The sequence below is a fragment of the Streptococcus pseudopneumoniae genome (assembly GCF_001068775.1).
Lineage (GTDB): Bacteria > Bacillota > Bacilli > Lactobacillales > Streptococcaceae > Streptococcus > Streptococcus pseudopneumoniae_N.
In genome coordinates this window covers 1-57,671 of the sequence record NZ_JWAJ01000099.1, presented here as the reverse complement: position 1 = coordinate 57,671, position 57,671 = coordinate 1, and the positions used below count along the sequence as shown (strand labels likewise).

Below are 57,671 nucleotides of genomic sequence, written 5' to 3'. Positions count from 1 at the left end.
TAGGAGCGATATAAAAGACTCGTTTGCCTTGGGCTACCAGTCCTTGAGCCTCCTTGGTTAGGATTTCTGTCAAAGAAGTCCGAATATCGGTATAAAGTAGTTTCATCTCTGCCTCATTTGTTTTTGTCATTACCTTTTATTATATCATTTTTTAAGTCAAAACAGATTGATATAAAGCCCTAATTTTAACCTGTCCCATATCAAAAAAGTCGGAATAAAATCCGACCTTTTATAGTTATTAACTACCAGAAAACAAGAGTACCCATAATTCCCAAAATGCAGTAATGTTGATCATGATATGAAGTAAAATAGGGTAATAGAGAGAATGAGTTTTTCGGTAGAGGAATGCTAAAATTGCTCCTCCACTTGCATAGGTGAAAAAGGCGAGTGGTGTTAAACCTGAACTGACATGCACATAGCCAAAGACACAGGCTGATAGCAAAACATCTCCATACCATGGTGAATCTTTCAGAAATGTATTCATCAGAACTCCTCGATATACCAATTCTTCTGTAATTGGTCCTAGAAGACAAACAATAAGTAAAAGATAAGGTAACTCTTGTCGCCCTGTCATCTCAATCAATTCATTTAAAGCGATTTGATTGGACGTTGCTGGGGTTAAAAAGGAGAACACAATACCTGAAAGATAACTGACTCCATAAGCAAGAATCAAATAAACTGGATATCTCCATTTCCACTTCAACTCAAGAATTTTCCTACCTTCGAATACTAGTAAATAAAGAATAGCTATAAAAGTAACGCTGAGCTCTAAAAAAGCAAGAATCATGAAATACTCTCGACTAGCAACTACAAACCTAGCTGAAAAGTGATTAAAAATCCACCAAAACCATGTCTTCCTATAAACGATTACTAATAAAGGCTAGTAAAATCTGTACTGCTCTTCTTTTCATGATAAGACCTCTGCTTTTTCTTCATTATCTCTATAATCTCAACTGCATTGCAAGTTTAGTATAGCATATATTTGCCAATTATCTTCTTCAAATCTTAAATTGTCATCCAAACCTCCTAAATTGACATAGTAATCCTTATTTCCTCCAAAATATGCTATAATATAGGTAAAAGACGAGAAAAGGAAATACTATGATTAAACTACTTGCTCTAGATATGGATGGAACTCTACTTAACGAAGCCAAGGAAATCCCTCAGGCTCATATTGACGCCATTCATAAGGCTATCGAAAAAGGTGTCAAACTGGTTCTCTGTACAGGTCGTCCCCTCTTTGGAGTTCTTCCTTACTACAAGAAACTCGGTCTTGATTTACAAAATGAATACGTCATCGTCAACAATGGATGTTCTACCCACCAAACTAGTGATTGGGGACTGGTTGACTGGCGAGAACTTAGCAAATCAGACATTGAATACCTGAATGACCTTGCTGAAAAGAGTGATGTTCAATTAACTCTCTTTGATGAAGAGCACTACTTCGTTCTTGGAGGTAAACCAAATCCTATCGTTCAATATGATGCTACACTTGTTTTCTCTGACCTGACTGAAATCTCACTGGAAGAAGCTACTAGCGGGAAGTATCGAATGTTCCAAGGTATGTTCTTAGGTACAAAGGAAGAAACAGATGACTTTGAACAACGTTTCTCTGAAGAGCTTTGTCAAAGATTTAGCGGTGTTCGTTCTCAACCAGTGATCTACGAAGCCATGCCACTTGGCACAACCAAAGCTTCTGCTCTTTCTCGTTTGGCTAAGATTTTGGATATTCAACCTTCTGAAATCATGGCAATGGGTGATGCCAATAACGACATTGAGATGCTAGAGTTTGCAGGGCTTGGGATTGCCATGGGAAATGCTAGCGACTATGTCAAATCTATTGCGGATGCTGTAACTTCTAGCAATGAAGAAGACGGTGTTGCACGCGCTATTGAGAAATATATTTTATAGAAAATAAGCCCAGTCAACTAGCGTTTCTAGCCAACTGGGCTTTTTATTTTTTAGAAACTTAAAAACTTTAGAAACACTTTAGAAATGCTTGACGATTCTTTGATATCTATGCTTTATACTAGAGTTATAAAAATAAAACATCTTAAAGATTAAAGGAGAAAACTATGAAAAAAGTCCTCGAAATCCATAGCTTGTCCAAACAATTTGGCAAACAACCTATTCTACAAGATCTTAGTATCTCAGTTAAAGAAGGAGATATCTATGGACTTATCGGAAAAAATGGTGCTGGTAAAACAACTCTGATTAAAATCATTACCCAATTATTATCTGCTGACCATGGAACTATTTCCCTCTTTTCTAGTCAAGGGTATAAGGAGTGCACGAAAGCCCTATCTCGAGTAGGTTCAGTCATTGAATCCCCAGTAGCACACAATCATTTAACAGCCTATCAAAATCTAAGGTACTATTGTACTATTCGACATATCCCAAATGCCGATCAAGTCATTCAGGAAACATTAAAGTATGTGGGGTTAACAGATACAGGTAGAAAAGTTTTTCGAGATTTCTCTCTTGGAATGAAACAACGCCTAGGCATTGCGATTGCCCTACTATCAAAACCGGACTTCCTCATCCTTGATGAACCTATCAATGGACTTGACCCAATCGGTATCAAAGAGTTTCGTCAAATGATTCAACGTCTGAATCAAGAACTAGGAATAACAATTCTCATCTCTAGTCATATCTTGTCAGAACTCTACCTGGTTGCCAATCGCTTTGGAATTTTAGACCAAGGGAAAATCATTCGAGAAATCAGTAAGGCCGAATTTGAGACACTTAATGAAGACTATATCGTTCTAAAAACAATTGACAAAGAAAAAGCTAGTCAAATCTTAAAAGACAAAGTGCATCTTGAATTTAAAGTTGTTAATTCTGACAATGAGATTCATATTTTTAGTCATGAACAAGATATCAAACGCATTCTCAAAGAACTTACGCTAGCAGATGTCGCTGTGGATGAGATTTACTATGCTCGTCAAAATCTTGAAGAATACTTCACACAATTAGTAAAATAGGAGGAAGTTCATGATACATACAATTCAAGCAGACTTTTACCGTCTTTTCCGTTCCAAAGGTTTTTGGATTACAGAGATTGTTCTCTTTGCACTCATGTTAATGGGAGCTACTATCGGGGCTACAGGACATCTAATGTCAGTTGATACAACACCTCCAGAAACTGAACTTCCAAGTAAAGGCTGGGATGGTATTCAAGCCCTGATTAACGCATCTAGTCAAGGTTCAAACCTAGTTTTCCTCTGCATTATCCTTGCTTGCTTAGTTCTAGGAGTTGACCTAATCGGTAAACTCTATAAAAATAGTTTGACAGTGGGTGTTTCTCGTACAGAATTCTTCCTAGCCAAGTCTGTAGTATTAGCAAGTATCGCTCTAATGCAAATTCTTATTAGTCTGGTTATTGCTTTTGTACCAGCAACTATCCTAAACGGGGTAGGAACGATGCCAGAAGGATTTATTGGCAATCTCCTTCTAACGATTGGTCTTCAATTTCTCTGCCTTCTTGCTTGGCTTTCCATTATTTCTTTCATTCTCTATGTGACTCATTCCTATTTGGCTGTTTTCATTGGCTATTTAATCAGTTCTATCTTACTTTCAACGCCGATGCTTATCTTTCCAGATATCGAGATTTTACGCTATTTATCCTTAAATGTTGCCTATGCCATGACTGCCTCTAGTCAAGCTGTTCTATACACCATTATCGTTACAGTTACTGTTATTCTATTCTTTACCATTAGTGGACTTGCTGTTTTCAAAAAGAAAAGCTTATAAAAATGACCTCCTCTGTTCAAAAAGAGGAGGTTCCTTGTTTTAAAAGAGTATCTTAACTGTAAACCAGGCACCGTCTGTACTTAGTTGTAGTTCTGCTCCAAGGAGATGGGATAGTTCTTCAGTAATATAAAGACCTAAACCAGAGGATTCTTCTGTATCTGAGAGATTTTCAGAGTAAAATCGCTGACTGAGATTTTCAATTTTGCGAATGGGTTGTTTAACCAGATTAGCAATTTCCAAACAGATATGATTGTCCACTTCCTTCAGAGAAAATCTCGCTTCATCCTTCCCATGTTTTAAAACATTGCCAATGAGATTTTGTAACATACGGTCTAATAAATCCGAATCTGTCAGTAAATACAAACCAGATTCTACTTGAAAATCAAGGTCAATCTTTGTCGTTTGAAAAGAATCATAATAGGTTAGTAATTTTTGCGTCATAAATGTCGAGACTTCTAACTCAGATAAGTCAGGTTTAACTGCTCCCTCCATTAACCGACGATAGTCCAAAAGAGCTTCTAGACGTTTTGAAACTTGATTAAGATGATGGGCAATTTTTTTCAAACTCTCAGACTCAGGATTTTCTGTTTTAAGCAATTGCTGAGTATAGCCTGACGCAATCGTTAAAGGCGTCCGAATATCGTGGGCAATATTGCTAATAGCCATGTCTAAAGTCTGTTTTTCACGCTTCATAATCAAGCGTGACTGCTCAACTTCTTGAAAGAGATGATCGATTTGCTGGTAAAGATGTAAAAAATCCTTGGAGAACGTTGATACTCCGATTCTCTTCATACTTCCAGTCAGAATCTTATCTTCAATCTGTTGGCTCAAGTTAACGAGTGCTAGATGATAGCGAATCAACCATATCGTCAATAGGATAATGACCAGCACTAGCAAAGATAGTAAAATGTAGATCATTGCTCATCTCCTTTTAACCGAACACCAACTCCCCAGATAGTTTCAATATACTCTTGCTCTGGATCCAGTTGGCCTAATTTTTTACGGAGATTACTTAAATGAGTGTTGAGAGTATTATCGCCTGGTAAATAAGTATCCTCCCAGACCAATTCATAGAGTTCTTCTTTCGTGAAAATTTTCTTAGGATGTCCCAGTAAGGTTTGGAGAATCAAACATTCTTTCTTAGCTAGGCGAATAGTTTCCTGGCTATTTTTGATTTCAAAACTATCTGCATCAAACTGAATATTTTTTAACTGTTGAATCAACTTGTCAGGATGTTCGATTTCAGCTGATTGCTTATCACTATTTTGACGTAATTGAACCGTAACCCTAGCAAAAACTTCATCCAAATCAAAAGGCTTCGTAATATAATCATTAGCACCATCTAAGAGATATTGACTGATGAGCTTTTTATCGCTTAGGGCAGTTAGCATGATGACAGGTACTGAACTAGCTTGTCTAATGGCTTTTAAAACCTGATCGCCATTTTTTCCAGGAAGCATAATATCTAACAAGATTAGATCAATGCCGCCTTGCTCAAAACGAATCATTCCTTCAGTACCAGAAAAAGCTTGAATCACCTCATGTTCCTCAGAAAGAAGAGTTCTCAAAATTTCTTGAATCTCATTATTATCTTCAATGATAAGTATTCTAGCCATAAACACCAACCTTTCTAATAGTATTATATCATGTTTTTTTAGGAATTTTGGATAAAGAAAAAATCTCCCTCATAACTAGATACGAAGAAGAGTTTACTTTATGTTTTAGAATAAAGCTGTCAATGCGGTAATAATCCCAAAAACAATACCTGGTGCATTGGCTGCTGCCAAAGGAATATCTCGTTCTTTTTTAAAGAGTCCGTAGTATACCCAAAGACTGCAGTTAATTGCAGCTACTGCTGGTTGGATAAAGTTTCCTTTTTGACCCGCAAGGTTGTTCATAATTTGTGGAATATATGAGATATACATCATAACAGACATAAAGGTTGCAATCCAACCTAATGTTTTCATTTGTTTTTCACTCATTTTCTTCTCCTTTCAAAAACAGTCTCAATTATACACTATTTTTAAAATCGTGTGAGCAAAAAAACTTTTTGTTAAGAAAATGTAAATTATCACAATCTTGTGATAAGAGGAACAGAACCCCCCCTTGTTATTTCTATAGGGAATCTTATTCATTTAAAAAACTTACTTCTTCTCAATCGGTGCTACACTGGCTAAAAGTTTTTTGAGGCCGACATCTGGGAAATTGATTTTCAATTCCTGAGTAGCTCCACTTCCTGAAACTTCTAGAACAGTTCCTTGACCCCACTTCTTATGAAGGGCAATATCACCAATTGACCAGCTGGTTTCACTTGAAATTGATTTTGATCCAGCAGCAAATTGTCCAAAAGGTAGTCCTTTTGATTCAATGGATCTTGGTGCTGCATTGCGTTTACGATCTTGTAGAGCTTGAGCTAGACTCATGCCTTGACCAAAGGCGACACCACCACTGCTATAAGATGCTTTGAAGCTACTATTAGCTGGACGCGCCAAACCTTGATAAGTTAACAAATCTGAACTAATCTCATTGATAAAGCGTGTTGGGCGATTATAGTTCGTTCGACCAAACAGCAAGCGTGAGTTAGCATTAGTCAGATAGAGAATTTTCTCTGCGCGCGTGATACCAACATAGGCTAGACGGCGTTCCTCTTCCAATTCATCCATGTCTTCTGCTGCACGACTAAGTGGAAAGACATTTTCTTCCATCCCAATCAAGAATACAACTGGAAACTCCAGTCCCTTGGCAGCATGGAGCGTCATCAAGGTTACTTCTGATGTTTCCTGACTGCCAGAGTCTGTATCTGCAATCAAGGCAAGATCATTCAAGAATCGACTGAGTTTATCCAGTCCAGTTTCTTCTTCTTGATTATCTGGATTATCATCGAAATTCTTAGTAACAGAAAGGAACTCCTCGATATTTTCAACCCGAGCCTTGCTTTCCAAAGTCGCCTGGGCATTGAGAATATCCACGTAGCCTGTCTTTTCTAAGACTGCTTCTACTAACTCAGTAATGCTTAATTGGTCCAGTTGCTCCCGTAAATCCAGTATCATATTGGCAAAATCCCAGATCGACTGAGCTGCCTTACCTTTTATCCCTGATAACATGATGTTAGCTGAAGCATCTAGCATGGACATATTTTGTACGTTGGCAAAGTCACGAATTTTCTCTACTGTTCCAGGGCCAATGCCACGTTTAGGTTCATTGATGATGCGTTCAAAACTGATATTGTCACTCAAATTGGCAATGAGATTCAGATAAGCGATAATATCACGAATTTCCTTACGGCTGTAGAATTTTGTTCCACCTACCATGGTATAAGGAATATTGGACTTAAGCAAAGCTTCTTCAATAGTACGAGATTGGGCATTAGTACGGTAAAGAACTGCAAAGTCCTTGTGGAGGAAGTTTTGGCTTCGACCAAGTTCATCGATGGTTTTGGCTACAAAGACAGCCTCGTCTTGTTCATCATTAGCACGATAGTAGACAATCTGTTCCCCATCAGCATTTTGAGTCCATAGATTCTTAGGTCGACGATTTTTATTGTTTTTGATGACATCGTTAGCTGCTTGGAGGATGGTCTTGGTTGAGCGGTAATTTTCCTCCAATAAAACAACCTTGGCTTGAGGATAATCCTTCTCAAAATCCAAGATATTCTGCATATCAGCACCACGCCAACCATAGATAGACTGGTCAGCATCCCCAACTACGCAGATATTTTGGAAACGAGAAGCCAAGAGTTTAACGAGTTGATACTGAGCATGGTTGGTATCTTGATACTCATCAACATGAATGTACTGGAACTTCTGTTGGTAATAAGTCAAAACATCGGGATTTTGATCAAAGAGACGCAAGGTCAACATGATCAAGTCATCAAAGTCCACCGACTCTGACTGACGAAGTTCTTTCTGATAGGCCGTATAACACTTTGCTACAATTTGAGTGTACATATCTCCTGCCTGGGCAGCATAAGCAACATCGTCAATCAGATCATTCTTAGCATTGGAAATGGTTCCCAAAATAGTGCGTTCATTCCATTTTTTAGGATCCAAGTTTAACTGCTTGAGGATGCGTTTCATGAGCGTTCGCTGCTCTCCAGGATCCACAATCGTGAAATTGCGATTATAGCCAATATGATCCGCATCGCGACGTAGGATACGGACGCACATAGAGTGGAAGGTCGCAATCAAACAATCCTGAGTAGCTGGATTGAGTCCATAAGCACGCTCCTTCATTTCACGCGCCGCTTTATTGGTAAATGTAATGGCCAAGATATTCCATGGGTTGACCATCTTTTCATCAATTAAATAAGCAATACGGTGGGTTAAAACACGAGTCTTACCAGATCCCGCCCCCGCCATGATCAGCAAGGGTCCTTCTGTGGTTTGAACGGCCTCGGCTTGACGGTCATTCATTCCCTTTAATAATTCGTTCATTTTCTCTTCCTTATTCTTCAAGTCAATGTTTCTATTATATCAAAAAAGTTTGAAAATAACTTTTCTTAGGAGCCTTCTGATTACTTTAGAAGATTAGACAAGAAAAGAACACTGGATGAGTGTTCTTAGTAATTTTTCTATTAATCCTTTATAGACTGCAAAAGCGTCATTAGGGCTTGGGCAGAACGACGCCCTGCTTCTACGATAAATTCATCAAAGGAAACGGATGCTTCATGGTTGGCATTGTCACTCATGGCACGAACGACTAAGAAAGGAAGGTTCAAAGCCTGAGCTGCTTGAGCAATGGCTGCCCCTTCCATCTCTACAGCAAGAACTTGAGGGAAATGCTCTTTAATGGCCTTGATTTTATCTTCTCCAGCAACAAAACTGTCTCCTGTCGCAATCAAACCTAAATGCCAAGTTTGGTCCAGTTTAGACAAACTCTCTTGAATCAAGCTGATAAACTTTTTGTCTGATTCAAAATAGAGAGGCTGTTGAGCCATTTGACCGTATTCATAACCAAAAGCAGTCACATCAACATCGTGGTAGGTAAGTTTGTCTGCAATCACTACATCCCCTACTGCGATTCCACTTGCCACTGCACCAGCAGAACCAGTATTAATCACTGCATCGACTTGAAAGTGATCCGCTAAGATAGCGACACTCATCGCAGACATGACTTTACCAATACCACTCTCTACAAGTACAAGCTCAATAGAACCAATCTTACCAGTATGATAGCTATTTCCCAGAACCTTTTCTTCACTGGCTTCGTCCAAGTGTTGAATCAAGTAAACTAGCTCTTCTGGCATAGCTGCAATAATTCCAATTTTCATGATAGACCCCTTAAATAAATCTCATTGCTAAAATTAACAAAATCAAGAGAAAAATAACTGCAAAAAGAATCTTGTTTAATTTAGAATTAAAGACATTTCTCTTAGTATTTTCAATCCGACGACTTTTGTGAATAGAAGGTTCAACTTCGATGGTCAGTGTATCTTGGCTAAAACCATGATCTTTGGTTCGTGAATAGCCAAAATTCTGAGCTGAAGTCGGTAAAATCTTAGTTTCCTCATCATCTAGCAAGGGAGGACCTGAGATGTCCTCTCCTCGATTAGCACGTTCGATCATTTCATCTGTTAATAAAGGTTTACCCATGGGCTCCTCCACTATTTTTTTGTAATTCCCAGTACTGAATAGCCATGATAGTCTTGGCATCACAAATATCACCTGACTGGATCAGTTCTTTAGCTTGGTCCAGACTGACCTCAAGTAACTCTAAAGTCTCATCTTCATCCTGAGGACGAGGATTTTCAACTTTTGTCAAATCACTTGCCAAGTAAAGTTTTAAGCGCTCGTTACAAAATCCAATCGCAGAGTAAAAATCATAGAGAAGGCTTAATTTACCAGTATAGGCTGCTTCTTCTTCTAATTCACGAAGGGCTGCAGCTTCTGGATCTGCATTTTCACCTACTTCAAGCTTACCTGCAGGAATTTCATAAGAGACTTTTTCAATTGCCTTGCGATATTGTTTAACAAGGACAATCTTATTTTCTGGAGTAACTGCAAGAACGCAAACTGCCCCATTGTGGAAAATCAAATCACGTTGCGCAGTACCTTTTCCAGAAGGTAGTTCAACCTGATCTTGAACTAGCTGAAAAATAGGTCCTTTATAAATTTCTTTACGACTAAGCGTCTTTTCTTCAAATTCCATCGTTAGCTCCTATTTATTGTTAGGATGGTGAGGGAGGCGAGTTGCATATTCGTCCTTATTAATTTGGCGACCTCGTCCAATAGCAATGGCATCAGCTGGAACATCCTTAGTAATGGTTGAACCTGCCCCAACAAGAGAATTATCTCCGAGTTCTACTGGAGCAATGATGGTTGAATTTGAACCAACGAAAACATTGTTACCAATAGTTGTTTTAAACTTGTGTTGACCATCGTAATTTACAGTGATCGTTCCAGCACCAAAGTTGACATCACTACCAACTTCACAGTTACCAATATATGTCAAATGACCAGCTTTTGTATTTTCACCGATGCTTGAACCTTTGACTTCAACAAAGTTCCCGATATGTACATCTTTCGCAAGGCTTGAGCCTGGACGGATATGAGCATATGGTCCAACTGTAACACCATCAGCAACCGTGCTTTCTTCAATCATCGAGTTTGTAATCACTGCCCCTGAACCGATAGTGCTATCAAAGATATAAGTTCCATTGGTCAAAACAGTTCCTGCACCAATCTTACTAGAACCTTTGAGGGTTACATTCGCTTCAATTTGAACTTCTGGAGCGATCTCAACATCAATGTCAATGTAAGTCGCTTCGGGATTCACAAAGCTAACTCCATTGACCATATGCGCTTGGTTAATACGGCGACGCATGATGCCTTCAGCTGTCGCAAGGGCAACACGGTCATTAACTCCGAGACTTTCATCAAAGTCTTTCAGAGTATAGGCTCCGACTTTTTCTCCAGCTTCACGGAAAATACCGATGACATCAGTAATGTAGTATTCGCCTTGGGCATTGTTAGTGTTGATATTCTTCAAAGCTTCAAAGAGACGAGCATTATCAAAGACATAGGTTCCTGTATTGATTTCCTTGATTTGTTTTTCAAAATCAGTCGCATCCTTCTGCTCCACGATACGAAGCACTTCAGCATTCTCGTTACGAACAATACGCCCATAACCAAACGGATCATCAGCTTCTGCAGTTAGGATTGTCGCTACATTTTTGTGATTTACGTGGAAATCAATCAAGTTCTTTAGACTTTCACCAGTAATGAGTGGTGTATCACCAGCAATAACCAATGTTTGTCCAGAAAGTCCTTCAAGAATTGGCTCAGCCATCATAACCGCATGACCAGTTCCTAATTGCTCAGACTGTCTTACAAAATCAGTTTGACCAGCTAAAACTTGCTCCACAAGTTCTGCCTTATGTCCTACAACCGTTACTGTTTTTTCAGGATTGATGGCCCCTACACTACGAAAAACATGCTCAAGCATAGAAATTCCTGCAACCTTGTGCATGACTTTTGGTAGATCTGATTTCATACGAGTACCTTTACCCGCTGCTAAAATAACTGCATAATTTGCCATATTTTTCTCTTTTCTATAGAAATTCCCTTATATTATATCATAAATTTGCTTTTTCAAACACAAAAGAGGGCAAATGCTTTAAAACATCGCATTCTCTAGATGATTTCGAGTATTTTTTTTTGATTTTTTTCACCATTTACGATACACTATAAAAGTATGAGAAAGAAAATAAATCCTGTTTTTATTTTTACTGTATTAGCTACTCTCGTGGGTATTTTAATCATCAATAGACCCAAGTTTGAAGACCATCCAGTCAAAACAAAGCAAAATCCAGTTCAAGTAGAAACTCAAGCTTTACATAATATCAACAAGCCGATTATTGATGTTTCTGGCTGGCAAAGACCATCAGAGATCAATTATGACACCTTAACTCAAAATATTTCAGGTGCAATCGTTCGGGTTCATAGTGGAGCTCAAGCTTCTGTTGAAAACGATGCTTCATTTAAAAATGGGGTTGATAAGGCTTATAAAGAACACATCACAGAATTTCAAAAACGGAATATTCCAGTCGCTGTTTATGCCTATGTAGCTGGTAAAAATGTCGAAGAAATGGAAAAAGCTGCTGAAGCCTTTTATAACGCTGCTTCTCCCTATAATCCTAGCTACTATTGGTTGGATGTTGAAGACAAGACTATGTCTGACATGAACAAGGGTGTTGAGGCCTTTCGTGCTAAATTAGCTTCATTGGGTGCAAAAAATATCGGTATCTATGTTGGTGTTTACTTTATGGAGGAACATAGTATCAGTGTTGATAATTATTCAGCTATCTGGATACCTTCCTATGGAACCAACTCAGGTTACTATGAAAGTGCTCCGAAAACAGATCTTAGCTATGACCTTCACCAATACACTTCACATGGAAATCTTGGCGGATTTGAACATCACCTCGATTTGAACCTTATTTCTTCATCAAAGAACAAGGAAGAAACCTTTAGAAAAATGTTTTTAAATCCTTAATCACTATCACAATAAGCAAGTCAGACATTGCTTTCTGCTTGCTTTTCTTTATTTTTCAGTATTAAATTACTGTTTTATCTTTATAGAATATGAATCTCGGAGGACCTCTATGTTATCATGGTTATCAAAAATTATTAAGGGAATTGTAATTGCCCTAGGTTTCATTCTACCAGGGATTTCTGGTGGCGTTCTTGCCGCTATCTTGGGAATTTATGAGAGAATGATTCGTTTTCTTGCCCATCCTTTTAAGAATTTAAAAGAAGATGTACTCTTTTTCCTTCCTGTCGGTATTGGGATGCTTCTAGGTATCGGACTTTTCTCCTATCCAATCGAGTATCTTTTAGAGAATTATCAAGTGTTTGTATTGTGGAGTTTTGCTGGAGCTATCATTGGTACCAGCCCAAGTCTTGTCAAAGAATCAACTCGTGATTCTGATAGAGATAAGGTTGACCACATATGGTTTTGGGCAACCTTCATCATCTCAGGTCTTGCCCTCTACGCCTTGAATTTTGTAGTTGGTTCTCTATCTGCAAGCTTCCTTAACTTTACACTGGCTGGTTGTTTGTTGGCGCTTGGAATTTTGGTTCCAGGGCTTAGTCCTTCTAATCTTCTCTTGATTCTTGGCCTTTATGGCCCTATGTTAACAGGGTTCAAGACTTTTGATTTGTTAGGAACCTTCTTACCAATTGGGATTGGGCTTCTTATCACTCTGATTATCTTCTCAAAATTCATGGACTACGCTCTTCGCCTATATCACTCACGTGTGTATCATTTTATCATTGGAATTGTACTATCAAGTACACTTTTGATCCTTATTCCAAACGCTGGCAATGCTGAAAGTATTAGTTACAGTGGTTTGTCACTAGTTTCATATGTACTGATTGCTTTCTTCTTCGCACTAGGGATTTGGTTGGGAATCTGGATGAGTCAATTGGAGGATAAGTATAAATAATGGCAAAAAAAGTAAAAGTCAAGAAAACCTTGGTCCAACAAATTTTAACCAAGGCAGGAATAAACCATACGGGTATTCAAATTAATGCCCTGGAAGGTGAGATGCCTCAAGGTTATGAAAAGAGTCAGATTTTTAAGACTCTAGCACTTCTGGGAGATAAGACTGGACCCATTATCGGCATTCTTCCTATCACTGAACACCTTTCTGAAAAGAAGCTTGCTAAGATTTCTGGTAATAAGAAAGTCAGCATGATTCCACAAAAAGACCTAGAAAAAACAACAGGCTATATCCACGGTGCCAATAATCCAGTTGGAATCCGTCAAAAACATAACTATCCTATCTTTATCGACCAAACTGCTCTTCAACTGAATGAAATGATTGTTTCCGCAGGGGAGGTTGGTCATAGTATCATTATCAATCCTCAAGATTTAGCATCCTTTGTTAAAGCTGAATTTGCAGATATCTTGGAGGCAAGTAACTAATGAAATTCTATTTTATTCGTCACGGTAAAACACTTTGGAATCTGGAGGGACGTTTTCAAGGAGCGAGTGGGGATTCTCCACTCTTAGATGAATCTATTGAAATCTTAAAAAAACTAGGTCGGTATCTCCAGGAAACTCCATTTGATGTGATTTATTCTAGTGATCTTCCTCGGGCTAAAACTTCTGCTCAAATTATCCAAAGTCAACTGAAAGACAGCTGTCCATTAGAAGAAATCCCCTCACTAAGAGAATGGCAACTTGGAAAACTTGAAGGTGCAAAATTTGCAACCTTGGAAGCCATCTATCCCGAGCAATTAAAAGCTTTTCGTACCAATCTAGCAAAATTCGATTCGACTATGTTTGGAGCAGAGTCTGTCTATCAAACAACTCAACGTACCATTCAATTTATCAAATCATTAGAGTCCAAACCTTTTGAACATGTTATGATTGTTGGTCACGGGGCCAATCTCACAGCCAGTATTCGAACTCTTCTAGGCTATGATACTCCACTACTTAGAAAAGATGGTGGTTTAGCAAATGCCAGTGTGACTATTGTCGAAACGAAAGACTTTAAAAACTTTACCCTCTTAGTCTGGAACGACACTTCTTATCAGAATTAGAACAGAACTTAACAATCACAGTTAAGTTCTTTTTAGATTTTGTAGAATATCCGTGAATTTATTTGACTTTTATGATAAAATGGGAGTATCGCAAAAAAGACTCATCGTATTAAGAATTGAGTAAAAACTAGGAGGAAACCATGTCAACAGAACATATGGAAGAACTAAATGACCAGCAGATCGTTCGCCGTGAAAAAATGGCTGCGCTCCGCGAACAAGGAATCGATCCATTCGGTAAACGATTTGAACGCACTGCTAACTCACAAGAATTAAAAGATAAATATTCTGACCTCGATAAGGAACAACTACATGAATTGAACGAGACTGCTACTATTGCAGGTCGTCTTGTTACCAAACGTGGTAAAGGTAAGGTTGGATTTGCCCACCTTCAAGACCGCGAAGGTCAAATTCAAATCTACGTTCGTAAAGACGCCGTCGGTGAAGAAAACTACGAAATCTTTAAAAAGGCTGACTTGGGAGACTTCCTTGGTGTCGAAGGGGAAGTGATGCGTACAGATATGGGAGAACTTTCTATCAAGGCGACACACATCACTCACTTGTCTAAAGCTCTTCGTCCACTTCCTGAAAAATTCCACGGTCTAACTGACGTTGAAACCATCTACCGTAAACGTTACCTTGATTTGATTTCTAACCGTGAAAGCTTTGACCGCTTCGTCACACGTTCAAAAATCATTTCTGAAATCCGTCGCTACCTCGATGCTCAAGGTTTCCTTGAAGTAGAAACACCTGTACTTCACAACGAGGCCGGTGGGGCTGCTGCCAAACCATTTATTACACACCACAATGCTCAAAATATTGATATGGTGCTTCGGATAGCTCTAGAACTTCATCTCAAACGTCTAATTGTCGGTGGTATGGAACGCGTCTATGAAATTGGCCGTATCTTCCGTAACGAAGGAATGGATGCAACTCATAATCCTGAATTTACCATGATTGAGGTTTACCAAGCCTATGCTGATTTCCAAGACATCATGGATTTGACTGAAGGCATTATCCAACACGTTGCAAAAGTTGTTAAAGGTGAAGGTCCAGTTATCTATCAAGGAACTGAAATCAAGCTTAACGAACCATTTAAACGTGTACACATGGTTGATGCAATCAAGGAAATTACAGGTGTTGATTTCTGGAAAGATATGACTTTCGACGAAGCCGTAGCCCTTGCAAATGAAAAACATGTACCGGTTGAAAAACACTACACTGAAGTTGGACAAATCATCAATGCCTTCTTCGAAGAATTTGTCGAAGAAACTTTGACCCAACCAACCTTTGTCTATGGACACCCAGTAGCTGTATCACCACTTGCTAAGAAAAATCCTGAAGATGAGCGCTTTACTGATCGTTTTGAGCTCTTCATTATGACTAAAGAATACGGAAATGCCTATTCTGAGTTGAATGATCCAATCGATCAGCTTAGCCGTTTCGAAGCCCAAGCTAAAGCCAAAGAACTTGGTGACGACGAAGCAACAGGCATTGACTATGACTACATCGAAGCACTTGAATACGGTATGCCGCCAACAGGTGGTTTGGGAATCGGTATCGACCGTCTATGCATGCTACTCACAGATACTACTACTATCCGTGATGTACTTCTTTTCCCAACTATGAAATAAAATACAAATCTCCTAGTCACATTCTAGGAGATTTTTTAGTATTAATATAAAAGACAAACTCGATTTTGAGCTTGTCTTTTTGTTGTTCAATTAGAATAATCCAAGAACAGTTCCATCACTTTCAACATCCATGTTGAGAGCTGCTGGTCGTTTTGGAAGTCCTGGCATGGTCATGACATCACCAGTTAAGGCAACGATGAAGCCTGCACCTAATTTTGGTACCAATTCACGAATAGTAATTTCAAAGTTTTCAGGTGCTCCAAGTGCGTTTGGATTATCTGAGAAACTGTACTGAGTCTTAGCCATACAGATTGGCAATTTGTCCCAACCGTTTTGTACGATTTGTGCGATTTGAGTTTGAGCTTTCTTCTCGAAGTTTACTTTGCTTCCACGATAGATTTCAGTGACAATCTTTTCAATCTTCTCTTGGACAGAAAGGTCGTTGTCATACAAACGTGTATAGTTAGCTGGGTTTTCGTCAATCGCTTTGACGAGAGTTTCAGCCAAAGCCACTCCTCCTTCAGCTCCGTCAGCCCATACGCTAGCTAATTCAACTGGAACATCGATTGAAGCACAAAGTTCTTTCAAGGCTGCGATTTCTGCTTCTGTATCAGATACAAATTCGTTAATTGCAACAACTGCTGGAATACCGAACTTACGGATATTCTCAACGTGGCGTTTCAAATTAGCAAAACCAGCACGAACAGCTTCTACATTCTCTTCTGTCAAAGCATCCTTGGCAACTCCACCATTCATCTTAAGAGCACGAAGGGTTGCAACGATAACTACTGCATCTGGCGCAGTTGGCAAGTTTGGAGTTTTGATATCCAGGAATTTCTCAGCACCAAGGTCTGCACCAAAACCTGCTTCTGTTACTGTGTAATCTGCCAAGTGAAGAGCAGTAGTTGTAGCCAAGACAGAGTTACATCCGTGTGCGATATTGGCAAATGGGCCACCATGTACAAAGGCAGGTGTTCCATAGATGGTTTGAACCAAGTTCGGTTTGATAGCGTCTTTCAAAATCAATGCCAAGGCACCTTCAACCTTTAGATCACCCACTGAAACAGGTGTACGGTCATAACGGTAACCAATGACGATATTGGCCAAACGACGTTTTAAATCTTCAATATCAGTTGCCAAGCAAAGGATTGCCATGATTTCTGAAGCAACAGTGATGTCAAAACCATCTTCACGTGGAATACCGTTAAGAGGACCACCAAGTCCAACTGTCACGTGACGAAGAGCACGGTCGTTCAAGTCAACAACACGTTTCCAGAGAATACGACGCTGGTCGATTCCTAGCTCATTCCCTTGGTGCAAATGATTGTCAATCAAGGCAGAGAGAGCATTATTTGCAGTTGTAATAGCGTGCATATCTCCAGTAAAGTGAAGGTTGATGTCTTCCATTGGTAAAACTTGTGCATAACCACCACCAGCAGCTCCACCTTTAATCCCCATAACAGGACCAAGAGATGGTTCGCGGATAGCAATCATGGTTTTCTTACCAATCTTATTCAAAGCATCAGCAAGTCCGATAGTGATAGTTGATTTTCCTTCACCAGCAGGTGTTGGATTGATAGCAGTAACTAGAATCAATTTACCGACTGGATTACTTTCAACCTCACGAATTTTATCAAAGCTGAGCTTAGCCTTGTACTTTCCGTACAATTCCAAATCATCGTAAGAGATGCCAAGTTTCTCGACAACATCAACAATTGGTTTCAATTCAATACTTTGTGCAATTTCAATATCTGTTTTCATTCAAAACTCCTCTACCTCAAATGTGTTAATTCATTATAACACAAAACAAGATTTTTAACAGACAAAAAGCTTGATAACGTTCGTAAATATAGCGACATCAAAGGATTTACCGCCCACTATTTAAATTTTTATATGCCTTTATAAGTTTTAACTATAGATTAAGATTTCGACTAATTCAAAAAGTAGCTATCAATTTCTGATAAATTGTGTAGAATTTGACTATTAGAAACTCCTATTTGCTCAGCTAATTCAATTGAATACTCAAAACGAAGACGTATATTGATAGATAAATCAAAAGAGTAATCCTGTAATCGTCCTAGTTTATGATATTTATCTATAATATCATTAAAAATAATCTTGTATTTATCATCTAAGTTTTTGATATGGTTATCTAAGTTTTCCCTGTAATTTTGAATTAATTCCTGTTCCCTATCACTTAAAATCCCTTTGCCTATTTCCCAAATTATTGAAGTAGCAATTGAACCTACTACTGCTCCTAAGACAGGGACAGGAATAAGTGTTTGACCAACACATGAACCAATTGTCGCTAATGTTGTATCCAATGTATTGATAGTTATAAAATTTATAAATTCATCCTCAGTAATCTCATTTGTTCTAAGTTTAGTAATAATATCTACCATGCCGTAACTTGCTGTTACAAACGCACTTGCATAAGGAGCACTCATTTTAAAAACATTAGTGAGACCATAAATCGCGTAACCTGATATAGAACCTTTTACCGCACCTTTCACTGTTTCCAGTCCACAGTCTAACCAATCTGATTGATCAAATTCAAAAATAGTTTTTCCTTCTTTGTATTTTCCATACACATTGAACATCAAAACTAAACCACCCTGTAAAACAGCTGCGTTTCTTGCAATCTTATTGGCTTCTTTTATTCTTGGCAATGAATTTTTTTGTGCTACTAATCGTTTTTTATTTAATTCTTGTTGTTTTAGTTTGACTGTTTTACGAATATTCTTCTCTTCGGAATCTAAAAAAGAATTAATTGAATTTTTTTGAGCATCATTATAATTTAGAACAGATGATTTCATCCAAGATTTATATGAAGTAAGTCCCTTGCTTTCGGTAATATCATTGATCATTTGTCGTATATCGGTAATTTGTTTAATAGACAATCTTTTACCATTAAATTCAACTTCTTTGGCACCAGCCATAATTTTTTCGAATACTAACACGTGATCTTTTGGAAACATCATTTTCATTTCTTTACTGTAATGAAAGGATTGAGCTAGTTCATCACGTAAATTATTATAAAACTTCATTTGAATGGTATTTCTACCAATTAATAAATCGGCTGGTCCATTATCATTCAATACTTTTACAATAGGATTTAATCCTTCAAAAGCTCTTATCGCATTCACAATTCCTGCTTCTGCAAATTCAGCAATAAAACCGTGACCGCCGTATTCACCTCCACGATTCTTTAGAATAACGTCTTCAATGTTATCTCTAGCATAGTTTAAGATTTTGGAGGCATTGTCCTTGTTTAAAATGACATGTCGAGCTTCATCCTCAATCATTTTCATAGCAATTTGTAAGTCTTGAATTCTCAAGTTGTTTAAACAATTGACATAAGCACCTATCCCTTGATAAAATGCTCTATTAACAGCCTGATTCATCATTTATTTTAATTTCCTTATTAATCATCGAAGTAAGTGAGAGAGTTGAATTTACTAAACTACCTGCTTGATACTTTTCATCATCTGTAAATAAGTTATAATCTTTTCCAATTAAAGAAAGATTAGCTAAGTAAATCCCCTCAGTTTGCTTTTCAATTAAATCAATTAATTCAGTAATTTCTATTATTGATTTTTCAGTTTGTCTAATCAATAACTCAATTTTCTTTTGTTCATCAAGCGCTTCTTTAGCTACTTCTTCATTTTTTTTATTAGCAAAAACACCTGCTCCGACAGACGCTGTTAACATTAAGCCAGCAATCCCCCAACCAACAGGGCCCGCCATGGCTAGAAAGGCATTGCCGGCAGCCACACCTCCTCCGCCTGCTGCTAGACTTCCTCCACCTAACCAAGCTAATGCCGCACTATTTGCTGCTGCACCTGTCAAACTAGAAATTGCTGTTCCTGTTGATGCGACACCAAAAGTAGTTGCAACTCCCATAGCTGCAGTAGGACCTAAAGTTGCGACTGTCACACCTAAAGCACTTAAAGAAGCTGTAGCTGCCGTACTACCGCTGGCTAATTCTGCTTCTTTGATTGCCTGAGTAATAGCTAATTGTTTATCTTCGAAATTCTGTATTTCAACAATTATTTCTTCTAACTTTGTTTCAAATTCTTTCGGTTTATTTGCTAATTTACTAATTCTCTCTTCAACGATTTTTACAACTTTAATTGCTTTTCCTCTAGTTTGATAAAGCTCAGTCGATTTATTCGTTAGTTCTGTGGCCTTTTCATTATATGTTTGAATAGATTCATGATAGTTTGCAACAGCTTCGGACCTTAATTTGTCATTAAAAAGATCTATTGAATCAATTTGTGATTTTGCTTCCGTTGCAACTTTTCCAGCTTGATTGATTGAGTCAGACGCCACCTCTGTTACTTGTTGAACGGTATCATTCGCTACTATCGCAGCTTGACCAGAAATATCTGAAACAACATTTCCTATCTTATTTGATACATCTCCTATTACTTTTACAGAATCTGATAATAAATCTCCTGTAACTTTCCCAGCACTATCTAAAGCTTTTCCAGCTTCATTAAGCACGCTACTGGTTGTCTTACTAGCATCATCAATTACTTTACTAGCTTCTTTAACCATATTATCTGCAAACTTAAAAAAGTCCATAACGGCTTCCCCTTTTCATATATAACTAAAATAATTATCTTATATCTTAAATTAATTGTCAATAATAATATAGTTATAAACTTTATTTATATTTTATCGCTTTCATTTTACTTACTGCTCATTTTTTTGTACAATAGTTCTATGAAAATTTTAGTTACATCTGGTGGTACAAGCGAAGCAATAGATCAAGTTCGCTCCATTACCAATCACTCTACTGGTAGACTTGGTAAAGTAATAACTGAGACTTTACTAAAGGCTGGTCACCAAGTTTGTCTGATTACTACGCGACAAGCATTAAAGCCAGAACTACACCCGAATTTGACTATGATTGAAATCCAAAACACTTCCGATTTACTCCAAGAGATGAAACGGATTGTCCCTGATTATCAAGTCTTGATCCATTCAATGGCTGTTTCTGACTACAGCCCAGTTTACATGACTGGTCTCGATGAAGTTCAAGCAAGCCAAGATTTAAGTGAATTTTTGCATAAGAAAAATATGGAAACAAAGATCTCCTCTAAGGATGAGGTACAAGTCCTTTTTCTCAAGAAAAATCCAAAGATCATCTCTCTTGTTAAAGAATGGAATCCAAGTATCCATCTCATCGGCTTTAAACTACTTGTCGATGTTACCAAGGAGCATCTGATTCAAATCGCTAGAGAAAGTCTTGAAAAGAATCAAGCTGACTTGATTGTCGCTAATGACCTCACTCAGATTAATGCGAATCAGCACCTGGCTTATCTAGTAGAAGAAAAGGATTATCAGATTGCTGCTAGCAAGCAAGAAATTGCTGACTTTTTAGTCAAGAGAATTCAAGGATTTGACTGTTAGAAAGGAAAATCATGGCTCGTATTACAATTGCTATTACTGGATCTATTGCCGCATATAAGACTGCTGATTTGGTTAGTAACTTGAAGAAACAGGGGCATTCTGTTACGGTACTTATGACCCAGGCTGCGACTGCCTTTATTCAACCTTTAACCCTTCAAGTCTTATCTCAAAATACAGTTCATCTCGATCTTATGCAGGAACCATATCCTGACAAAGTCAATCATATCGAGCTTGGCAAAGAAACAGATTTGTTTATCCTTGCCCCTGCAACCGCTAATACGATTGCAAAAGTAGCATATGGTTTTGCCGACAATATGGTAACCTCTACTGCTCTTGCCTTGCCCCACTATATTCCAAAACTAGTGGCACCTGCTATGAATACCAAAATGTATGACCATCCAGCAACTCAAACAAACTTAAAAACTTTAGAAACTTATGGTTATACAATTATTGCTCCAAAAGAGTCCCTACTGGCCTGTGGCGATGTAGGACGTGGTGCTCTTGCTGATCTTGATACTATTTTACAACAGATAAAGGAAAAACTTCATGAACAAACGCTCTAATATTGCTCCTATTGCTATCTTTTTTGCCAGCATGATTGTCATTCATTTGCTGAGCTCTATTGTCTTTAATGTCTTGCCATTTCCAATTAAACCAACCATTGTCCATATCCCGGTCATCATTGCTAGTATCATCTACGGACCACGGATTGGGGCTATCTTAGGTTTCTTGATGGGGATGATTAGCTTGACAGTCAATACAATCACAATTCTCCCAACTAGCTACCTCTTCTCTCCTTTTGTGCCGAATGGGAATTTAGCTTCACTTGCTATTGCTATTATTCCTCGTATCTTAATTGGTTTAACACCATACTTTGTCTATAAACTCCTCAGAAACAAGGCGGGGCTTATCTTTGCGGGAGCGCTCGGTTCCCTTACTAATACTGTATTTGTACTAGGCGGTATCTTCTTCCTCTTTGGAAATGTTTTTGACGGAAATATCCAAAAACTATTAGCTACTGTTATCTCAACAAACTCTATCGCAGAACTGATTATCTCAGCAATACTCACCCTAGTTATTGTTCCGAGACTTGAAAAAATCAAAAAATAAGAGGTCGGGAAAATCCCGACCTCGATTTTTATTTGACCTAAGTCACTGACTCTGTATTTAATTAAGATTACAGACTCCTAAAAGTCCCTTTGACGAAACTATCTAAAAGCTTGATTGTAAAGACTCACCAATATGGGAAAAAATCAACCTTGGAAAAATATTTACTTTCCAACAGCCTTTTATCTACTTATCATTGGGCTAGACGTGCTTCTTCTAAAATCTTTTCAATCTTTGTTGTCAGCAAATCAATGGCTACTGTATTAGTCACACCTTCTGGAATAACGATATCTGCATAACGCTTTGTTGGCTCAATAAATTGATGATACATGGGTTTCACTACACCAAGATACTGGTCAATAACGCTATCTAGACTACGACCACGTTCTTCCATATCACGTTTAATACGGCGAATAATACGAACGTCATCATCTGTATCTACGAAAATCTTAATATCCATCAAATCACGAAGTCGTTTGTCCTCCAAAACTAAGATTCCTTCTACGATAAAGACATCCTGAGGTTCTTGACGATAAGTTTTAGAACTTCTGGTATGGGCAGCATAATCATAGGTAGGAATATCTACAGGACGTCCTGCCAACAACTCTTTGATTTGCGCAATCATCAAATCAGTATCAAAAGCAAAAGGATGGTCATAGTTGGTCTTGATACGCTCTTCAAAGGTTAGATGAGATTGATCTTTATAGTAGGAATCATGCTCAATCATAGAGATTTTTTCATTTGGAAAATGCGACAAGATTGCTTTAGATACGCTTGTCTTTCCTCCTCCAGATCCACCTGTTACTCCGATAATGATTGGTCTATTTTGCATTGTAGCCTCCTTGTTTTTTCCCTTGTCTATTTTACCATATTTTTGATAAATTTTACAGATGGAGTTTTCTACAAAATAGAAGAAAAAATCCTCATAGCTAGAAGCTACAAGGATTTGTAATTGATTAATCGAAGTTAACGTATTCTTTAGAAAGTTCAAGAACTTCTTCCATTGTTGAACATTCAGTAAGAGCACGGTTAGCGTATTCTTGCATTTTAGCAGTGTCAAGTTTCTTCATCAAGCTACGTGTACGAAGTACAGATGTTGCTGACATAGAGAACTCATCCAAGCCCATTCCGACAAGAAGTGGAACAGCAGTTTGGTCACCAGCCATTTCACCACACATACCAGCCCATTTACCTTCAGCGTGAGCTGCTTTGATAACGTTATTGATCAAACGAAGGATTGATGGGTTGTATGGTTGGTAAAGGTATGAAACTTGTTCGTTCATACGGTCTGCCGCCATTGTGTATTGGATCAAATCGTTTGTACCAATTGAGAAGAAATCAACTTCTTTTGCAAATTGGTCTGCAAGCATAGCTGCTGCAGGAATTTCGATCATGATACCAACTTGGATGTCATCCGCAACTGCAACACCTTCAGCAAGAAGGTTAGCTTTTTCTTCATCGAAGACTGCTTTAGCTGCACGGAATTCTTTCAAAAGCGCAACCATCGGGAACATGATACGCAATTGACCATGTACAGAAGCACGAAGAAGTGCACGGATTTGAGTGCGGAACATTGCGTCTCCAGTTTCAGAGATAGAGATACGAAGAGCACGGAATCCAAGGAATGGGTTCATTTCATGAGGCATATCGAAGTAAGGAAGTTCCTTGTCACCACCGATATCCATTGTACGGACAACAACTGGTTTACCGTTCATTCCTTCAAGAACAGCCTTATATGCTTCATACTGCTCGTCTTCAGTTGGGAAGTCTTGAGAATCCATGTACAAGAACTCTGTACGGTAAAGACCGACAGCTTCTGCACCGTTATCATTAACACCTTCAACGTCTTTCGGAGTACCAATGTTTGCAGCCAATTCGAAGTGTTTACCGTCAGCAGTAACTGTTTGAGCATCCTTCAAGAGTGCCCACTCAGCTTTTTGTTGAGCGTAAGCTTCACCAGCTGCTTTAAATTCAGCTGCTTGTTCTTCAGTAGGGTTGATAATCACTTCACCTGTAATACCATTAACAGCAAGTAGGTCACCATCTTTAACGATTTCAGTGATATTGTTTGTACCCAAAACTGCAGCGATTTCAAGTGTACGAGCCATGATAGCTGAGTGACTTGTACGACCACCAATGTTTGTTACAAAAGCTTTAACAAAGTTTTTGTCCAATTGAGCTGTATCAGATGGAGTCAAGTCGTGAGCAATCACGATTACTTCTTCATTGATAGAAGCTGGGTTTGGCAATTTTTTACCAAGGAGGTTAGCCAATACACGTTTTGTTACGTCGCGGATATCCGCTGCACGTTCTTGCATGTATGGGTTGTCTTCCATGCCTTCAAAGATTGTGATAAACATGTCTGTAACTTCTTTCAGACCTGCTTCTGCATTCACTTTCTTAGCACGGATAGTTTCTTTGATTTGACCGATCAATTCAGGGTCAGCAAGAACCATCAAGTGAGCGTCAAATACTTGTGCCGCTTCTTCACCAAGCGTACCTACAGCCTTCTCGCGGATAAGAGAAAGCTCGTTTTGAGAAGCTTCAAGAGCAACATCCAAACGAGCCTCTTCTGCATTTGTATCTTCGACTGTAACAGTCTCGAATGATAAATCCGGTTGAACGAGTAGATATGCTTTTGCAACTGCAACACCGTCAGATGCTGCGATTCCTTTAAGCATTTCTGTCATTTCCTTATGCCAATCCTTCTTTTTCCATTGTTTCTGAGATTGCAGCGATAGCGTCATCAGCGTCTGCACCTTCAGCAGTGATTGTAACGTCAGCACCTTGACCAACACCAAGGCTCATTACACCCATGATAGATTTAAGGTTAACTGATTTACCTTTGTACTCAAGAGTGATATCTGAAGCAAATTTGCTAGCTGTTTGTACCAACAATGTTGCTGGACGTGCGTGAATACCTGTTTCTGCCACTACGTGGAAATCTTTAGAAGCCATAGTTTGACTCTCCTTTAATAGTTTTCTTGTTGAGTTACATATCTGATAACCCTTACAATTTAGTATTATATCACCTTCATTGATATTTTTCAAGTATTTTATGGACTTTCTTCAATTTCCTTTCAGATAACTTGCTGAAAATCTTCTATTAAATTTAGCAAAACACAGTATGTAGTTTTTGTCGAGACACCTATAATGAAATCATTGCTTTTTCTGTAATTATTTTTTAATGCTACACTATATATTGTGTTTGTTAGTAAAATCAGTAAAATAAGTACACAAGATTTAGTTTTAGAAAGTTGACAAAGTTTTTTTTTCTGATATACTAAGAAAGTAATAATTTTTTAAAGAGGAGTTACAGAAATGGTAACCGTATATTCTAAAAACAACTGTGTCCAATGTAAAATGACGAAACGTTTTTTAGACAGTAATAATGTTGAATATAAAGAAATCAATCTTGATGAACAACCTGAATACATTGATCAAGTAAAAGAGCTCGGCTTTAGTGCTGCTCCTATTATTCAGACACCAACAGAAGTTTTCTCTGGTTTCCAACCAGGTAAACTCAAACAACTTGCTTAAGAACCAGGACAAAAGCTTCTATGTCTACCTTAGAAGCCTTTCTTTTGTAATTAGATAAAGGATTTTTTATGGGATTAAAACAACTTGAAGATGTGACTTACTTCCGTCTTAATAATGAAATTAACCGTCCTGTTAATGGACAAATTATGCTTCACAAAGACAAGGAAGCTTTAGAAGCCTTCTTTAAAGAAAATGTTGTACCTAACACAATGGTTTTTGACTCAATAACGGATAAAATCAACTTCCTCATTGAGCATAACTACATTGAGACAGCATTTATCAAGAAATACCGTCCAGAATTTTTGGAAGAACTGCATCAATTTATCAAGGATCAGAACTTCCAATTTAAGTCTTTCATGGCTGCCTATAAATTCTATAATCAGTATGCTCTGAAAACTAATGACGGAGAGTACTATCTTGAAAGCATGGAAGACCGTGTCTTCTTTAATGCCCTTTACTTCGCGGATGGTGATGAAGCGATTGCTATTGATATCGCTAATGAAATCATCCACCAACGTTATCAACCTGCTACTCCTTCTTTCTTGAATGCAGGTCGTGCACGTCGTGGTGAATTGGTATCTTGCTTCTTGATTCAGGTAACAGATGATATGAACTCTATCGGACGTTCTATCAACTCTGCTCTTCAACTTTCACGTATTGGTGGTGGTGTGGGAATTTCCCTCAGCAACCTTCGTGAAGCTGGAGCTCCTATTAAAGGCTATGAGGGTGCTGCTTCTGGTGTCGTACCAGTTATGAAGCTTTTCGAAGACAGCTTCTCTTACTCTAACCAACTCGGTCAACGTCAAGGTGCTGGGGTTGTTTACCTCAATGTCTTTCACCCAGATATCATCGCCTTCCTTTCAACTAAGAAGGAAAACGCCGATGAAAAAGTGCGTGTCAAGACTCTTTCACTTGGTGTTGTGGTTCCAGATAAATTCTACGAATTGGCTCGTAAAAATGAAGAAATGTACCTCTTCAGTCCTTACTCTGTAGAGCTTGAATACGGCGTGCCATTTAACTACATCGATATCACAGAAAAATACGATGAGCTAGTTGCAAATCCAAACATCCGTAAGACAAAAATCAAAGCGCGTGATTTGGAAACTGAAATTTCTAAATTGCAACAAGAATCTGGCTATCCTTATGTAGTAAACATCGATACTGCTAACCGTGCAAATCCTGTCGATGGTAAGATTATCATGAGTAACTTGTGTTCAGAGATTCTTCAAGTCCAAGAACCAAGTCTTATCAACGATGCTCAAGAATTCCTTAAAATGGGGACTGATGTCTCATGTAACCTTGGTTCAACAAACGTGGTCAACATGATGACTTCACCTGACTTTGGTCGCTCTATCCGTGCAATGGTACGTGCTTTGACTTTTGTTACAGATAGTTCACACATCGTAGCTGTTCCTACTATCGACCATGGAAATAGCCAAGCTCACACCTTTGGGCTTGGTGCTATGGGACTTCACAGCTACCTTGCCCAACAACTGATTGAGTATGGATCCCCTGAGTCTGTTGAGTTTACAAGCATTTACTTTATGCTTATGAACTACTGGACCTTGGTAGAATCTAATAACATCGCGCGTGAACGTGGTGTTACCTTCCACAACTTTGAGAAATCAGACTATGCTAACGGAAGCTACTTTGATAAGTATTTGACTGGAGAATTTCTTCCGAAATCAGACCGTGTTAAAGAACTCTTCAAAGATATCTTTATCCCTACTGCTGCTGACTGGGCTGAACTTCGTGATAAAGTTAAAGCAGATGGACTTTACCACCAAAATCGCCTTGCTGTAGCGCCAAATGGTTCGATCAGCTACATCAACGATGTTTCTGCTTCTATCCACCCAATTACGCAACGTATCGAAGAACGTCAAGAGAAGAAAATTGGTAAGATCTACTACCCTGCTGCTGGATTGTCAACAGAAACCATCCCTTACTATACTTCTGCTTACGACATGGATATGCGTAAGGTCATCGATGTGTACGCAGCTGCAACTGAGCATGTAGACCAAGGACTTTCACTCACTCTCTTCATGCGTAGTGATATTCCGACTGGACTTTACGAATGGAAAAAAGAAAACAAACAAACGACACGTGACTTGTCTATCCTTCGTAACTATGCCTTCAACAAAGGTATCAAGTCTATCTACTACGTCCGTACCTTTACCGATGATGGTGGAGAAGTCGGTGCTAACCAATGTGAGAGCTGTGTGATTTAATCTTTGCTTGAGGAAACTACATTTTCTCAGATAAGTATTCATTTACCGAGCTAAACTAAACTGGAATAAGCATCTATACTATGGAAAAACAAAAAAGTCGGGCTTCCGACTTTTTGTGCGAAACTCCTCTAGGATTATGATAAAATAGAGATAATTGTGAGTTCGCAATACTAAACACAGAAAGAGATTTCAAATGGAAACTTACTACAAAGCCATTAACTGGAATGCCATCGAAGATGTCATCGACAAATCAACTTGGGAAAAACTGACGGAGCAATTCTGGCTTGATACACGTATTCCCTTGTCAAATGACCTAGATGACTGGAGAAAGCTTTCTAACAAGGAAAAAGACCTTGTTGGTAAAGTTTTTGGAGGTTTGACCCTTCTTGATACCATGCAATCAGAAACTGGTGTTCAAGCCCTTCGTGCTGATATTCGTACGCCTCACGAGGAAGCTGTTTTCAATAACATCCAATTTATGGAATCTGTCCATGCAAAATCTTATTCATCAATCTTTTCTACCTTGAATACAAAGGCTGAGATTGATGAAATTTTCGAATGGACTGATACCAATCCTTACCTACAAAAGAAGGCTGAGATCGTCAACGAAATCTACCTAAACGGAACTCCTCTTGAGAAGAAAGTAGCTAGTGTTTTCCTTGAAACCTTCCTTTTCTACTCTGGTTTCTTTACACCACTCTACTATCTTGGAAACAACAAGTTGGCCAACGTAGCAGAAATTATCAAATTGATTATTCGTGATGAATCAGTTCATGGAACCTACATCGGCTACAAATTCCAACTTGGTTTCAATGAATTGCCAGAAGATGAGCAAGAAAAACTCAAAGAATGGATGTACGATCTCCTTTATACTCTTTATGAGAACGAGGAAGGATATACTGAAAGCCTATACGACGGAGTTGGATGGACTGAAGAAGTTAAAATCTTCCTTCGTTACAATGCTAATAAGGCCCTTATGAACTTGGGGCAAGATCCTCTCTTCCCTGACTCAGCTGACGATGTCAACCCTATCGTTATGAATGGTATTTCAACTGGTACATCAAACCACGACTTCTTCTCTCAAGTTGGTAATGGTTATCTACTTGGTGAAGTTGAAGCTATGCAAGATGATGACTATAACTATGGTCTAGATTAATACAAGACTTTACGAAAACATCTGACTTTGTTTAAAAACTCAGATGTTTTTTTGTTTTTGTTTATTTTTGTTCTTTACATTGATTGATTTTCCAGTTTATGGTATTATAGTAATAGATATGGAGGTGATCCGATGCTTAAGCAAGAAAAACTAGATACTATTTTAGAAATTGTTAATACAAAAGGGACTATCACTGTTAAAGAGATTATGAATCGCCTTGATATTTCCGATATGACAGCTAGACGATATTTACAAGAGTTAGCGGATAAGGATTTGCTGGTTCGAGTTCATGGTGGAGCTGAAAAACTTCGAACAGGTTCTTTGTTAAACAATGAGCGTTCTAACGTTGAAAAACAAGGACTACAAACAGCAGAAAAGCAAGAAATTGCTCGCTTTGCTAGTCACTTAGTTGAAGAAAGAGAAACTATTTTTATCGGTCCAGGTACTACGTTAGAGTTCTTTGCGCGTGAGCTTTCTATCGATAACATCCGTGTTGTTACCAATAGTTTGCCTGTATTTCTCATTCTAAACGAGCGTAAGTTGACTGATCTAATTCTAATCGGTGGTAATTATCGTTCAATTACTGGAGCATTTGTAGGCACTCTAACCCTCCAAGATATTTCCAATTTGCAATTTTCAAAAGCCTTCGTTAGTTGTAATGGTATCAAGGATCACGCTATCGCTACTTTTAGTGAAGACGAAGGAGAAGCTCAGAAATTAGCACTGGAAAACGCCAATAAAAAGTATCTCCTCGCTGACCATAGCAAATTTGATAAGTTTGATTTCTTTACATTTTACAACATTTCAGATATCGATACTATTATCACTGATTCTAAATTAAGTGACGAAACACTCCTATCCCTATCTAAACAAACTAAAATTATCAAGTCTAAACCTTAAACTCTACAACTAGTCATAGAATCTAGTAACTGCTACTAATTCAATGGCTAGTTTTTTATTTTATATTAAGCGTGCAATCTAAAATATTTCAATTATTTTTCAAAATCTATGATTTCTGTATTTTTAATTTAATAGATTCCTCGAATCTGTCTTTTTATATTCCATTTCACGAAGTCCTCCTTTTTAGTTTATTATAACAGTTACTTGTATTTTCTATCATTTTCCTTGCTTTTTTGATATAATAAATTCAGAATGATTCTTCAAAGGAGGCATCTATGCGTTTTAATCAATTCAGTTACTATCCTGTAAGCCAGCAAGAAGCTTTACAGGAATTATCCAACCTTGGGTTCAAGCTTGATCCAACAGATTCAGCTAAGGAACAGTTTGAAGCTTTTGTTAGAACTTATTTTTTCAATTATAAAAATACGGATTATCCCCTCACAACTTTAGCGGTTGACAAAGAAACTGATCTACTCACTTTCTTCAATTCTGATCGTGAATTAACTTCAGAAATTTTCTATACTGTTACCTTTCAGTTGCTTGGTTTCAACTACTTAATAGACTTTGAAGATGGTCTAGCTTTTCATAAAGAAACGGCATTCCCTATTGTATACGGAGATTTGATTGACAATCTCTATCAACTCCTTAACACGCGCACTAAAAAGGGAAATACCTTGATTGATCAGCTAGTTAGTGATGGTCTTATCCCTGAGGACAATGATTACCACTACTTCAATGGAAAGAGTTTGGCTACTTTCTCAACTAACAATGTTATTCGTGAAGTTGTTTATGTAGAAACTCGTATTGATTCTGATAATGATGGTCTACCTGATTTAGTCAAGGTTAGCATCATCCGTCCGACTTACAATGGCAAAATTCCAGCAGTCATGACTGCAAGTCCTTACCATCAAGGAACCAATGATAAAGCAAGCGATAAAGCTCTTTACAAAATGGAAGGGGAGTTAGCAGTCAAAGAACCTCACGAGATTGGCTTAGAAGAACCAAGGATTAGTTTTGTTGAGCCAGTTGGCCAAGCAGACCTCGTTTCAGAAGCCGAAGAAAAACTGACTCATATCAATAGCAGCTACACACTTAACGACTACTTCCTTCCAAGAGGATTTGCAAATATCTACGTATCTGGTCTTGGTACAAAGGATTCTCAAGGTCAGATGATTAATGGTGACTACCGACAAGTTGAAGCCTATAAAAATGTCATTGATTGGCTCAATGGTCGTTGTCGTGCCTTTACAGACCATAGTCGTGAACGTCAAGTCAAGGCTGACTGGTCCAATGGTAAAGTCGCCACTACTGGTCTTTCTTATCTAGGAACAATGTCTAATGGTCTTGCTAGCACAGGAGTGGATGGTTTAGAGGTCATCATTGTTGAAGCCGGTATTTCTTCTTGGTACAACTATTACCGAGAAAATGGTCTGGTAACAAGCCCTGGTGGCTATCCAGGGGAGGACTTCGATTCATTAGATGAATTAACTTATTCTCGTAATCTCTTAGCTGGTGACTATATTCGTGGAAACGAGGCTCATAAAGATTCTATAGAAGAACTGAAGAAAAATTTAGACCGTAAAACTGGAGATTATAACCAATTTTGGCATGACCGCAACTACCTACTCAATGCCCAAAAGGTTAAGGCTGAAGTTGTCTTTACCCACGGTTCACAAGACTGGAATGTAAAACCACTTCATGTCTATCAAATGTTCAATGCTCTTCCAAGCAATATTAAAAAACATCTCTTTTACCATAACGGCGCCCATGTTTATATGAACAACTGGCAGTCTATTGATTTCCGTGAATCCATGAATACTCTTTTGACGCAGAAATTATTGGAGCAAGAAACTGACTACCAACTTCCAAGAGTCGTTTGGCAAGACAATACTGCTCCTCAAACCTGGCTGTCACTTGAAGATTTTGGAAATCAAAGTGACCATAAAGCTTTCTCTTTAGGTACTGAAGAAGCTGTCATTGAAAATCATTACCAAGATTCTGACTTCGAACGATTTGGAAAGACCTACCAAACCTTTAATAATGAATTGTATCAAGGTAAGGTGAATCAGATTACCATTGATCTTCCAGTGACTGAAGATCTTCATATCAATGGTCGTGTTAAACTAAACCTTCGTCTCAAGTCAAGTACTAATAAAGGTCTTCTCTCTGCCCAATTTCTCGAACTTGGTCAAAAGAAATACCTACAACCATATCCAGGAGTTTTGGCTGCTCGTACTATTGATAATGGTCGTTACCACATGCTGGAAAACCTTTGCGAACTACCATTTAGCCTAAATGCACAGCGTGTTATCACCAAAGGCTATCTCAATCTTCAAAATCGTCATGGTTTATTGAAAATCGAAGAGATCAAGCCAGATGAATGGATGGAATTCCAATTTGAACTCCAACCAACTATTTACAAACTAAAAGAAGGCGATACAGTACGTCTCGTTCTTTACACAACAGACTTTGAGATTACTGTACGTGACAATACAGACTATCACTTGACTGTCGACCTTGCACAGTCCAATCTTGAGATACCTTTTAAAAGGGAGGTAACTGTAGATGAACAAAGCCGAGCAAAGACACCAGCTCATCCGAGCCCTAATCACTAAACAAAAAATTCATACCCAAACTGAATTACAAGAACTACTGATTGAAAACGGAGTACAGGTCACACAAGCAACACTTTCAAGAGACATCAATCTGATGAATCTTTCTAAGATTCGTGAAGGTGAACACTCCTATTATTCAATCAACACTGACTCTACATCCAAGTGGGAAAAACGCCTAGAAGTGTATATGGAGGAAGCCCTCTACATGATGCATCCTGTTCAACACCAGGTTGTCATCAAAACCTATCCAGGTTTGGCGCAATCCTTTGGATCCATCTTAGATGCCCTAAACTTCCCTGAAGTTGTGGCTACCATCTGTGGCAATGATGTCTGTTTGGTTATCTGCGAGGATAAAGAACAAGCTCAATCTTGCTTTGAACGCCTCAAACAATTTGCACCACCTCTATTTTTTGATCGGTAACAAAATCCCGTGATGACTATCATCACGGGATTATTTTATGATTTGCTATTTTCAGCTTGCTTTTTAGTTCTTGCTAGTCTCAAAGCACGATTTGGATTGAGGCGATTAAACAGTTCTTCTAACTTCTTCTCATTCCAGACGTCTGCTGCAGAAACAAAATTTCCATCAGCATCTCGGAAAGATATCGGTTTATCTCCCATAGCTATCTCCTAGTCTACAAACTCAAACTCAAATTTGCCGATACGAACTAGATCTCCATCCTTGGCACCACGGGCACGGAGAGCTTCATCAACTCCCATACCGCGCAACTGACGAGCAAACTTCATGACAGACTCATCACGATCAAAGTTAGTCATGTTAAAGAGTTTAATGAGTTTTTCACCTGAAAGTACCCAAGTTGCATCGTCATCACGACTAATTTCAAATGGTTTTTCTTCTTCGTCAAAGCCATAATAAACTTCTTCTTCCATTTCTGACTCATCATAAAGAAGGAATTCTGGTGTCTTATCAAGAAGCTCGGCTGTTGCATCAAGTAAAGGTGCAAGACCTTGCTTAGTCAAACCTGAGATTGGGAAGATGGCTGGTAAGTCCTCGAACTCATCATAGTTAGCTGCCAATTTTTTCTTGAATTCTTCAAGGTTTTCTTTGCTTTCTGGCATATCCATCTTATTAGCAACAATGATTTGGGGACGTTCCATAAGACGAAGGTTGTAAGATTCCAACTCTTTGTTAATAGCTAGATAATCTTCGTAAGGATCACGTCCTTCACTGGCTGACATATCGATGATGTGAAGGATAACGCGAGTACGCTCAATATGGCGAAGGAACTGAGTCCCCAAGCCCACACCTTGACTAGCGCCTTCGATCAAACCAGGGAGGTCTGCCACTGCAAAGGACTCACCTGATTGGGTACGGACCATACCAAGATTTGGAACGATTGTTGTAAAGTGGTAGGCACCAATTTTAGGTTTTGCAGAGGTAATCACACTGAGTAGAGTTGATTTACCAACTGAAGGGAAGCCAACCAAACCAACATCCGCAAGGATTTTAAGTTCTAACTGTAACTCACGTTCCTGACCAGGTTCTCCATTTTCTGAGATTTCAGGTGCAGGATTTTTTGGTGTCGCAAAACGGATATTCCCACGACCACCTCGACCACCGTGAGCAACGATAAACTCTTGGCCGTGCTCAATCAAGTCAGTGATAACTTTTCCAGTTTCTGCATCACGCACAGTTGTACCTTGAGGTACTCGGACAATCAAGTCTTCTGCACCGCGTCCGTGCATTCCTTTAGTCATTCCTTTTTCACCTGACTGGGCTTTAAAATGACGATTGTAACGGAAATCCATAAGGGTACGTAAACCTTCATCTACAACGAAAACAACGTTACCACCACGGCCACCGTCACCACCCCATGGTCCTCCATTAGGGACATATTTTTCACGGCGAAAGGCAACCATCCCATCACCGCCATTTCCAGCCTTGACCTTAATCTTGGCTGTATCTAAAAACATACTCATATTCTTTTCTCACTTTAAAAAGGGCTGGGAAATCCCAGTCACCAACTATTACTACTTGCTAGAAAATCTAGCATTTTAAAATCTGCTAAATACACCGATGGCTGTAGCAAAGATACCTGCTAAGGTTACGAACAACATAATCAAAACGACGAATAGTGTCAATTTCTCAAAAAATGTTTTTTTACGTTTTCCATTATCACCAAATGCCATTATTTTCTCCTTTTCTAAAATTCCCTATTTTTAATACTCTTCCGAGACTGGAGCAATTGCCCACAAGATTAAGTAAGCAATAAGTCCGCTACCATAACAAAAAGCTAGAACTCCCCAGATCACACGTACGATTGTCGGATCAATATCAAAATAATTAGCTAAACCAGCGCATACTCCACCAATTTTTTGATCTCGACTGCTTCTCATAAATTTCTTTTTCATTTCTTCATTTCCTTTCTTCGAAGACCTTAGTCATTCCAATAATCTCTCAAATCATTCAACTGTTTCTTGGATGCTTTTAACATTCGTTTAGAACTTTTGACTGGAACTGAAACTGCCTGCTGTGGCAAGTAAAATACTGTCTTTAAAATCCGTTGTGTCATCGGCTCATCACGAGTTAATTCTTTTTCAAAATTGTTTGAGATGATAGCATCCAAATAAAACTCATGGACTCTCTTAGCAAAATTCTCAGCTGAAATTTCATATAATTTTTCAGCCAAAAGTTTTTCATCCATCTTTGGAGTTGCAATTAAAGCTTCTAAAATAGCCCCTGCTAAATCTCTCTCTTCATAATAAAGAGTTCCAAACATCTTATCGCTAATCAAATTATCTAGATAAGGATTTCCATGAGCTATTACCGGAGTCTTACTTGCAAGACTTTCAAGATAGGTCAAGCCTTGCGTCTCACTAGTTGAAGCTGAAATGAAGAAATCAGCCGCCTTATAGTAAAGTGCTGTCTCGCTTGGAGCGATCATACCTGTAAAGATAACAGAATCCTGAATCTGCAAATCTTCTGCTTGCTCCTTGAGGTTTTCCAGATAAGGTCCATCTCCAGCAACGACTAATTTAACATTTTGCTCTTCTTTTAGAACATCTGGAAGTGCTGCCAAAACAGCTTGAATGTTCTTTTCGTAAGACACCCGGGAAAGACTAAGAAGCATCTTTTCATCTTTCTTAATGCCTAATTTATCACGTAAGTCTACGATATGTTCTGGTTCAATCTCAGGTCGTTCAAACTTGGCTAGCTCAATCCCTGTAGGAATAACTCGTTTTTCTACTTTGACCTTATAATCTGATAGGAGGTCTCGCACAATTTCACTTGGACAAATCACTCCATCAACATCATGAAGAAATCCCCTTACAAGATACTTGACCATGCTAGGACGAATTAACAAGCCCTTAGCAATGTAGTGAACATAGTCTTCATACTGGGTATGATAGGTGTGAATGACTGGAATCTGCAATTCACGCGCAATCCAAATCCCTAATAAACCAAGAGAAAATTCAGTTTGCGTATGAATAATGTCTAGTTGATACTGTTTAGCAATCTCAAGAGCTTTTGTAAATCCACGATAGGCGAAACGTCGATCCTTAAAGGCAAAGAAAGGAACACTAGGGATACGGATAATCTGCCAGTCTTCATAACGATTGACATCCTTATCGGTTGTCGTGAAGATAAAGACTGCATGTCCTTGCTTTTCAAGCTCTGTTTTTAAGGTTCGAATACTGGTTGCAACACCCGAAACCTGTGGGAAATAAGTATCTGTAAATAATCCAATTCGCATATACTACCTCATTTTTTTCCTAAAGCCGCTTGCTCCTGATAGAATTTTAGCCATATTTCTAAAAGATGCTCTTCTGAGTATTCTCTTGAAATAGCCTTGGCCTTTTCTTTCAACGCTTTCAAAGCTTCTGGATGCTCTCTATATTCCATAATAGCTTGTTTCATCTCTTCCACATCGGTGGTTGGTCTGTAATTTCCTTCTAGAATGACCTTGTAAAGTTCTAGATCACGAAGCATAATGGGAGCTTCACAACTTGCTGCCTCTAAAATAGTCATTGGAAAGAGCTCGTTATAGCTAGGAAGTAAGAACAAATCTGCCAAAGCATAGAGTTCTCTCATCCGTTCTGGCTCAACAATTCCAGGGAAAATCAGATTCTCTGGAGGATTATCCATAATCTTTTTATAGCGTTCATAACCATCCGTTATTCCCCCAAAAGAGAAGCCACCAGCCCAAATAAAAGTGATATCCGGTAATTCCTCAGCTAGAGTGATAAAGTCATCTATTCCTTTACGCTTCTGAACCTGACCTGCACCAACGACTACAAACTGATTCTCATCAATTCCCATATCTTTACGAAGTTGCTCAACTTGCTCTATAGGAAGTGAATGCCATTTTTCTTTATTGACAAAGTTAGGAATATAGGTCACTTTTTCACGTGGAATTCCAGCAGCCACTAAATCCTCAATGAAGGTAGGATTGACCACAACCAGATGCTCCATACGGTCATAAAAAGAAAATACATAGCGTTTGACAATCCCCTTTAAGAAGAATGGAATCTTCAAACTACCTTCCAAGGTATCAGGTAAGAAGTGAACATAGCCAATCTTACGACCAGAACGTTTTTTCTGAAAGGTCGAGAGATAATAAGGAAAATCAATCGTATGAAAATGAGTAACATCCGCTTCGATTGGAAGATTTTCTGTTACGATCAGTTGGTCTTTCGCATCTCGTTTTAAAAGCTGTACCAGTTCACGGTAAGCACCAGACACACCTTGGCCCGCCACTTTTTCACTTGAACTTAGCATATTGATGCGTAATTTCTCTTTTTCCATAGTAACCATTATACCATTTTCTTCAAATAAAATCAGCAAATTAAAAGAGAGATAGTATAAAAGCTGGGAATTTCCTGGCGTCAACACTATTTCTCTTTTTATCATTTACTTACTTGATACCTAAAGCAATGCGAGCATAGCGGCTCATTTTTTCAACCGTCCAAGCTGGATACCAAACTAATTTCACATCAACGTTAGTAACCTCTGGAACATCCGTCATAGCATCATAGATTTGGTCGGTTAAAAGATCTGCCAAGGGACAACCCATGGTTGTTAAGGTCATATCAATTTCAGTCTCACCTGTATCGCCATCAAAACGAATCTCGTAGATCAAGCCTAGATTGACGATATCAATTCCCAATTCTGGGTCAATCACTTCTTCTAGGGCTGTCAAAATACGTGTTTTGATGTTTTCAATCTGTTCTTCTGTATAAGCCATTTTCACTCTCCCTCAGATTAATCTTCAATGAAATCACGAAGTGGTTTGCTTCGACTTGGCTGGCGAAGTTTTCTCAAAGCTTTGGCCTCAATCTGACGGATACGTTCACGCGTTACGTTAAAGACTTTACCAACATCCTCCAAGGTACGCATTTTCCCATCATCGAGACCAAAACGGAGACGCAAGACATTCTCTTCACGGTCAGTCAATGTGTCTAACACTTCATCCAACTGTTCACGCAAGACGATACGAGTTGTGTAGTCCACTGGATTTTCAATCACTTCATCCTCGATAAAATCACCAAGGTGGCTGTCATCCTCTTCACCGATTGGTGTTTCAAGAGAAACCGGCTCTTGGGCAATCTTGAGGATTTCACGAACCTTGTCAGGTGTCATATCCATGCGTTCAGCGATTTGTTCAGGAGTTGGATCTTGTCCCAACTCTTGAAGAAGATTACGTTGCTCACGGACAAGCTTGTTAATGGTTTCAACCATGTGTACTGGGATACGGATAGTACGAGCTTGGTCAGCAATGGCACGAGTAATAGCCTGACGAATCCACCAAGTTGCATAAGTTGAGAATTTGAACCCTTTAGAATAGTCAAACTTATCAACGGCCTTCATCAAGCCCATGTTTCCTTCTTGAATCAAGTCAAGGAACTGCATTCCACGTCCAACATAACGTTTAGCGATAGAAACAACCAGACGAAGGTTAGCTTCTGCAAGGCGTTGTTTCGCTTCGATGTCACCTGCTTCAACAGCAAGGGCCAACTCTTTTTCCTCTTCATTTGTAAGCAGAGGCACAACCCCGATTTCCTTCAAATACATACGGACAGGGTCATTGACCTTAGCAGAGGTTGAACCAATCAAATCTTCATCAGTCAACTCTGGTTCTTCCTCAGTGCTCAAAACACGCGCACTTGGATTTCCTTCGTTGTCCGTAATTGAGATACCAGCATCTTGAATGCGTTGCAAAAGATTCTCAATTCCTTCCACATCTAAAGTGAAGGGAATTACGAGGGCGTTATTGATTTCATCATCAGTTGCTGTACCAGTTTTTTTATGATTGCGAATAAATTCCGCTACTTGGACGTCAAAGGTTGTTACTTCTTTTTGTTTTGTTGCCATTCTTACTCCATTCTTCTTTTTTGGGCAATTAAGCGTTCTAGCTCTTCTAATGCGGTGTCTGTATCACCGACATGGCTAGCTTCCTGAACTTTCTTTTTAATTTGCAGATTTTCCTGATTCAAAAGAGCTCTTTTTCTAGACTCTTCCACTTCGGCTAACTCGTTAGGGGACATCTCAGGTGGCAAATCTAAGGCTAGGACTTGATACCAAGCACTCTCCACTTCTCTGGTCTGATGAGACAAATCCTCAGATGAGATACTTCCATTATCAATCAAGAGTCCATACAAGGTCTGAAACTCTGGAGTTTCAAAGATAAAATCCTCTCTTAAGCGATAGTCATTAAGCACCAAGGGATGTTCCATCATTCGGTAGAGGATATGGGCTTCCGCTCTCATCACTGCTGTCAGCTGCTTGGTAACAGACATAGTGACAGGACTCGGACTATAGGTCTCCTTGACCTTCTCCTTTCTCTGTCTGACACGACTTTCATTGACAATATGTTCGACTTGCTGATAGTCAAAAGATGGCAAGTGATCCGTCAAAATGTGAATGTAGGAATTCTGAGCTGTGATAGAGGGTTCCTTGGCGATTAAGGGGGCAATTTTCTCTATAAATTCAATCTGGGCTTGTAGATTTTCACTATTTTCAGGTCTGAAATGATGAATGTAAAACTCAACAGGACTAATGCGTGTATTGGTTAATAGATAAGCCAAGTCTTGAGGAGAGTTTTTCTGCAGATATTCATCCGGATCCATTGCGTCAGGAATCTGGACGACTTGGACAGGTAAATCTTTAAGCTCATCCAAGGCTTTCGCTGTGGCAGCTTGCCCAGCCTTATCTCCGTCATAAGTGACGATAACCTTTTTAGTAAAGCGTTTTAGATGCTCCACATGTTCACTCGTCAGTGCGGTACCCATAGAAGCAACTGCATTTTCAATACCAGCGCGATAAGCCGCAATGACATCCATAAACCCTTCCATCAGGTAGATTTCAGGAGCCTTGCCCGATCCTTTTTTTATCCTCTCCAAATGATATAATTCGTAACTCTTGTTAAAAATTGTCGTCGCTCGACTATTTTTATACTTTCCAGTTTGAGAATCGGTCTCTTGCCAAATTCGACCAGAAAAGGCAATCACCTTTCCTTGATCATTTGAAAGTGGAAACATAATACGATTCTGAAAAGTATCAAAAAATTGATTACTCTCAGATAGGTAAAACAAACCTGAATCCAGCAAGTCATTTTCGCTATAATCATCTGCTAAACGTTGATAGAGATAAGAGCGTTCTGCTGGAGCCAAACCAATCATAAAATGCTTTAGAACATCATCTGTTAAGCCACGTTTATAGAGATAGTTCCTGGCCTTTTCACCCATCTTCGTCGTCATGAGGATGGCATGATAAAACCGAGCAGCCTTGTCATGCATATCATAGAGATTTTGATGGGGTGACCTAGGCTGTACTGAACTTTGAACAGGCGCCGCCATCTGAATTCCAAGTCTCTCAGCTAATATCCTCACCGCATCCGCAAAGGTTACTTGCTGATACTCCTCGATAAACTTAAAAACATCTCCAGAACGACCACATCCAAAGCAATGGTAAAACTGCTTATCCTCGACCACGTTAAAGGAAGGTGTCTTTTCACCATGAAAAGGACAGAGCCCTAAAAAGTTCCGTCCAGATTTTTGTAAGGAAATCACTTCTCCTATGATTTCGACAATATTGGTATTGTTTTTGATCTCTTCGATGAGTCTCTTGTCAACCATAGACAATACCTCCATTTTATCACAGTTTACTCTAACTAGTATAGCTTATTTCTGAAAAAAAGTAAACCATTTCATACACTTTACATGAGACTATTTCATAAGTTTCCAGCTGTCATGAAAAAGTGAATCTTTTGAGCAAACCATTCTAATATTTGAAAGAAAAATAGAAAAAATTAAAGACTATTTCACTTGATTTTCGAGATTATTTTTTAATATCCTGCTAATATACTGACCATCTTTTCTACTGATACAAGCTGTTGCATAAGTCAATGGTGCTTTGTATACCTCTCCTCTATAGGATGGATCAGTCAAGACAGGCATTGAATAATAGGCGTTCTTTTTATTTTTAAGATCAATAAACCATTTTCCTCCTAGGTGTTTGCGAAAGGTTTCACCGATATAAACGGTCAAATAATCCAACATCTTGCGGTCTGCTATCAAAGCATGGTGGTCTTCGTAGTGAGCTAAGATCCAAGCCTCCAAATCATCCAAGGACTGCATACTATAGTCTAAATTTAGCCCTTCTTTCTCCGCAAAATCCCTTGTGAAATAGTCCATCTTAAATCCAATCTGAAAAATCCATTCCTGAAAATCTTCTTGTGTGTATGCCATTGTTCTACCTCCTCTACTATTTAATATTTAATTCTTATATGGATTATACTATAAAAAGCATCAAGTGAAAAGATGAAGAAAATATATATAGCAGATTGAACTTAGAATAGTACACTACAAATTCTAAAACATTTTTAGAAATTGATTTGACTTTCCTAATCTCTTTGTTCATATCTTATTTCAATCAACTATATTTTTCTAATAACTTTTTTATAACAAAAAGACTTAGAAATAGGATTCCCACTTCTAAGTTTTTAATGATAGATGTTTTAAAAATTATCTACTCAAACAACTGATAGTAATCAGAAATTTTCATCTTAGCTTTTTCATCCTTATTCAAATCTTGGATGATTCGGCCTTCTTTCATAACAATCAAACGATTTCCGTACTTGAGGGCATCCTCCATATGATGGGTAATCATAAGCGCAGTCAGCTTGTCCTTGCTGACAAAGTCATCTGTCAACTCCATCAAGGCCACACTTGTTTTAGGGTCAAGAGCTGCTGTGTGTTCATCCAACAACAGAAGTTCCGGACGTTTTAGCGTTGCCATCAAGAGACTTAAGGCCTGTCTTTGTCCACCTGACAAGAATTCAATGGGTGTATCCAAGTGTTTTTCTATACCATTTCCAACCTTCTCAATAGTTGCTTGAAATTCTTCCTTGTAAGCTGAGAGTCTTCTTGGAAATAGACCACGTTTTTCTCCACGAAACTTTGCAATCAAGAGGTTTTCTGCAACGGTCATACGAGGGGCAGTTCCCATCTTAGGATCCTGAAAGACTCGAGAAAGGTACTTGGCACGTTTTTCAGGGCTAAAATGAGTCACATCCTCACCCATAATACGAATGCTACCACTGGTTAAAGGCAAAGTTCCTGCGATGCTATTAAAGAGGGTTGACTTGCCTGCACCATTTCCACCCAGGATTGTGATGAAGTCATGTTCGTAAATATCAAGAGAAACATCGTTTAGGATAATTTTCTCCTCGTCAAAGCCATTTGTCACAATTTTTGTGGCATTTCTTAATTTTACAATTGCTGTCATTTGCTTAACTTGACTCCTTTCAAGTATTTATCCTTAAGTGTTGGAATTACAAGACAAGTTGCTAGGATAAGAGCACTGTACAAACGGAGGTAGCTAGTATTAAAGCCGAGAGCAATAACGCCCCATACCAAGAATTGATAACTGATGGAACCAACTACAATGGTAACCAAACGTTCTGCTAGGGTAAGACTCTTGAACAGAACTTCACCGATAATCAAACTTGCAAGACCAACAACGATAACACCGATACCACGAGAAACATCCGCGTAACCTTCTTGTTGGGCAATTAAGGCACCAGCAAGGGCGATAACACCATTTGACAAGACCAAGCCCATGAGCTCCATACGGCCTGTATTGATACCAAAACTACGAGCCATATCTGGATTATCTCCTGTTGCGATATAAGCTTGTCCCAATTTAGTATCTAGGAAGAAAAGCATGAGAAGGATAACCAAAGTCACAAAAATCAAACCTGTCAGTAATTGATTAATCTCAGATGAAAATGGAAGAACATCTTGGATTTGCTTGGTATTTAAAAGTCCAAGGTTAGCCCGTCCCATAATCATGAGCATGATAGAATGGCAAGAAGTCATGACCAGAATTCCAGACAAGAGTGTTGGAATCTTTCCTTTAGTGTAAAGAAGACCAGTCGCTAAACCAGCAAGACAGCCTGCTCCAACAGCTACTAAGGTAGCAAGAAAAGGATTAACGCCTTGAGTAATCAGTGTTACTGCAACTGCTCCTCCTAGTGGGAAGGAACCCTCAGTTGTCATATCTGGAAAGTTCAGAATTCGAAAGGTCATAAAAATTCCCAAGCCCAGGATAGCCCAGACCAATCCCTGTGAAATAATCGATATTATCATGTTACATTCATTTCCTTCTTTTAAAAATTGGAGGAGATGTCTCCAACTCCTCCTACATTCTTATTCAATTACTTGACCAGCTTCTTTGAGAACTGATTCAGGAATTGTGATTCCAAGTTCTTGAGAGACTTTTTTATTAATAACTGATTTACCAGTTGAGAAGACATTAACTGGTGTATCTGCAGGTTTTTCCCCCTTCAAGACTTTGGCAATCATCTTACCGGTAGCAACACCAAGATCGTGTTGGTCCACAACGACTGATGCCAAACCACCTGCTTCTACCATGGCAGTCGCACTTGGGTAGATTGGTTTTTTAGCTGTTTGGTTGCTTGATACTACAGTTGAGAACGCAGATGCGATTGTGTTGTCAATTGGAATCCAGATTGCATCTACTTTACCAGTCATAACATTAACTGTTGAAGCAATTTCGTTCGTTGAAGGAACTGCAAATGTTTCTACTTTCAAACCAGCTTTTTCAGCATAAGTTTTGAATTCTTCAACTTGTGATTTTGAGTTATCTTCACTACTTGAGTAAAGAGCTCCAACCGTCTTGACATCAGGAGTCAATGTCTTGATCAATTCAACCTGTTGTTGAGCAGGGTTGTGGTCAGACACCCCAGTGATGTTCCCACCTGGTTTTTCCAAGTTTTGTACAAGGTTAGCTCCAGCTGGGTCTGTAATAGCTGCCATGATAACAGGAAGGTCTTTTGTTGCACTTGCGAGACCTTGAGCTGCAGGTGTTGCAATTCCGACAACTACATCGTTTCCGTTTGCGACTAATTGCTTACTCATTGTAGCAACCTTACTTTGGTCACCTTCTGAGTTCATAAAGTCGATTTTAATTTGGTCACCTTTATAGCCTTCTTCAGCAAGTCCATCTTGGATACCTTGGTAAATCAAATCGAGTGATGGGTGGCTGACAAACTGTAGAACACCAACCTTAGCAGTTTTATTTGCTGTCTCAGCTTTAGTTTCCTGCTTCGTTAAGCTAGAATACACCAAGCTTCCTCCAACTACAAGTGCTAATGCTACGATAATACCGAGTAGACGTTTGTTTTTCATAATTTTCTCCTTATTTCTTCTTAACTTATTATTTTTTTATTCAATCACTTATTCAAGCGACGCCATCGTTTGATTTCCATAATTTTTCCTCCCCATAGAAAAAGTCCTCACACAAAAAACTTGTGTGAGGACGTCGATGCGCGGTGCCACCTCAATTATAGGAACTAGTCCTATCGCTCTTACTCGCTAAAACGAGTTGCACTGTAAGGTGTGCTCACCGAATTCTTATGATTTCAAATTCTTAATAACATTCAGCCCAATTTTCATCACTTCCATCTATCTGTTTCCACCAACCACAGACTCTCTAAAAAATTTCAATGATTACTTTCTGAATGCTTAAATTATATCATTTTACTAAAACTTGTCAAGGGTTTTCATAAAATATTTTTAAAAAAATGTAAAATCAGAGAGAGTAAGTTAATCATATGCCTGTGGGAATTGGCTTAACAATGTAACATTACAAAAATCTATATAAATTTGCAAATTATTTTAACCAAATATGAAACATATCTTCATCAACTATTTTTTCAAGAATGATAGTATTTTCATTTATATCATATGCAATCAATTTATTACCTGCTAAAACTAATAAAATATTATCTTCGAGAAGCTTAATATCTTTTATGTAGTCTGTTTCAGCTGAAAATCCAAATTGAGATAGATTGATAAAGGTTGATTTATGACTAGTTACATCAAATAGACTGAAAGCAATTTTTCCTGAATCATTACTCTCATGCTCAATTGCTAACAAATTTTCTCCTAATTCAATAATGTTAACTGGACCAATTTCATCTAAATCAAAAAATTCCTTAAGTCCTGATTCCATATCATAGTGAAAAACTTTCCCCCAAAGTACTTTTTCCTTGGTCGAGTTAATTCGATATCCACCGGAAACTGAATAGAGTTGTTTACCCTTCACAATGCTATCGTCAAAAAAATAAGTCAAGTTAGGATCATCATAGAGAATTTCTTTATTTTCAAACTGTAATTTCTTGTTCTTTAGTGAAAAATGATGTAAGTAGGTTGGGTAATTATCATTACTTTTAACATCTACTCCCAAAAAGTAGATATTATCACCATCGTTTGAAAAATCTGTAGCAAAAACAGAATTTTTGAAAATATATTTATCTACTTCCTTTAAATTTGTATCAAAAACTGCAATAAAACTATCATCTGTATTTGCTTCAGAAGTGAAATAGTAGTCTGGATTTACGCCAGCTGTTGAAAAAGCATAATCAGAGGTCTTATTATAGTGAATCTTTCCAGTTTCAAAATCAACTGATATTATTCTACCTACTACACCTAAGGGTGGACCTTCTTCAGAAAATAGCAAATAACGATTGGAAATTTCTGCACGCTTAACAACTTGATTAATCTGGCCCTTAACTATCTCTATTTTTTCATCAGAAACTTTCTCAAATGAACTATCTTTAAAATTATACCCCTCCACACTGTGATATCCTAATAAATAAAAATCCACATCTGACTGTATAGAAAATTGTTTTGATGATGCAGCAGAATATCTTTGGATAAAAAATAACACTCCCATTAAAATAATAATGGCTACAACAATAACATGACCAACTTTTTGTTTATTATTCATAATCATTTATTCCTATAAACAATAGTGGTCTTAGGATTAGAGACAAATTCTCCAGGGTGTATAGCAATAGCTGATCCTATGTCATTGTCACTTTTATTCAAATCAACCCCAGCAGTATAGTAATAAGCAGCCCAAACTAATTGAGAACAATAAAAACTATTAGTTTGTTTTGCATTCCAAAAATTAGTGTTATACGGTTTATTGACTTGGTTTCCCGCCCACTGGCCAGCATTCCAGTCTTGCTGAACACTTGTAGCGTTTACTCCAACTTGCCAAATAGTGTATGTACTACTTGTCCATTTACCACTTCTAAGTCGAACTTTCTCCGTCACCCCTGGTGCTTCGGCAACAGAATATAGTCTCTGTGGCACTACTATCGCTGCATGCCAACTGTTAATTCTTCGAGTTCCTATACCTTGATCAGTTACACAAATTAGACCGTCTCGCCAACTCCAATCACCTATGCGAGATCTAGAATAGTTTTTTACATCATACCTAACAGGTTCTGACATCCCATTTTCAAGATACTCTTGTGTCCTGCTATCCATACTATCCAAAATACTTTGTTGTTCTGGAGTCAGTTGAATATCATTCCCAATAAACTTATTAGTTTCAATATATAAATCGGTACTTTCATTTGCATAAATAGTTTCAATACTTATGGTTGAAGCTAGGCATAAAAAAGATAAACCACTCAAAATTATAGATTTTCTCATAGAAATTTCTCCTCTTAGAACTCTATTATTAAATTCAATTAAAACAACAAGCAATTCCTAAATACTTTATATTATCCCCTCCATTTTATAACTCTAGTCATCAGCCTAATAGTTATTAAACAACCTATAATAACTATTCTACTAATATAAGCAGATTAATCTTTACATTTACAATTGTAAGCCCTTTCCTCAATATATAGAATAGCATTATATTTATGTTTTGTCAACGAATTTAATCCTCTATTTCGTTTTATATATATTTAGTTGACTAAAAGAAAGCCAAGAAAAATTTTTCGAACATCAATAATTTAAGCGAGGAGAATGCTCATTAGGAAATAGATAAAGTTCTAGTTATAAGGTGAAACAAAACTGTTTGCCTCTCTTGGCTGATCGAAAGAGTAGACATTAAATCATCCCTATGCCTCTTGGGAATAGGGAACTAATGATAATCACAACTGGCTGATTCGTATAGGATTCCCTAAAAGAAAAAAGAAAACGACTCCTAAAGAAGTCGCCTTCATTGTTAATCGGATGAATAACTATCCTAAAAGACACTTGGGCTACAAGTTACGTTAAAAATTGCTATTTGCTATCCAACTTGAACTTGAGACTTAGGCAATCCCTACGTTTTTGGAAAATCTTGCTTGTATCAACCTGAATTACGTAATCCTGTAGCAATTCCGTTGATAGTTGTATGGATTAATCTTTCTTCATCTGAAGATAACTCACCACGACGTTGACGCTTAATCAATTCCAACTGAATATAGTTAAGGATATTGAAATAAGGCATGCGGTAGTTGAGACTGTCTTTCAAATAGGTATTTTCTGCCAAGAGCTCCTCATGGCCTTCAATAGACAAGATAACGTCCTTAGTCAACTGCCATTCATCTAAAATGGTATAGTAAATTGCTTGTACTTCTTCACTTTCACACAGTTTAGCGTATTCAAAGGCAATGTTCATATTTGATTTTGACAAGACCATATCGACGTTGGATAGGAGTGATTGGAAGAATGGCCAATTTTGATACATATCACGAAGATATTCAATATTTTTTGGATCTTGGTCGATAAATTCCTTAAAGCTTGAACCAACTCCATACCAACCTGGGAACATAACACGACTTTGTGACCATGAGAATACCCAAGGAATAGCACGTAAACCACCGATTTCAGTGATCGTTTTACGAGCTGCTGGACGAGAACCAATATTGAAACTTGAGATAGCCTTGATTGGACTCGATTCAAAGAAATAATCATAGAAATGGTCATTTCCAAATACGAGTTCACGATAAATATCGTAGCTACGTTCTACTACTTGATCCATGATGGCTTCATAGCGATTTGACGTATTGGTATCACTCTTCTTCTTGGTAATCATGCGGTTGATAGCTGCTGAAACCAACATTTCAAGGTTATAGTAGGCTGCATCCTTGTTTCCGTATTTGTTTCCGATAACTTCTCCTTGCTCAGTCAAACGGATACGATCCTTGATGGACTTGAGTGGTTGAGAAGCAATGGCATCATAAGTAGGGCCACCACCACGGCCAACGGTACCACCACGACCATGGAAGAAGGTTACTTTGACTCCAAATTCATCACCAATAGCAGTCAATTGTTGTTGGGCCTTATAAAGTGTCCAACAAGATGATAGATAACCACCATCCTTGTTACTATCAGAGTAGCCGAGCATGATTTCTTGGTAATTGTTTTTAGAAGCAATCCATTTCTTAGCAAGTGGTAGAGAGAAATATTTTCTCATAGTTTCTTCAGAATGATCCAAGTCTTCAATCGTCTCAAAGAGTGGTACAATCTGAACACGTGCTTTTTCAGCATCCACCAATCCAACTTCTTTTAGCATGATTGCTAATTCCAGCATATCAGACACGCTGGTTGCGTGAGAGATAATCGTTTGACGAATGACATCTTCTCCTAAACGATCTTTTAATTCACGTGCAGTTTTGAAAATAGCTAATTCTTTTTCGAGAAGTTCAGACTTCTCAGCATGAGTTGCAGACAAGATTCGAGGATCTTCTAATAATTCATGCAATAGCAAGTCGCATTTTTCATCTTCTGATAAATCACTATAGTGGTCATTGATTCCAGCAGATGCCAACAATTCTGCCACACAGGCCTCGTGAACACTTGAGTCTTGACGCATGTCGATGGAAGCTAAGAAGAAACCAAAGACTTCTACAGCTTCTAAAAGTTCTGCAAATTCACCTGTAAGCAAGGACTCTGCCTTGTTTTCAAGTAATGAATCCTTAATAGTATATAGATCTTTTTTGAACTCTTCAACTGTTTCGTAAAATGGTGGACGATCTTCAGCCAGCTCTTGAATAGCTCCTGAAAGTCGATTGCTAATATAGTCAGTAATCACTCCTTGTTGATGCCCTTGAGTACCAAAAAGACGTTCAACAGGATGGCGTTCATCAGCTGACGAGCCAACCACAGACCATTCTTTTAAATTCAAGAGAGTTTGAATCAATTTGGACTGAATCAAATGAAAGGCACGACGATAGGGTTCTTTTTCACGAAAGACGGATGTATCTCCAGACTGAGCAGCCATTTCTTCAACAGCTTGACTTGTTTTTGACAAATTAGTCGATAGAGAGAAGGTGCGATAGAGACTTGAAATCTTGCTGATATAGTAGTTCAAGACTACTTCACTTTGAATGGTAGCAGAACGCATAAGCGTCTCAGCTGTCACAAATGGATTCCCATCACGGTCTCCACCGATCCACATTCCCATAGTAATTGGTTTAGCTTGTTTTAGGTCAATTCCTTGTTCTTTTGCTAGACGCTTGTACTCTAGCATCAAGTTAGGGACAGCCTGTAGGAAGGAACTATTGTAGTACTCCATAACATTGGTGATTTCGTTGGTTACTTTTAGTTTTTTCTCACGAATCATATCTGTCTGCATGATAATCTCAATATAGCGACGAAGATCATTATGCCATTTTTCCTTGTTAATGAGCCCCATTCTCACATCACGATATTTACGCAAAAGAGTATGGATGTGAGTGGTCAAGTCCAACATACTCTTACGTTGTACCTGAGTAGGATGGGCTGTCAAAACTGGCACCACGTTCAAGTGTTCAAGGATTTCAGCAGCGTTTTCTTTTTCAGCCACCATTTTGATTGTTGTAGACAATTTACCGAGATAGTCTTGATCAACATTATTTAGATGGTTAATCTCGTAAGCCAAGTCAACATCTTCTGAGATGTTAATTAAAAGTGGCAAGATAGAGAAGTATCTAGAAATGTAGACCATCTCATCATTTGAAAGACCTGTTACTACTTTATCTAGCCCTTGATAGTCAAGTTTTGACGAAAGTTCCTTCAAGTGCATAATCTTATCAAAGGTTTCAGCAGGAAGCATATTTTGGGTGATATCTTCCAGCATATCTGTCAAGATTTGAACTTCTTCCTGTACGACCGTTTTATTACTATAATTTTCTAACTTTTGAAGAGACATTTTTTTCTCCTTGTTATATTATGTCTTAGAGTTGCGCTTCTAATTCGCGATAGAGTTTGGCACGTTTTTCACTGGCATCAATATTCAACACAAAGGCGATGGCTACTGATAGGACCAAGAGACTGTTTCCCCCTTGCGATAGGAAGGGGAAGGTTACCCCTGTTGAAGGGATCAAGCCTGATATACCGCCAATGTTAACAAATACCTGTATCAGAATCATGCCCCCAATACCGATTGCCACCATTGAGTTGAAAGGATCTCTCGCTCGAATTCCAACCAAAATAATACGAAGAATCAAGAAGAATAGAAGAGCCAAAATAAGACTAGCTCCTACAAATCCAAACTCCTCTATCACAATCGAAAAGACAAAGTCTGTATGGGCTTCTGGTAGATAACCTCGTTTTTCAATGGAATTTCCTAAACCAAGACCAAACCAGCCACCGTTAACCATTGCATAATAAGAATTGGCTAACTGATGCCCAGATCCTGCTAGGTCATTAAAGGGGTTGAAAAAAGCACTGAAACGCTTGGCAACATAACCAAAGACAGGAATCTTTGAGAATTTTTCAACACCGATAAAGCGAATGGCTGTTAAGGAAATCATAGAAACACCAGCTAGTAAGCCCAGAATAGTTGTGAACCACCGATAAGCTATTCCACTGATGGTATACATGAGCAAGGATACTAAAATCAAGATGGTTGCATTTCCAAGGTCAGGGAAGATTGCCAAACTACCTATCATGACCAAGAGGACAAACCGCCAATCATTAAAGGCTCTTGGCAACCACTGATTGAGGGTTAAAATTTGGAAGTCATAAACTGCTATCTCATCTTGTTGTTTTGAAAAACGCTGAGCCAAGTACCAAATGATAATAATCTTTAGATACTCTGCTGGTTGAATCGTGATCGGGCCAACCTTGATCCAGCCATAGGCTCCATTGATTGGACTACCGATTAAACGTGCTAGAGCCAATAATATCAACTCGACAAACATGACGATAAAGAGTAATCGCTCATTTCGCAGAAATCCTAATTTTAATTTATAAATTAAGGCTATTAAGAATAAACTGGCTATCCAGAAAATCCCCTGATTTCGCACTAGTTGTAATGCACTCTTTCCTTCCTGAATGAGGGACGCACTAGTTGTCGAATAAACTACTATCAATCCTAAAACGGATAACAGTAAATAAGGAATCAAAATGGAATAATTCAGCAGGTGCCTTTTACTTATTTTCATATGTCACCTATCTATCGGAAAAATATTTTTATTTTCCCTTATTATTTCTAGTTTTACATGCTATTATACCATTTTTTAGACTAGAAAAAAACTCTTACAGTGAAAACATTCGAATTTTACTCAAAACAGACTCTGGACTAGAATGTCTTGAGTGATCCCCTTATCCGATCTATCGAGCGTTTTAAGTTACTAGGACTTATAAAACTATAATGTTGATATTTTATAAACTTAAAAACTACCTTCCAGATAGAGGAAGGTAGTTCATTACTATCTTAGTTTGAGGCGCTACTGCTGCTGTCAGAAGTTGTTTCGCTTTTGATGTATTGTGTAAAGATATTTTGGAAGGACTGGTCTTTAACTTTAATGTTTGCATCCTGTAATTCTTTACTAATGACACCTTGGACAAAGGTTGCATCATTTTGTTTTTGAGTCAAAATGATTGTTTTAAGTTTTTCTTTGTAGTCATCCAAGTTTGAAGATTTTTCAGACTTCTTAGTTAGTTTCACAATGTAGAAACTACTTGTATAAGCTTGAGTTCCTGGAGCAGTGATAACATCTGAAATTCCGTTAACATCAAGCGCAAAAGCAGCTTTTTTAACCACGTCTGGCAATTCTGTTGATGCAGAGTCAAAGGTAATTTCTCCACCATTTTCTTTAGTCTTTTCATCTGTAGAATTGTCTTTTGCAAGTTGTGCAAAATCAGCTCCAGATTCTTTTGCTTTGGCAAGAACTTCCTTAGCCTTATCTTCACTGTCAAGTTTAATAATTTGAGCCGTTACTTCTGGAGTATACTCTTCAAATGCTTTTTTATAGTTTTCATCTGTTAATTCAGCTTCAGCGGCTTTCTTAACAGCATACTCAACTAATTTACTTGTACGAATTTGAGCTTTACGGCTTTCAGCAGTCATACCTGAACGGGCGAGAATCGTTTGATAGCTATCACCGTATTTCTTTTGTTCTTCTGCAACGGCATCCTCTACTTCTTTATCGCTAACTTCTGAACCATATTGTTTTTCAAAAACTTTTTGAATGGTCATATTCAGCAAGACTTGTTGAGCAGTCGCATTGTTTTTAACTTCTTCAAAGAATTGATGTTCTGTAATCACATCACCCTTCATACTGATCAAGTCTGCTCCTTGAGAGCTATTGGAACAAGCAGCCAAAGTAGCTACTGACAACAAGGTGATGGCTCCTGCCATTAGTTTTTTCTTCATGTTTACTCCTTTTGTTCACTAAATAAAGGTTTACCTTATCTATTTTACCAAATTGTCTTAAAAATATCTGAAATCAATCAATATCAGGCAGTTCTACTTCTGCTTGATTTTTTCTCAGCATGAGAATTCCGTCTCCAAGAGGAACCAAAGTAGCGGTTAATCCTGGATTGTCCAAAGTCGCATCAAAGAGTCGTTGCAAGCCACGATAGATTGTTCGTTGGCCTCGACGTACTTCCATGATATCCTTGGCCACATCACCACCCTGGAAAATATCATCCAAGACTACCACTCCTCCAACTTCCAAATGTTTGAGTATTTCTGGTAGAAAAATGATGTACTTGGACTTGGCAGAATCCATAAATACAAAGTCGTAGGACTCTGTTAAGGTCGAAAGGACATCCACAGCATCGCCTTCTAAAAGGGTAATCTGCTTGCGACTATCAAAGCGAGCAAAATTCTCCTTGGCAAAACCAATCATCTCAGGATTTCGGTCAATAGTGGTGATTTTTGACTTGGGTAAATGTTCTGCCATCAAAAGTGCTGAAAATCCAATCGCCGTACCAATCTCTAAAATATTTTTTGGTTGAATAGTTTCCATAAGGAAACGAAAGTAAGCGACGGTTTCATGAGGAATGATGGGAATATTTTCCTTGCGAGCAAAGTTTTCTAGTTCTTTTAGGGAACCTGTCACCTGCTTTTGTCTGTGGCGCATGAACTCGACAATCTCATGCTTGACAACAGGACGTCGCATGTTATGATTGGCATTTTTACTATAAGACTTTACCATCTGCCTTATGCCAATCCTAATTTTTCAACAAGAGCTTCAAACTCATCCAAACGGCGTTCAAAGACTGCAAAGGCATCGTTGAGGTAATCTTCTTTTTCCATATCAACACCCGCTTTACGCATGATATTGAGTGGATAGTCTGACTTCCCTGCTTTGAGGTAGTCAATATAGCGATCACGATCCTCTTGGCTACCATGAACAATCTTTTCAGCCAAAGCTGAAGCTGCTGCAAAGCCTGTTGAATATTGATAGACATAGTAGTTATAGTAGAAATGCGGGATACGAGCCCACTCGTACTGGATTTGAGGATTGTCTTCCTTGCTCAAGCCATAATATTCTTGGTTCAAGTCAGCATAGAGATTGTTTAGGAACTCACTTGTCAAGACTTCACCATTTTGGTCAGCTTGGTGAATAGCATGTTCAAATTCAGCAAATTGAGTTTGGCGGAAGACTGTTCCACGGAAACCATCTAGGAAGTTGTTGAGAATTGCAAAGCGTGTTGCATCGTCTTGAACTTCTTGCAATAATTTTTCTGTCAGGATGTTTTCATTAGTAGTTGAAGCAATTTCTGCCAAGAAGATTGAGTAATCTCCGTATACATAAGGTTGTGTTTCACGCGTATAGCTAGAATGCATACTGTGCCCTGTCTCATGTACAAGAGTAAAGAGATTATCCAGGTTATCTTGCCAGTTAAGAAGCATGAAGGCGTTGGTATCATAAGAACCGCCAGAATATGCACCTGAACGCTTGCCTTGATTTTCATACACATCAATCCAGCGTTCGCTGAAGGCACGTTTAACACGGCTCAAGTAATCCTCACCAAGAACTGCCAAAGCATCTTCTGCTTTCTTCAAGGCTTCTTCATAAGTAAAGTTGTATTCCACTGAAGACAATGGTGTATAGACATCGTACATTTTGAGGTCTGGAATACCAAGAATTTTTGAGCGAAGAGCCAGATAACGGTGCAATAATGGTAAGTGCTTACGAACAGCAGATACTAGATTGTCATAAACACTTTCTGGCACAAAGTTGGCCGCAAGAGCAGCTTCACGCGCACTCTTGTAATTACGAACCTTAGCACGATAGTTTTGCACTTTAACATTGGTCTGCAAGGTTTTAGCGTAAGTGTGCTGGTATTGCTCATAAGTAGCATAGAGGGCTTCATAAGCTCCACGACGAACCTCACGATTTTTAGATTCTACCAAGCGCATATAAACGCCGTGTGATAATTGAACTTCATTTCCATCTTCATCTTTAACAAATGGAAAGACGATATCTGCATTATCTAAAATAGCAAAGGTTTCACTAGCAGCACCGAAGATTTCACCAGCGCCTGCAAGCAACTCTTCTTCACGTTGTGAAAGGACATGGTCCTTATTTTGCAAGAGTTTATCAAAGAAGTGTTTATAAGGCTGGAGTTTTGGTTCTTTTGCTAAAAGGTTTTGATACTGGTCTTCTGTGATTGCCATAAATTCAGGCTCATAGAAAGAGAAGACTTGATCAAGTTGACTATAAAGAGTCATGGCTTTTGCGTAGTATTCTTGATATTTAGCAACTCGTGTATCCTGATCGTTTTTCATATGTGCATAGACATAGAGTTTTTCAAGACGACGACTCAAATCCAGATAACGCTCTGTAATTTCAAGAAGGCTTTCTGCACTGTCCAAGAGATGTCCTTCAAGACTAGCTGCTTGTTTTGTATCTTCTGTTAAAAGGGCGAGTTCTTCTTCCCATTTTTGGTCTGTTTCAAAGATCGTTGATAGATCCCATGTATCTTTTTCATTGATTTCATTTCGTTGTAATACCATAAGTTTCCTCCATCCTTTCTATTTTACCATATTTTTTAAGAAATATTGCTGATAAAAGGCAGGTGGATAAAGCTTTTGTGTGTCAATTTTGGGATTTAGTTGATAATAAGCCTGAAAATTATCGTAATAGCCCTGCAAATCTACAGTTATCTGACAAAATAGACCATTTTCTATAGGCCTTACTTGGGGATACCAGTTCTTAGTCTTCAGATTTAATAGGTTTTCTCCTCTTAAGTAAGCTTGGGCTTGTTGCTTCATCCAATAGGGATTTTGATAAAAGAGTTGTTTTTGAATGTAGTGACAAATGTTCTTATCTTGTTCAACCGAAAAAGTGGTAAGATTTTGTTGATGATAAGGAGTCCGTAATATTTCTAGAAGATTTCCTTTGTCATAAGAAAATTCCTTGACCTGATAATGGAGTTTCCCTTTCAAATCTTGGTGAAGGAGGTACTTAAGTCTTAAAACTTGTTTTTTATGGTCTAACTCCCAAATATGAAAGCCCATATTATTACTGAAGTAAAGAAAATCTCTCTGAAGTTTAGTTAGTCGCGCTTTTAGCCAGAGTTTTTCTCCCAGTAGCCAAAGAACTTGAATTCCCAAACTTCGATAACCATTGCTTCTGTTCCTCAAAAGGTCACATGAAATGGGACTGCATTGAATTTCTAGAGCTAGTTGTTTATTGATAAAGATATCTGCAATTTGTTTTAGTTGAGGAATGGGACATTCAAGCTCGGCCTTGTCATTTTTCATCGCCCAATTAAAAAGGGCAACCTTATTTTCCAGATGCTCTAGACTCTCATTTTCGTAGTAAAAATCACACTGTTTGAGCGATACATGGGCAAAATGCGTCCGTAGGTTCTTCCCTTTTCTTAATCGAACCAAAGCTCCACAAGCTGGACAAGTATAGCTTTGTTTAACTAATTTATCCTCCAAGGCATTGACTAAGCTTCCTTTTTCATCTCTGGCTAAAAACATTTATACCCCCTTTTCTACTTTATTCGAAAAGGATAAGAAAAAGGCTGAGCTACTCCCCACCTTCATCATTTTATGAGCTTAAAGTTGCAAGCGATTTTCTAAAGCTTGCGTCAACACTTCAGAATAGTTCACTTTCTCTCGATCTGCTAATCTAACAAGCCACTCTGGAACCGTAACATTCTTTCGAATCGCCTTATTATTCTTTACAAAAGGCAAAGGATTGACCTGAATCAAAGTTACAAATCCATCAGGAGCTTTTAGATTAGAAATATCACTAGGAGTAGGCAAAGCTAGCCCTTCATCAATATAAGAAGCTAAGACATTCTCAAGCATTTCATGAGCATTTTTCATGGCAAGTTCAATAGTTGCCCCCTCTGTCCCTCCTCCAAATTCGGGAAATTCAACCCAATATCCAGTACCTTCCCTATGAAAAATAGCAGGATAAGATTTTAGCATAACACACCTCCACAATTTCCAAATCTACTACAAGCCCAAATCCTTTAATATTTTTCTCTCCAAACCTCTTCCTAAATCATCATTAGCATGTACTGGAATCGTAACAAGATAGGGAATTCCTTCTTTCTTAAAATGGTGATGACTTCCTCTCTTACGAACTTCAATCCATCCATTTGCAAGAGCTAATTTTACCATTTCCTTACCTGTAATGGGCATTTATGGTTACCTTTCTAATTATACTCATAATGCGTATTTTGTCAATCCTTCTATATCATCTATTCGCAAAAGTATGAAAAAAGGTTAGGACTGAAAGTTCTATAATGAAGTTAGCCACCCAGCCCTCCTAAAAATTAGATGTTTCAACTAGCTTATAGCTAGTACTCGATTTCATTTGATAAGAGGCTTGATGCTGTTAGGCTGGCGAGCCAAGGCTAAGACTAGCCTTAGTTTAGCTGACGAAACAGCTTCAAGAGTTCCTCTTGCCAAATGAAAGCTTTTATAGGCATAAGAAAACACCTCTGTGTTATACTTGTTAGTCACCACAAACACAAGAAAGGCACAGAGATGCAAAATCATTATACTACAAAAGGCAAACATTTGACAATCGATAGTCGTCGCTTAATCGAACGATGGAAAAAGGAAGGGAAATCAAATAGAGAAATTGCCTCTCTACTTGGAAAAGCTCCTCAAACTATCCACACTGAAATCAAGCGCGGGACAATTCTGCAATGTCTTGGAAAAGGGCGCTTCAAAAAGGTTTATTCGGCCGACTATGCTCAACAAGCTTATGAAAGCAATCGCAAGCGCTCGGTCAAGAAATCAAGCTTAACCA

Annotated in this window: 56 protein-coding genes, 2 pseudogenes and 1 other annotated feature (1 of these 59 running past the window's edge); of the genes and pseudogenes, 19 read left to right on the top strand and 39 right to left on the bottom strand. The window is 38.3% G+C overall.

Annotated features, from left to right (window positions below; genetic code table 11):
• Both rexB and ADF68_RS11220 read right to left on the bottom strand, forming a co-directional pair.
• On the bottom strand, nt 1-106 hold the start of the coding sequence (rexB, locus tag ADF68_RS05540) for an ATP-dependent nuclease subunit B (RefSeq protein WP_049548968.1). It extends 3,146 nt beyond the left edge of the window; the window shows 106 of its 3,252 coding nt (coding positions 1-106); the start codon lies at nt 104-106; the stop codon falls past the left edge of the window.
• A gap of 132 nt (nt 107-238) precedes the next feature.
• A pseudogene (locus ADF68_RS11220) lies at nt 239-911 on the bottom strand (CPBP family intramembrane glutamic endopeptidase).
• Nucleotides 912-1,101: 190 nt separating this feature from the next.
• Here ADF68_RS11220 and ADF68_RS05530 point away from each other — a divergent pair.
• The 3 genes from ADF68_RS05530 (at nt 1,102) to ADF68_RS05520 (ending at nt 3,753) form a co-directional block, all read left to right on the top strand.
• Nucleotides 1,102-1,911, top strand: coding sequence for a Cof-type HAD-IIB family hydrolase (locus tag ADF68_RS05530; RefSeq protein ID WP_049548954.1), 810 nt, complete (start codon nt 1,102-1,104; stop codon nt 1,909-1,911).
• A 164-nt stretch (nt 1,912-2,075) separates the two neighbouring features.
• On the top strand, nt 2,076-2,984 hold the full coding sequence (locus tag ADF68_RS05525) for an ATP-binding cassette domain-containing protein (RefSeq protein ID WP_049548953.1): 909 nt from the start codon (nt 2,076-2,078) through the stop codon (nt 2,982-2,984).
• A gap of 10 nt (nt 2,985-2,994) precedes the next feature.
• Nucleotides 2,995-3,753: an ABC transporter permease gene (locus ADF68_RS05520; RefSeq protein WP_049548952.1), complete on the top strand. Its 759-nt coding sequence runs from the start codon at nt 2,995-2,997 to the stop codon at nt 3,751-3,753.
• 39 nt (nt 3,754-3,792) lie between these two features.
• On the opposite strand, the gene ADF68_RS05515 is transcribed toward ADF68_RS05520, so the two are convergent.
• From ADF68_RS05515 to glmU, 8 genes are all read right to left on the bottom strand, one after another.
• Complete coding sequence (locus ADF68_RS05515; protein WP_049548951.1) at nt 3,793-4,671, bottom strand: sensor histidine kinase; 879 nt, start codon at nt 4,669-4,671, stop codon at nt 3,793-3,795.
• The gene (locus tag ADF68_RS05510; RefSeq protein WP_049548950.1) at nt 4,668-5,369 is read right to left on the bottom strand and encodes a response regulator transcription factor; all 702 of its coding nucleotides are present in this window, start codon (nt 5,367-5,369) and stop codon (nt 4,668-4,670) included. Before ADF68_RS05510 ends, ADF68_RS05515 begins: the two co-directional genes overlap by 4 nt.
• A 105-nt stretch (nt 5,370-5,474) precedes the next feature.
• Nucleotides 5,475-5,735, bottom strand: a complete 261-nt coding sequence (locus tag ADF68_RS05505; protein ID WP_045614887.1) for a SemiSWEET family transporter — start codon at nt 5,733-5,735, stop codon at nt 5,475-5,477.
• A 162-nt stretch (nt 5,736-5,897) separates the two neighbouring features.
• Entirely contained in the window at nt 5,898-8,186 is a 2,289-nt protein-coding gene (pcrA, locus tag ADF68_RS05500) for a DNA helicase PcrA (protein WP_049548949.1), read from the bottom strand.
• 140 nt (nt 8,187-8,326) lie between these two features.
• Entirely contained in the window at nt 8,327-9,022 is a 696-nt protein-coding gene (locus ADF68_RS05495; RefSeq protein WP_049548948.1) for a 5'-methylthioadenosine/adenosylhomocysteine nucleosidase, read from the bottom strand.
• 10 nt (nt 9,023-9,032) lie between these two features.
• Nucleotides 9,033-9,344, bottom strand: coding sequence for a cell wall synthase accessory phosphoprotein MacP (macP, locus tag ADF68_RS05490; RefSeq protein ID WP_049548947.1), 312 nt, complete (start codon nt 9,342-9,344; stop codon nt 9,033-9,035).
• Nucleotides 9,337-9,900 carry an NUDIX hydrolase gene (locus ADF68_RS05485; RefSeq protein WP_049548946.1) on the bottom strand — a complete coding sequence of 188 codons (564 nt, stop codon included), beginning with the start codon at nt 9,898-9,900 and terminating at the stop codon, nt 9,337-9,339. The genes macP and ADF68_RS05485 overlap by 8 nt, the downstream gene beginning before the upstream one ends.
• 9 nt (nt 9,901-9,909) lie before the next feature.
• Nucleotides 9,910-11,289 (bottom strand): bifunctional UDP-N-acetylglucosamine diphosphorylase/glucosamine-1-phosphate N-acetyltransferase GlmU, encoded by a 1,380-nt coding sequence (glmU, locus tag ADF68_RS05480; protein ID WP_049548945.1) that lies wholly within the window; start codon nt 11,287-11,289, stop codon nt 9,910-9,912.
• A 156-nt stretch (nt 11,290-11,445) separates the two neighbouring features.
• Between glmU and ADF68_RS05475 the strand changes: the two genes are divergently transcribed.
• From ADF68_RS05475 to lysS, 5 genes are all read left to right on the top strand, one after another.
• Nucleotides 11,446-12,246 carry a glycoside hydrolase family 25 protein gene (locus ADF68_RS05475; protein ID WP_049548944.1) on the top strand — a complete coding sequence of 267 codons (801 nt, stop codon included), beginning with the start codon at nt 11,446-11,448 and terminating at the stop codon, nt 12,244-12,246.
• Nucleotides 12,239-13,198, top strand: coding sequence for a DUF368 domain-containing protein (locus tag ADF68_RS05470; protein WP_414716171.1), 960 nt, complete (start codon nt 12,239-12,241; stop codon nt 13,196-13,198). Before ADF68_RS05475 ends, ADF68_RS05470 begins: the two co-directional genes overlap by 8 nt.
• Nucleotides 13,198-13,680, top strand: a complete 483-nt coding sequence (locus ADF68_RS05465; protein WP_049548942.1) for an aminoacyl-tRNA deacylase — start codon at nt 13,198-13,200, stop codon at nt 13,678-13,680. The genes ADF68_RS05470 and ADF68_RS05465 overlap by 1 nt, the downstream gene beginning before the upstream one ends.
• Nucleotides 13,680-14,300: a histidine phosphatase family protein gene (locus ADF68_RS05460; protein ID WP_049548941.1), complete on the top strand. Its 621-nt coding sequence runs from the start codon at nt 13,680-13,682 to the stop codon at nt 14,298-14,300. Before ADF68_RS05465 ends, ADF68_RS05460 begins: the two co-directional genes overlap by 1 nt.
• A 140-nt stretch (nt 14,301-14,440) precedes the next feature.
• Nucleotides 14,441-15,931, top strand: a complete 1,491-nt coding sequence (gene lysS, locus ADF68_RS05455; RefSeq protein ID WP_049548940.1) for a lysine--tRNA ligase — start codon at nt 14,441-14,443, stop codon at nt 15,929-15,931.
• 90 nt (nt 15,932-16,021) lie between these two features.
• Here lysS and ADF68_RS05450 read toward each other — a convergent pair whose 3' ends face one another.
• From ADF68_RS05450 to ADF68_RS05440, 3 genes are all read right to left on the bottom strand, one after another.
• Nucleotides 16,022-17,692 carry a formate--tetrahydrofolate ligase gene (locus tag ADF68_RS05450; RefSeq protein WP_049548939.1) on the bottom strand — a complete coding sequence of 557 codons (1,671 nt, stop codon included), beginning with the start codon at nt 17,690-17,692 and terminating at the stop codon, nt 16,022-16,024.
• Nucleotides 17,693-17,862: 170 nt separating this feature from the next.
• Nucleotides 17,863-19,338: a hypothetical protein gene (locus ADF68_RS05445; RefSeq protein WP_049548938.1), complete on the bottom strand. Its 1,476-nt coding sequence runs from the start codon at nt 19,336-19,338 to the stop codon at nt 17,863-17,865.
• A complete protein-coding gene (locus ADF68_RS05440; RefSeq protein WP_080979384.1) occupies nt 19,319-20,518 on the bottom strand; it encodes a hypothetical protein in 1,200 nt (399 codons plus the stop codon). The genes ADF68_RS05445 and ADF68_RS05440 overlap by 20 nt, the downstream gene beginning before the upstream one ends.
• A gap of 141 nt (nt 20,519-20,659) precedes the next feature.
• On the opposite strand from ADF68_RS05440, the gene ADF68_RS05435 reads away from it, so the two are divergent.
• The 3 genes from ADF68_RS05435 to ADF68_RS05425 are packed head-to-tail and all read left to right on the top strand — an operon-like array spanning nt 20,660 to nt 22,459.
• Nucleotides 20,660-21,349 (top strand): phosphopantothenate--cysteine ligase, encoded by a 690-nt coding sequence (locus ADF68_RS05435; protein ID WP_049548937.1) that lies wholly within the window; start codon nt 20,660-20,662, stop codon nt 21,347-21,349.
• A gap of 11 nt (nt 21,350-21,360) precedes the next feature.
• Nucleotides 21,361-21,912 carry a phosphopantothenoylcysteine decarboxylase gene (gene coaC / locus ADF68_RS05430; protein WP_049548936.1) on the top strand — a complete coding sequence of 184 codons (552 nt, stop codon included), beginning with the start codon at nt 21,361-21,363 and terminating at the stop codon, nt 21,910-21,912.
• On the top strand, nt 21,896-22,459 hold the full coding sequence (locus tag ADF68_RS05425) for an ECF transporter S component (RefSeq protein ID WP_049526104.1): 564 nt from the start codon (nt 21,896-21,898) through the stop codon (nt 22,457-22,459). Before coaC ends, ADF68_RS05425 begins: the two co-directional genes overlap by 17 nt.
• Nucleotides 22,460-22,649: 190 nt before the next feature.
• Here ADF68_RS05425 and udk read toward each other — a convergent pair whose 3' ends face one another.
• The 3 genes from udk to ADF68_RS05410 form a co-directional block, all read right to left on the bottom strand.
• Nucleotides 22,650-23,288: a uridine kinase gene (udk, locus tag ADF68_RS05420; RefSeq protein WP_006154270.1), complete on the bottom strand. Its 639-nt coding sequence runs from the start codon at nt 23,286-23,288 to the stop codon at nt 22,650-22,652.
• A gap of 124 nt (nt 23,289-23,412) precedes the next feature.
• Nucleotides 23,413-25,146, bottom strand: coding sequence for a phosphoenolpyruvate--protein phosphotransferase (gene ptsP, locus ADF68_RS05415; protein WP_025171271.1), 1,734 nt, complete (start codon nt 25,144-25,146; stop codon nt 23,413-23,415).
• A gap of 4 nt (nt 25,147-25,150) precedes the next feature.
• Nucleotides 25,151-25,414: a phosphocarrier protein HPr gene (locus tag ADF68_RS05410; RefSeq protein WP_000146952.1), complete on the bottom strand. Its 264-nt coding sequence runs from the start codon at nt 25,412-25,414 to the stop codon at nt 25,151-25,153.
• Between the two features lie 363 nt (nt 25,415-25,777).
• Between ADF68_RS05410 and nrdH the strand changes: the two genes are divergently transcribed.
• From nrdH to ADF68_RS05380, 6 genes are all read left to right on the top strand, one after another.
• Entirely contained in the window at nt 25,778-25,996 is a 219-nt protein-coding gene (gene nrdH, locus ADF68_RS05405) for a glutaredoxin-like protein NrdH (protein WP_000259242.1), read from the top strand.
• 68 nt (nt 25,997-26,064) lie between these two features.
• On the top strand, nt 26,065-28,224 hold the full coding sequence (nrdE, locus tag ADF68_RS05400) for a class 1b ribonucleoside-diphosphate reductase subunit alpha (protein ID WP_049548935.1): 2,160 nt from the start codon (nt 26,065-26,067) through the stop codon (nt 28,222-28,224).
• A 193-nt stretch (nt 28,225-28,417) separates the two neighbouring features.
• Complete coding sequence (gene nrdF, locus ADF68_RS05395; RefSeq protein WP_049548934.1) at nt 28,418-29,380, top strand: class 1b ribonucleoside-diphosphate reductase subunit beta; 963 nt, start codon at nt 28,418-28,420, stop codon at nt 29,378-29,380.
• A 132-nt stretch (nt 29,381-29,512) separates the two neighbouring features.
• Complete coding sequence (locus ADF68_RS05390; protein ID WP_049548933.1) at nt 29,513-30,280, top strand: DeoR/GlpR family DNA-binding transcription regulator; 768 nt, start codon at nt 29,513-29,515, stop codon at nt 30,278-30,280.
• A gap of 275 nt (nt 30,281-30,555) precedes the next feature.
• The gene (locus ADF68_RS05385) at nt 30,556-32,895 is read left to right on the top strand and encodes a Xaa-Pro dipeptidyl-peptidase (protein ID WP_049548932.1); all 2,340 of its coding nucleotides are present in this window, start codon (nt 30,556-30,558) and stop codon (nt 32,893-32,895) included.
• The gene (locus ADF68_RS05380; RefSeq protein ID WP_049548931.1) at nt 32,846-33,316 is read left to right on the top strand and encodes an arginine repressor; all 471 of its coding nucleotides are present in this window, start codon (nt 32,846-32,848) and stop codon (nt 33,314-33,316) included. Before ADF68_RS05385 ends, ADF68_RS05380 begins: the two co-directional genes overlap by 50 nt.
• Nucleotides 33,317-33,351: 35 nt before the next feature.
• On the opposite strand, the gene ADF68_RS11215 is transcribed toward ADF68_RS05380, so the two are convergent.
• From ADF68_RS11215 to ADF68_RS05305, 15 genes are all read right to left on the bottom strand, one after another.
• A complete protein-coding gene (locus ADF68_RS11215; protein WP_000502583.1) occupies nt 33,352-33,516 on the bottom strand; it encodes a hypothetical protein in 165 nt (54 codons plus the stop codon).
• A 9-nt stretch (nt 33,517-33,525) separates the two neighbouring features.
• Nucleotides 33,526-34,836 (bottom strand): GTPase ObgE, encoded by a 1,311-nt coding sequence (gene obgE / locus ADF68_RS05370; RefSeq protein ID WP_049548930.1) that lies wholly within the window; start codon nt 34,834-34,836, stop codon nt 33,526-33,528.
• A 75-nt stretch (nt 34,837-34,911) separates the two neighbouring features.
• Nucleotides 34,912-35,046, bottom strand: coding sequence for a DUF4044 domain-containing protein (locus ADF68_RS05365; RefSeq protein WP_049548929.1), 135 nt, complete (start codon nt 35,044-35,046; stop codon nt 34,912-34,914).
• Between the two features lie 30 nt (nt 35,047-35,076).
• On the bottom strand, nt 35,077-35,268 hold the full coding sequence (locus tag ADF68_RS05360) for a PspC domain-containing protein (RefSeq protein WP_075229473.1): 192 nt from the start codon (nt 35,266-35,268) through the stop codon (nt 35,077-35,079).
• A gap of 26 nt (nt 35,269-35,294) precedes the next feature.
• On the bottom strand, nt 35,295-36,611 hold the full coding sequence (locus tag ADF68_RS05355; RefSeq protein ID WP_049548928.1) for a glycosyltransferase family 4 protein: 1,317 nt from the start codon (nt 36,609-36,611) through the stop codon (nt 35,295-35,297).
• An 8-nt stretch (nt 36,612-36,619) separates the two neighbouring features.
• Entirely contained in the window at nt 36,620-37,672 is a 1,053-nt protein-coding gene (locus tag ADF68_RS05350) for a glycosyltransferase family 4 protein (RefSeq protein WP_075230869.1), read from the bottom strand.
• 100 nt (nt 37,673-37,772) lie between these two features.
• On the bottom strand, nt 37,773-38,102 hold the full coding sequence (locus tag ADF68_RS05345) for a metal-sulfur cluster assembly factor (protein ID WP_049548927.1): 330 nt from the start codon (nt 38,100-38,102) through the stop codon (nt 37,773-37,775).
• A 17-nt stretch (nt 38,103-38,119) separates the two neighbouring features.
• Nucleotides 38,120-39,229, bottom strand: a complete 1,110-nt coding sequence (gene rpoD, locus ADF68_RS05340) for an RNA polymerase sigma factor RpoD (protein ID WP_000201894.1) — start codon at nt 39,227-39,229, stop codon at nt 38,120-38,122.
• Between the two features lie 2 nt (nt 39,230-39,231).
• The gene (dnaG, locus tag ADF68_RS05335; RefSeq protein ID WP_049548926.1) at nt 39,232-40,992 is read right to left on the bottom strand and encodes a DNA primase; all 1,761 of its coding nucleotides are present in this window, start codon (nt 40,990-40,992) and stop codon (nt 39,232-39,234) included.
• 180 nt (nt 40,993-41,172) lie between these two features.
• Nucleotides 41,173-41,604 carry a hypothetical protein gene (locus tag ADF68_RS05330; protein ID WP_049548925.1) on the bottom strand — a complete coding sequence of 144 codons (432 nt, stop codon included), beginning with the start codon at nt 41,602-41,604 and terminating at the stop codon, nt 41,173-41,175.
• 280 nt (nt 41,605-41,884) lie between these two features.
• Entirely contained in the window at nt 41,885-42,643 is a 759-nt protein-coding gene (locus ADF68_RS05325) for an ABC transporter ATP-binding protein (protein WP_049548924.1), read from the bottom strand.
• A complete protein-coding gene (locus ADF68_RS05320) occupies nt 42,640-43,506 on the bottom strand; it encodes an ABC transporter permease (protein WP_049548923.1) in 867 nt (288 codons plus the stop codon). Before ADF68_RS05320 ends, ADF68_RS05325 begins: the two co-directional genes overlap by 4 nt.
• A 60-nt stretch (nt 43,507-43,566) precedes the next feature.
• Nucleotides 43,567-44,568, bottom strand: coding sequence for a tryptophan ABC transporter substrate-binding protein (gene trpX, locus ADF68_RS05315; RefSeq protein WP_049548922.1), 1,002 nt, complete (start codon nt 44,566-44,568; stop codon nt 43,567-43,569).
• Nucleotides 44,569-44,691: 123 nt separating this feature from the next.
• Nucleotides 44,692-44,908 (bottom strand) — a binding site (T-box leader).
• A 144-nt stretch (nt 44,909-45,052) separates the two neighbouring features.
• Nucleotides 45,053-46,171: a hypothetical protein gene (locus ADF68_RS10525; protein ID WP_049548921.1), complete on the bottom strand. Its 1,119-nt coding sequence runs from the start codon at nt 46,169-46,171 to the stop codon at nt 45,053-45,055.
• 2 nt (nt 46,172-46,173) lie between these two features.
• The gene (locus ADF68_RS05305) at nt 46,174-46,887 is read right to left on the bottom strand and encodes a YiiX/YebB-like N1pC/P60 family cysteine hydrolase (RefSeq protein WP_049548920.1); all 714 of its coding nucleotides are present in this window, start codon (nt 46,885-46,887) and stop codon (nt 46,174-46,176) included.
• A 411-nt stretch (nt 46,888-47,298) separates the two neighbouring features.
• Between ADF68_RS05305 and ADF68_RS11415 the strand changes: the two are divergent.
• A pseudogene (locus tag ADF68_RS11415) lies at nt 47,299-47,463 on the top strand (IS30 family transposase); the annotation flags it as partial.
• Between the two features lie 73 nt (nt 47,464-47,536).
• Here ADF68_RS11415 and ppc read toward each other — a convergent pair.
• From ppc to ADF68_RS05265, 8 genes are all read right to left on the bottom strand, one after another.
• The gene (gene ppc, locus ADF68_RS05300) at nt 47,537-50,362 is read right to left on the bottom strand and encodes a phosphoenolpyruvate carboxylase (RefSeq protein ID WP_049548919.1); all 2,826 of its coding nucleotides are present in this window, start codon (nt 50,360-50,362) and stop codon (nt 47,537-47,539) included.
• A 25-nt stretch (nt 50,363-50,387) separates the two neighbouring features.
• Nucleotides 50,388-51,599, bottom strand: a complete 1,212-nt coding sequence (gene ftsW / locus ADF68_RS05295) for a cell division peptidoglycan polymerase FtsW (RefSeq protein ID WP_049548918.1) — start codon at nt 51,597-51,599, stop codon at nt 50,388-50,390.
• A gap of 272 nt (nt 51,600-51,871) precedes the next feature.
• Nucleotides 51,872-52,813, bottom strand: a complete 942-nt coding sequence (gene prsA / locus ADF68_RS05290) for a peptidylprolyl isomerase PrsA (RefSeq protein ID WP_049548917.1) — start codon at nt 52,811-52,813, stop codon at nt 51,872-51,874.
• A gap of 73 nt (nt 52,814-52,886) precedes the next feature.
• Nucleotides 52,887-53,600, bottom strand: coding sequence for an O-methyltransferase (locus ADF68_RS05285; RefSeq protein ID WP_075230868.1), 714 nt, complete (start codon nt 53,598-53,600; stop codon nt 52,887-52,889).
• 5 nt (nt 53,601-53,605) lie between these two features.
• Complete coding sequence (gene pepF / locus ADF68_RS05280) at nt 53,606-55,408, bottom strand: oligoendopeptidase F (RefSeq protein WP_049548916.1); 1,803 nt, start codon at nt 55,406-55,408, stop codon at nt 53,606-53,608.
• Nucleotides 55,409-55,426: 18 nt separating this feature from the next.
• Nucleotides 55,427-56,383 carry a competence protein CoiA gene (locus tag ADF68_RS05275; RefSeq protein WP_049548915.1) on the bottom strand — a complete coding sequence of 319 codons (957 nt, stop codon included), beginning with the start codon at nt 56,381-56,383 and terminating at the stop codon, nt 55,427-55,429.
• 78 nt (nt 56,384-56,461) lie between these two features.
• A complete protein-coding gene (locus ADF68_RS05270) occupies nt 56,462-56,839 on the bottom strand; it encodes a type II toxin-antitoxin system HicB family antitoxin (RefSeq protein ID WP_049548914.1) in 378 nt (125 codons plus the stop codon).
• Between the two features lie 27 nt (nt 56,840-56,866).
• Nucleotides 56,867-57,055 (bottom strand): type II toxin-antitoxin system HicA family toxin, encoded by a 189-nt coding sequence (locus tag ADF68_RS05265; RefSeq protein ID WP_049548913.1) that lies wholly within the window; start codon nt 57,053-57,055, stop codon nt 56,867-56,869.
• A gap of 348 nt (nt 57,056-57,403) precedes the next feature.
• Here ADF68_RS05265 and ADF68_RS05260 point away from each other — a divergent pair.
• Nucleotides 57,404-57,671 (top strand): helix-turn-helix domain-containing protein (locus ADF68_RS05260; protein WP_049548912.1); only part of this gene is annotated, 268 nt, incomplete at its 3' end.

Bases quoted from the DNA above. Each gene is read 5' to 3' on its own strand.
- ADF68_RS05330 (WP_049548925.1), bottom strand. From the start codon at position 41,604: ATGGCATACACACAAGAAGATTTTCAGGAATGGATTTTTCAGATTGGA.
- ADF68_RS05520 (WP_049548952.1), top strand. From the start codon at position 2,995: ATGATACATACAATTCAAGCAGACTTTTACCGTCTTTTCCGTTCCAAA.
- pcrA (WP_049548949.1), bottom strand. From the start codon at position 8,186: ATGAACGAATTATTAAAGGGAATGAATGACCGTCAAGCCGAGGCCGTT.
- ADF68_RS05460 (WP_049548941.1), top strand. From the start codon at position 13,680: ATGAAATTCTATTTTATTCGTCACGGTAAAACACTTTGGAATCTGGAG.
- ADF68_RS05325 (WP_049548924.1), bottom strand. From the start codon at position 42,643: ATGACAGCAATTGTAAAATTAAGAAATGCCACAAAAATTGTGACAAAT.
- ADF68_RS05410 (WP_000146952.1), bottom strand. From the start codon at position 25,414: ATGGCTTCTAAAGATTTCCACGTAGTGGCAGAAACAGGTATTCACGCA.
- ADF68_RS05465 (WP_049548942.1), top strand. From the start codon at position 13,198: ATGGCAAAAAAAGTAAAAGTCAAGAAAACCTTGGTCCAACAAATTTTA.
- ADF68_RS05390 (WP_049548933.1), top strand. From the start codon at position 29,513: ATGCTTAAGCAAGAAAAACTAGATACTATTTTAGAAATTGTTAATACA.
- nrdH (WP_000259242.1), top strand. From the start codon at position 25,778: ATGGTAACCGTATATTCTAAAAACAACTGTGTCCAATGTAAAATGACG.
- ADF68_RS05385 (WP_049548932.1), top strand. From the start codon at position 30,556: ATGCGTTTTAATCAATTCAGTTACTATCCTGTAAGCCAGCAAGAAGCT.
- ADF68_RS05320 (WP_049548923.1), bottom strand. From the start codon at position 43,506: ATGATAATATCGATTATTTCACAGGGATTGGTCTGGGCTATCCTGGGC.
- ADF68_RS05485 (WP_049548946.1), bottom strand. From the start codon at position 9,900: ATGGAATTTGAAGAAAAGACGCTTAGTCGTAAAGAAATTTATAAAGGA.
- ADF68_RS05445 (WP_049548938.1), bottom strand. From the start codon at position 19,338: ATGATGAATCAGGCTGTTAATAGAGCATTTTATCAAGGGATAGGTGCT.
- ftsW (WP_049548918.1), bottom strand. From the start codon at position 51,599: ATGAAAATAAGTAAAAGGCACCTGCTGAATTATTCCATTTTGATTCCT.
- ppc (WP_049548919.1), bottom strand. From the start codon at position 50,362: ATGTCTCTTCAAAAGTTAGAAAATTATAGTAATAAAACGGTCGTACAG.
- ADF68_RS05435 (WP_049548937.1), top strand. From the start codon at position 20,660: ATGAAAATTTTAGTTACATCTGGTGGTACAAGCGAAGCAATAGATCAA.
- ADF68_RS05515 (WP_049548951.1), bottom strand. From the start codon at position 4,671: ATGATCTACATTTTACTATCTTTGCTAGTGCTGGTCATTATCCTATTG.
- udk (WP_006154270.1), bottom strand. From the start codon at position 23,288: ATGCAAAATAGACCAATCATTATCGGAGTAACAGGTGGATCTGGAGGA.
- obgE (WP_049548930.1), bottom strand. From the start codon at position 34,836: ATGAGTATGTTTTTAGATACAGCCAAGATTAAGGTCAAGGCTGGAAAT.
- ADF68_RS05355 (WP_049548928.1), bottom strand. From the start codon at position 36,611: ATGCGAATTGGATTATTTACAGATACTTATTTCCCACAGGTTTCGGGT.
- prsA (WP_049548917.1), bottom strand. From the start codon at position 52,813: ATGAAGAAAAAACTAATGGCAGGAGCCATCACCTTGTTGTCAGTAGCT.
- ADF68_RS05505 (WP_045614887.1), bottom strand. From the start codon at position 5,735: ATGAGTGAAAAACAAATGAAAACATTAGGTTGGATTGCAACCTTTATG.
- ADF68_RS11215 (WP_000502583.1), bottom strand. From the start codon at position 33,516: ATGGGAGATAAACCGATATCTTTCCGAGATGCTGATGGAAATTTTGTT.
- ADF68_RS05360 (WP_075229473.1), bottom strand. From the start codon at position 35,268: ATGAAAAAGAAATTTATGAGAAGCAGTCGAGATCAAAAAATTGGTGGA.
- dnaG (WP_049548926.1), bottom strand. From the start codon at position 40,992: ATGGTTGACAAGAGACTCATCGAAGAGATCAAAAACAATACCAATATT.
- ADF68_RS10525 (WP_049548921.1), bottom strand. From the start codon at position 46,171: ATGAATAATAAACAAAAAGTTGGTCATGTTATTGTTGTAGCCATTATT.
- pepF (WP_049548916.1), bottom strand. From the start codon at position 55,408: ATGGTATTACAACGAAATGAAATCAATGAAAAAGATACATGGGATCTA.
- ADF68_RS05350 (WP_075230869.1), bottom strand. From the start codon at position 37,672: ATGGTTACTATGGAAAAAGAGAAATTACGCATCAATATGCTAAGTTCA.
- ADF68_RS05365 (WP_049548929.1), bottom strand. From the start codon at position 35,046: ATGGCATTTGGTGATAATGGAAAACGTAAAAAAACATTTTTTGAGAAA.
- nrdE (WP_049548935.1), top strand. From the start codon at position 26,065: ATGGGATTAAAACAACTTGAAGATGTGACTTACTTCCGTCTTAATAAT.
- ADF68_RS05510 (WP_049548950.1), bottom strand. From the start codon at position 5,369: ATGGCTAGAATACTTATCATTGAAGATAATAATGAGATTCAAGAAATT.
- ADF68_RS05380 (WP_049548931.1), top strand. From the start codon at position 32,846: ATGAACAAAGCCGAGCAAAGACACCAGCTCATCCGAGCCCTAATCACT.
- ADF68_RS05345 (WP_049548927.1), bottom strand. From the start codon at position 38,102: ATGGCTTATACAGAAGAACAGATTGAAAACATCAAAACACGTATTTTG.
- ADF68_RS05525 (WP_049548953.1), top strand. From the start codon at position 2,076: ATGAAAAAAGTCCTCGAAATCCATAGCTTGTCCAAACAATTTGGCAAA.
- trpX (WP_049548922.1), bottom strand. From the start codon at position 44,568: ATGAAAAACAAACGTCTACTCGGTATTATCGTAGCATTAGCACTTGTA.
- ADF68_RS05285 (WP_075230868.1), bottom strand. From the start codon at position 53,600: ATGGTAAAGTCTTATAGTAAAAATGCCAATCATAACATGCGACGTCCT.
- ADF68_RS05270 (WP_049548914.1), bottom strand. From the start codon at position 56,839: ATGCTAAAATCTTATCCTGCTATTTTTCATAGGGAAGGTACTGGATAT.
- ADF68_RS05450 (WP_049548939.1), bottom strand. From the start codon at position 17,692: ATGAAAACAGATATTGAAATTGCACAAAGTATTGAATTGAAACCAATT.
- glmU (WP_049548945.1), bottom strand. From the start codon at position 11,289: ATGGCAAATTATGCAGTTATTTTAGCAGCGGGTAAAGGTACTCGTATG.
- coaC (WP_049548936.1), top strand. From the start codon at position 21,361: ATGGCTCGTATTACAATTGCTATTACTGGATCTATTGCCGCATATAAG.
- ADF68_RS05440 (WP_080979384.1), bottom strand. From the start codon at position 20,518: ATGGACTTTTTTAAGTTTGCAGATAATATGGTTAAAGAAGCTAGTAAA.
- ADF68_RS05530 (WP_049548954.1), top strand. From the start codon at position 1,102: ATGATTAAACTACTTGCTCTAGATATGGATGGAACTCTACTTAACGAA.
- ADF68_RS05475 (WP_049548944.1), top strand. From the start codon at position 11,446: ATGAGAAAGAAAATAAATCCTGTTTTTATTTTTACTGTATTAGCTACT.
- rpoD (WP_000201894.1), bottom strand. From the start codon at position 39,229: ATGGCAACAAAACAAAAAGAAGTAACAACCTTTGACGTCCAAGTAGCG.
- ADF68_RS05425 (WP_049526104.1), top strand. From the start codon at position 21,896: ATGAACAAACGCTCTAATATTGCTCCTATTGCTATCTTTTTTGCCAGC.
- ADF68_RS05495 (WP_049548948.1), bottom strand. From the start codon at position 9,022: ATGAAAATTGGAATTATTGCAGCTATGCCAGAAGAGCTAGTTTACTTG.
- ADF68_RS05265 (WP_049548913.1), bottom strand. From the start codon at position 57,055: ATGCCCATTACAGGTAAGGAAATGGTAAAATTAGCTCTTGCAAATGGA.
- macP (WP_049548947.1), bottom strand. From the start codon at position 9,344: ATGGGTAAACCTTTATTAACAGATGAAATGATCGAACGTGCTAATCGA.
- ADF68_RS05275 (WP_049548915.1), bottom strand. From the start codon at position 56,383: ATGTTTTTAGCCAGAGATGAAAAAGGAAGCTTAGTCAATGCCTTGGAG.
- lysS (WP_049548940.1), top strand. From the start codon at position 14,441: ATGTCAACAGAACATATGGAAGAACTAAATGACCAGCAGATCGTTCGC.
- ADF68_RS05305 (WP_049548920.1), bottom strand. From the start codon at position 46,887: ATGAGAAAATCTATAATTTTGAGTGGTTTATCTTTTTTATGCCTAGCT.
- ptsP (WP_025171271.1), bottom strand. From the start codon at position 25,146: ATGACAGAAATGCTTAAAGGAATCGCAGCATCTGACGGTGTTGCAGTT.
- nrdF (WP_049548934.1), top strand. From the start codon at position 28,418: ATGGAAACTTACTACAAAGCCATTAACTGGAATGCCATCGAAGATGTC.